At 59.5% G+C, this 54,103-nt stretch carries 61 protein-coding genes (1 of these 61 cut by a window edge); 45 read left to right on the top strand and 16 right to left on the bottom strand.

Going from position 1 to position 54,103, the window contains the following annotated elements; translation table 11 throughout:
* Positions 1-4,129 carry the 3' portion of a DNA-directed RNA polymerase subunit beta' gene (gene rpoC, locus ACQZ40_RS15925; protein ID WP_065655887.1) on the top strand. The gene continues 80 nt to the left of window position 1, outside the view, so only the last 4,129 of its 4,209 coding nucleotides appear in the window; its start codon lies beyond the left edge, outside the window; its stop codon occupies positions 4,127-4,129.
* A gap of 145 nt (positions 4,130-4,274) precedes the next feature.
* Here the strand turns inward: rpoC and ACQZ40_RS15920 are convergent, their stop codons facing one another.
* From ACQZ40_RS15920 to ACQZ40_RS15910, 3 genes are all read right to left on the bottom strand, one after another.
* Positions 4,275-5,360 carry a helix-turn-helix transcriptional regulator gene (locus ACQZ40_RS15920; RefSeq protein ID WP_448748267.1) on the bottom strand — a complete coding sequence of 362 codons (1,086 nt, stop codon included), beginning with the start codon at positions 5,358-5,360 and terminating at the stop codon, positions 4,275-4,277.
* A 98-nt stretch (positions 5,361-5,458) separates the two neighbouring features.
* Positions 5,459-5,809 (bottom strand): VOC family protein, encoded by a 351-nt coding sequence (locus tag ACQZ40_RS15915; protein ID WP_065655889.1) that lies wholly within the window; start codon positions 5,807-5,809, stop codon positions 5,459-5,461.
* A gap of 10 nt (positions 5,810-5,819) precedes the next feature.
* Positions 5,820-6,113, bottom strand: coding sequence for a transcriptional regulator (locus tag ACQZ40_RS15910; RefSeq protein WP_065655890.1), 294 nt, complete (start codon positions 6,111-6,113; stop codon positions 5,820-5,822).
* A gap of 526 nt (positions 6,114-6,639) precedes the next feature.
* On the opposite strand from ACQZ40_RS15910, the gene rpsL reads away from it, so the two are divergent.
* The 31 genes from rpsL to rplQ all read left to right on the top strand — a co-directional run bounded on the left by rpsL (position 6,640) and on the right by rplQ (position 26,395).
* Positions 6,640-7,011, top strand: coding sequence for a 30S ribosomal protein S12 (gene rpsL / locus ACQZ40_RS15905; RefSeq protein WP_003507760.1), 372 nt, complete (start codon positions 6,640-6,642; stop codon positions 7,009-7,011).
* A 78-nt stretch (positions 7,012-7,089) separates the two neighbouring features.
* Positions 7,090-7,560, top strand: coding sequence for a 30S ribosomal protein S7 (gene rpsG / locus ACQZ40_RS15900; RefSeq protein WP_003507761.1), 471 nt, complete (start codon positions 7,090-7,092; stop codon positions 7,558-7,560).
* 34 nt (positions 7,561-7,594) lie between these two features.
* Complete coding sequence (gene fusA / locus ACQZ40_RS15895; RefSeq protein WP_065655891.1) at positions 7,595-9,694, top strand: elongation factor G; 2,100 nt, start codon at positions 7,595-7,597, stop codon at positions 9,692-9,694.
* Positions 9,695-9,759: 65 nt separating this feature from the next.
* On the top strand, positions 9,760-10,935 hold the full coding sequence (gene tuf / locus ACQZ40_RS15890; RefSeq protein WP_003525183.1) for an elongation factor Tu: 1,176 nt from the start codon (positions 9,760-9,762) through the stop codon (positions 10,933-10,935).
* A 311-nt stretch (positions 10,936-11,246) separates the two neighbouring features.
* On the top strand, positions 11,247-11,555 hold the full coding sequence (rpsJ, locus tag ACQZ40_RS15885; RefSeq protein ID WP_003507767.1) for a 30S ribosomal protein S10: 309 nt from the start codon (positions 11,247-11,249) through the stop codon (positions 11,553-11,555).
* A 204-nt stretch (positions 11,556-11,759) separates the two neighbouring features.
* Positions 11,760-12,401, top strand: a complete 642-nt coding sequence (rplC, locus tag ACQZ40_RS15880) for a 50S ribosomal protein L3 (RefSeq protein ID WP_003507769.1) — start codon at positions 11,760-11,762, stop codon at positions 12,399-12,401.
* 12 nt (positions 12,402-12,413) lie between these two features.
* Complete coding sequence (gene rplD, locus ACQZ40_RS15875; protein WP_003495173.1) at positions 12,414-13,034, top strand: 50S ribosomal protein L4; 621 nt, start codon at positions 12,414-12,416, stop codon at positions 13,032-13,034.
* Complete coding sequence (locus ACQZ40_RS15870) at positions 13,031-13,324, top strand: 50S ribosomal protein L23 (protein ID WP_003521003.1); 294 nt, start codon at positions 13,031-13,033, stop codon at positions 13,322-13,324. Before rplD ends, ACQZ40_RS15870 begins: the two co-directional genes overlap by 4 nt.
* Positions 13,325-13,367: 43 nt before the next feature.
* Entirely contained in the window at positions 13,368-14,204 is an 837-nt protein-coding gene (rplB, locus tag ACQZ40_RS15865) for a 50S ribosomal protein L2 (RefSeq protein ID WP_003521004.1), read from the top strand.
* A gap of 15 nt (positions 14,205-14,219) precedes the next feature.
* Positions 14,220-14,498, top strand: a complete 279-nt coding sequence (rpsS, locus tag ACQZ40_RS15860) for a 30S ribosomal protein S19 (RefSeq protein WP_003507772.1) — start codon at positions 14,220-14,222, stop codon at positions 14,496-14,498.
* A 2-nt stretch (positions 14,499-14,500) separates the two neighbouring features.
* Positions 14,501-14,890, top strand: a complete 390-nt coding sequence (rplV, locus tag ACQZ40_RS15855; RefSeq protein ID WP_003521005.1) for a 50S ribosomal protein L22 — start codon at positions 14,501-14,503, stop codon at positions 14,888-14,890.
* The gene (rpsC, locus tag ACQZ40_RS15850; RefSeq protein ID WP_003495188.1) at positions 14,890-15,621 is read left to right on the top strand and encodes a 30S ribosomal protein S3; all 732 of its coding nucleotides are present in this window, start codon (positions 14,890-14,892) and stop codon (positions 15,619-15,621) included. The genes rplV and rpsC overlap by 1 nt, the downstream gene beginning before the upstream one ends.
* Positions 15,622-15,659: 38 nt before the next feature.
* Positions 15,660-16,073, top strand: coding sequence for a 50S ribosomal protein L16 (gene rplP, locus ACQZ40_RS15845; RefSeq protein WP_003495190.1), 414 nt, complete (start codon positions 15,660-15,662; stop codon positions 16,071-16,073).
* A 12-nt stretch (positions 16,074-16,085) separates the two neighbouring features.
* Positions 16,086-16,286 (top strand): 50S ribosomal protein L29, encoded by a 201-nt coding sequence (gene rpmC / locus ACQZ40_RS15840; protein ID WP_003495193.1) that lies wholly within the window; start codon positions 16,086-16,088, stop codon positions 16,284-16,286.
* 11 nt (positions 16,287-16,297) lie between these two features.
* On the top strand, positions 16,298-16,534 hold the full coding sequence (gene rpsQ, locus ACQZ40_RS15835; protein WP_003495195.1) for a 30S ribosomal protein S17: 237 nt from the start codon (positions 16,298-16,300) through the stop codon (positions 16,532-16,534).
* A gap of 234 nt (positions 16,535-16,768) precedes the next feature.
* Entirely contained in the window at positions 16,769-17,137 is a 369-nt protein-coding gene (gene rplN / locus ACQZ40_RS15830) for a 50S ribosomal protein L14 (protein ID WP_003495199.1), read from the top strand.
* Positions 17,138-17,150: 13 nt separating this feature from the next.
* Positions 17,151-17,459: a 50S ribosomal protein L24 gene (gene rplX, locus ACQZ40_RS15825; protein WP_003521006.1), complete on the top strand. Its 309-nt coding sequence runs from the start codon at positions 17,151-17,153 to the stop codon at positions 17,457-17,459.
* Positions 17,452-18,006, top strand: a complete 555-nt coding sequence (gene rplE / locus ACQZ40_RS15820; RefSeq protein ID WP_003495201.1) for a 50S ribosomal protein L5 — start codon at positions 17,452-17,454, stop codon at positions 18,004-18,006. Before rplX ends, rplE begins: the two co-directional genes overlap by 8 nt.
* 33 nt (positions 18,007-18,039) lie before the next feature.
* Positions 18,040-18,345, top strand: a complete 306-nt coding sequence (gene rpsN, locus ACQZ40_RS15815; protein WP_003507785.1) for a 30S ribosomal protein S14 — start codon at positions 18,040-18,042, stop codon at positions 18,343-18,345.
* Between the two features lie 12 nt (positions 18,346-18,357).
* Positions 18,358-18,756 (top strand): 30S ribosomal protein S8, encoded by a 399-nt coding sequence (rpsH, locus tag ACQZ40_RS15810; RefSeq protein WP_003521007.1) that lies wholly within the window; start codon positions 18,358-18,360, stop codon positions 18,754-18,756.
* A gap of 43 nt (positions 18,757-18,799) precedes the next feature.
* Positions 18,800-19,333, top strand: a complete 534-nt coding sequence (gene rplF / locus ACQZ40_RS15805) for a 50S ribosomal protein L6 (protein WP_003495204.1) — start codon at positions 18,800-18,802, stop codon at positions 19,331-19,333.
* A gap of 12 nt (positions 19,334-19,345) precedes the next feature.
* Complete coding sequence (rplR, locus tag ACQZ40_RS15800) at positions 19,346-19,708, top strand: 50S ribosomal protein L18 (protein WP_003521008.1); 363 nt, start codon at positions 19,346-19,348, stop codon at positions 19,706-19,708.
* A 197-nt stretch (positions 19,709-19,905) separates the two neighbouring features.
* Positions 19,906-20,475: a 30S ribosomal protein S5 gene (rpsE, locus tag ACQZ40_RS15795; RefSeq protein WP_004442585.1), complete on the top strand. Its 570-nt coding sequence runs from the start codon at positions 19,906-19,908 to the stop codon at positions 20,473-20,475.
* Between the two features lie 11 nt (positions 20,476-20,486).
* Positions 20,487-20,693, top strand: a complete 207-nt coding sequence (rpmD, locus tag ACQZ40_RS15790; RefSeq protein WP_020812287.1) for a 50S ribosomal protein L30 — start codon at positions 20,487-20,489, stop codon at positions 20,691-20,693.
* Positions 20,694-20,709: 16 nt separating this feature from the next.
* Positions 20,710-21,189: a 50S ribosomal protein L15 gene (rplO, locus tag ACQZ40_RS15785; RefSeq protein ID WP_448748266.1), complete on the top strand. Its 480-nt coding sequence runs from the start codon at positions 20,710-20,712 to the stop codon at positions 21,187-21,189.
* A 328-nt stretch (positions 21,190-21,517) separates the two neighbouring features.
* Positions 21,518-22,858 (top strand): preprotein translocase subunit SecY, encoded by a 1,341-nt coding sequence (secY, locus tag ACQZ40_RS15780; RefSeq protein WP_003521010.1) that lies wholly within the window; start codon positions 21,518-21,520, stop codon positions 22,856-22,858.
* A complete protein-coding gene (locus ACQZ40_RS15775) occupies positions 22,855-23,445 on the top strand; it encodes an adenylate kinase (protein WP_003507790.1) in 591 nt (196 codons plus the stop codon). Before secY ends, ACQZ40_RS15775 begins: the two co-directional genes overlap by 4 nt.
* Before the next feature lie 302 nt (positions 23,446-23,747).
* Positions 23,748-24,116 (top strand): 30S ribosomal protein S13, encoded by a 369-nt coding sequence (gene rpsM, locus ACQZ40_RS15770; protein WP_035263425.1) that lies wholly within the window; start codon positions 23,748-23,750, stop codon positions 24,114-24,116.
* Between the two features lie 137 nt (positions 24,117-24,253).
* Positions 24,254-24,643: a 30S ribosomal protein S11 gene (rpsK, locus tag ACQZ40_RS15765; RefSeq protein ID WP_003521013.1), complete on the top strand. Its 390-nt coding sequence runs from the start codon at positions 24,254-24,256 to the stop codon at positions 24,641-24,643.
* Positions 24,644-24,838: 195 nt separating this feature from the next.
* Positions 24,839-25,849 carry a DNA-directed RNA polymerase subunit alpha gene (locus ACQZ40_RS15760; RefSeq protein ID WP_003495228.1) on the top strand — a complete coding sequence of 337 codons (1,011 nt, stop codon included), beginning with the start codon at positions 24,839-24,841 and terminating at the stop codon, positions 25,847-25,849.
* Between the two features lie 120 nt (positions 25,850-25,969).
* Positions 25,970-26,395 carry a 50S ribosomal protein L17 gene (gene rplQ, locus ACQZ40_RS15755; protein ID WP_003521014.1) on the top strand — a complete coding sequence of 142 codons (426 nt, stop codon included), beginning with the start codon at positions 25,970-25,972 and terminating at the stop codon, positions 26,393-26,395.
* 83 nt (positions 26,396-26,478) lie between these two features.
* Here rplQ and ACQZ40_RS15750 read toward each other — a convergent pair whose 3' ends face one another.
* The 3 genes from ACQZ40_RS15750 to msrP are packed head-to-tail and all read right to left on the bottom strand — an operon-like array spanning position 26,479 to position 28,405.
* The gene (locus tag ACQZ40_RS15750) at positions 26,479-26,799 is read right to left on the bottom strand and encodes a hypothetical protein (protein WP_448748265.1); all 321 of its coding nucleotides are present in this window, start codon (positions 26,797-26,799) and stop codon (positions 26,479-26,481) included.
* Complete coding sequence (gene msrQ, locus ACQZ40_RS15745) at positions 26,796-27,461, bottom strand: protein-methionine-sulfoxide reductase heme-binding subunit MsrQ (protein ID WP_448748264.1); 666 nt, start codon at positions 27,459-27,461, stop codon at positions 26,796-26,798. The genes ACQZ40_RS15750 and msrQ overlap by 4 nt, the downstream gene beginning before the upstream one ends.
* Before the next feature lie 2 nt (positions 27,462-27,463).
* Positions 27,464-28,405, bottom strand: coding sequence for a protein-methionine-sulfoxide reductase catalytic subunit MsrP (gene msrP / locus ACQZ40_RS15740; RefSeq protein WP_078052746.1), 942 nt, complete (start codon positions 28,403-28,405; stop codon positions 27,464-27,466).
* Between the two features lie 310 nt (positions 28,406-28,715).
* On the opposite strand from msrP, the gene ilvD reads away from it, so the two are divergent.
* Positions 28,716-30,551 carry a dihydroxy-acid dehydratase gene (gene ilvD / locus ACQZ40_RS15735; protein WP_003521018.1) on the top strand — a complete coding sequence of 612 codons (1,836 nt, stop codon included), beginning with the start codon at positions 28,716-28,718 and terminating at the stop codon, positions 30,549-30,551.
* 61 nt (positions 30,552-30,612) lie between these two features.
* Here ilvD and ACQZ40_RS15730 read toward each other — a convergent pair whose 3' ends face one another.
* Positions 30,613-31,203: a GNAT family N-acetyltransferase gene (locus ACQZ40_RS15730; protein WP_448748263.1), complete on the bottom strand. Its 591-nt coding sequence runs from the start codon at positions 31,201-31,203 to the stop codon at positions 30,613-30,615.
* 121 nt (positions 31,204-31,324) lie between these two features.
* Here ACQZ40_RS15730 and ACQZ40_RS15725 point away from each other — a divergent pair, with 121 nt between their 5' ends.
* Complete coding sequence (locus ACQZ40_RS15725; protein WP_448748262.1) at positions 31,325-32,326, top strand: serine hydrolase domain-containing protein; 1,002 nt, start codon at positions 31,325-31,327, stop codon at positions 32,324-32,326.
* 21 nt (positions 32,327-32,347) lie between these two features.
* Here ACQZ40_RS15725 and ACQZ40_RS15720 read toward each other — a convergent pair whose 3' ends face one another.
* From ACQZ40_RS15720 to ACQZ40_RS15710, 3 genes are read right to left on the bottom strand one after another with little or no spacing between them, the layout of a single operon-like run.
* Positions 32,348-32,782 (bottom strand): hypothetical protein, encoded by a 435-nt coding sequence (locus ACQZ40_RS15720; protein ID WP_448748261.1) that lies wholly within the window; start codon positions 32,780-32,782, stop codon positions 32,348-32,350.
* Positions 32,783-32,807: 25 nt separating this feature from the next.
* Positions 32,808-33,263: a MarR family winged helix-turn-helix transcriptional regulator gene (locus tag ACQZ40_RS15715; protein ID WP_174036167.1), complete on the bottom strand. Its 456-nt coding sequence runs from the start codon at positions 33,261-33,263 to the stop codon at positions 32,808-32,810.
* Positions 33,264-33,311: 48 nt separating this feature from the next.
* Positions 33,312-33,662 (bottom strand): lysozyme inhibitor LprI family protein, encoded by a 351-nt coding sequence (locus tag ACQZ40_RS15710; protein WP_174036166.1) that lies wholly within the window; start codon positions 33,660-33,662, stop codon positions 33,312-33,314.
* Positions 33,663-33,836: 174 nt separating this feature from the next.
* On the opposite strand from ACQZ40_RS15710, the gene ACQZ40_RS15705 reads away from it, so the two are divergent.
* Entirely contained in the window at positions 33,837-35,243 is a 1,407-nt protein-coding gene (locus tag ACQZ40_RS15705) for a DegQ family serine endoprotease (RefSeq protein WP_448748260.1), read from the top strand.
* Positions 35,240-36,556, top strand: a complete 1,317-nt coding sequence (locus ACQZ40_RS15700) for a replication-associated recombination protein A (protein WP_448748259.1) — start codon at positions 35,240-35,242, stop codon at positions 36,554-36,556. The genes ACQZ40_RS15705 and ACQZ40_RS15700 overlap by 4 nt, the downstream gene beginning before the upstream one ends.
* 112 nt (positions 36,557-36,668) lie before the next feature.
* On the opposite strand, the gene ACQZ40_RS15695 is transcribed toward ACQZ40_RS15700, so the two are convergent.
* Complete coding sequence (locus tag ACQZ40_RS15695; RefSeq protein ID WP_003520391.1) at positions 36,669-36,983, bottom strand: DUF1883 domain-containing protein; 315 nt, start codon at positions 36,981-36,983, stop codon at positions 36,669-36,671.
* Between the two features lie 241 nt (positions 36,984-37,224).
* On the opposite strand from ACQZ40_RS15695, the gene ACQZ40_RS15690 reads away from it, so the two are divergent.
* From ACQZ40_RS15690 to ACQZ40_RS15670, 5 genes are all read left to right on the top strand, one after another.
* Complete coding sequence (locus ACQZ40_RS15690; RefSeq protein WP_065655904.1) at positions 37,225-39,039, top strand: methyl-accepting chemotaxis protein; 1,815 nt, start codon at positions 37,225-37,227, stop codon at positions 39,037-39,039.
* A 237-nt stretch (positions 39,040-39,276) separates the two neighbouring features.
* Positions 39,277-40,575: an extensin-like domain-containing protein gene (locus ACQZ40_RS15685; RefSeq protein ID WP_448748258.1), complete on the top strand. Its 1,299-nt coding sequence runs from the start codon at positions 39,277-39,279 to the stop codon at positions 40,573-40,575.
* Positions 40,576-41,059: 484 nt separating this feature from the next.
* A complete protein-coding gene (locus ACQZ40_RS15680) occupies positions 41,060-41,881 on the top strand; it encodes a sulfite exporter TauE/SafE family protein (RefSeq protein WP_065655906.1) in 822 nt (273 codons plus the stop codon).
* 104 nt (positions 41,882-41,985) lie between these two features.
* On the top strand, positions 41,986-42,912 hold the full coding sequence (locus ACQZ40_RS15675; protein ID WP_078052751.1) for an ABC transporter ATP-binding protein: 927 nt from the start codon (positions 41,986-41,988) through the stop codon (positions 42,910-42,912).
* Complete coding sequence (locus ACQZ40_RS15670; protein ID WP_003520396.1) at positions 42,909-43,670, top strand: ABC transporter permease; 762 nt, start codon at positions 42,909-42,911, stop codon at positions 43,668-43,670. Before ACQZ40_RS15675 ends, ACQZ40_RS15670 begins: the two co-directional genes overlap by 4 nt.
* 169 nt (positions 43,671-43,839) lie before the next feature.
* On the opposite strand, the gene ACQZ40_RS15665 is transcribed toward ACQZ40_RS15670, so the two are convergent.
* The 5 genes from ACQZ40_RS15665 to ACQZ40_RS15645 form a co-directional block, all read right to left on the bottom strand.
* Entirely contained in the window at positions 43,840-44,625 is a 786-nt protein-coding gene (locus ACQZ40_RS15665; protein WP_448748257.1) for an SDR family oxidoreductase, read from the bottom strand.
* Positions 44,626-44,649: 24 nt separating this feature from the next.
* Positions 44,650-45,609 (bottom strand): sugar-binding transcriptional regulator, encoded by a 960-nt coding sequence (locus ACQZ40_RS15660; RefSeq protein ID WP_063947625.1) that lies wholly within the window; start codon positions 45,607-45,609, stop codon positions 44,650-44,652.
* A gap of 20 nt (positions 45,610-45,629) precedes the next feature.
* Entirely contained in the window at positions 45,630-47,099 is a 1,470-nt protein-coding gene (locus tag ACQZ40_RS15655) for an FGGY family carbohydrate kinase (protein WP_448748287.1), read from the bottom strand.
* Positions 47,100-47,214: 115 nt separating this feature from the next.
* Positions 47,215-48,171: a transketolase family protein gene (locus ACQZ40_RS15650; protein ID WP_078052752.1), complete on the bottom strand. Its 957-nt coding sequence runs from the start codon at positions 48,169-48,171 to the stop codon at positions 47,215-47,217.
* A complete protein-coding gene (locus tag ACQZ40_RS15645) occupies positions 48,171-48,980 on the bottom strand; it encodes a transketolase (RefSeq protein ID WP_174036161.1) in 810 nt (269 codons plus the stop codon). The genes ACQZ40_RS15650 and ACQZ40_RS15645 overlap by 1 nt, the downstream gene beginning before the upstream one ends.
* Positions 48,981-49,421: 441 nt before the next feature.
* On the opposite strand from ACQZ40_RS15645, the gene ACQZ40_RS15640 reads away from it, so the two are divergent.
* The 4 genes from ACQZ40_RS15640 to ACQZ40_RS15625 all read left to right on the top strand — a co-directional run bounded on the left by ACQZ40_RS15640 (position 49,422) and on the right by ACQZ40_RS15625 (position 53,866).
* Complete coding sequence (locus tag ACQZ40_RS15640; RefSeq protein ID WP_448748256.1) at positions 49,422-50,402, top strand: ABC transporter permease; 981 nt, start codon at positions 49,422-49,424, stop codon at positions 50,400-50,402.
* A gap of 134 nt (positions 50,403-50,536) precedes the next feature.
* Positions 50,537-51,466 (top strand): sugar ABC transporter substrate-binding protein, encoded by a 930-nt coding sequence (locus ACQZ40_RS15635; protein ID WP_035262239.1) that lies wholly within the window; start codon positions 50,537-50,539, stop codon positions 51,464-51,466.
* Between the two features lie 118 nt (positions 51,467-51,584).
* Positions 51,585-53,063, top strand: a complete 1,479-nt coding sequence (locus ACQZ40_RS15630) for a sugar ABC transporter ATP-binding protein (protein ID WP_078052754.1) — start codon at positions 51,585-51,587, stop codon at positions 53,061-53,063.
* 14 nt (positions 53,064-53,077) lie between these two features.
* On the top strand, positions 53,078-53,866 hold the full coding sequence (locus ACQZ40_RS15625) for an SDR family oxidoreductase (protein WP_080856510.1): 789 nt from the start codon (positions 53,078-53,080) through the stop codon (positions 53,864-53,866).
* Positions 53,867-54,103: the final 237 nt, after the last annotated feature.

The following is a 54,103-nucleotide window of genomic DNA, read 5'->3' as shown; positions in this document are numbered from 1 at the left end:
GCCGGAAAAAATCCTGTCGTGGTCCTACGGCGAGATCAAGAAGCCGGAAACCATCAACTACCGTACGTTCAAGCCGGAACGCGACGGTCTCTTCTGCGCGCGCATCTTCGGACCGATCAAGGACTATGAGTGCCTGTGCGGCAAGTACAAGCGCATGAAGTACAAGGGCATCATCTGCGAAAAGTGCGGCGTCGAAGTCACGCTGTCGCGCGTTCGCCGTGAGCGCATGGGCCATATCGAGCTCGCAGCGCCGGTTGCCCATATCTGGTTCCTGAAGTCGCTTCCCTCGCGTATCTCGACCCTGCTCGACATGACGCTGAAGGATGTCGAACGCGTTCTCTATTTCGAGAACTACATCGTCACCGAACCGGGCCTCACTTCGCTGAAGCAGAACCAGCTTCTGTCCGAAGAAGAGTACATGATCGCCGTCGACGAGTTCGGCGAAGACCAGTTCACCGCCATGATCGGCGCTGAAGCCATCTATGAGATGCTGGCTTCGATGAACCTAGAAAAGATCGCCGGCGACCTGCGCGTCGAGCTTGCTGAAACGACTTCTGATCTGAAGCAGAAGAAGCTGATGAAGCGCCTGAAGATCGTAGAGAACTTCATGGAAAGCGGCAATCGTCCGGAATGGATGATCATGAAGGTCGTTCCGGTCATTCCGCCGGACCTGCGCCCGCTGGTTCCGCTGGATGGCGGCCGTTTCGCGACGTCCGACCTCAACGATCTCTATCGCCGCGTCATCAACCGTAACAACCGTCTGAAGCGCCTGATCGAGCTTCGTGCGCCGGGTATCATCATCCGCAACGAAAAGCGCATGTTGCAGGAATCCGTCGATGCGCTGTTCGACAACGGCCGTCGCGGCCGTGTCATCACGGGTGCCAACAAGCGCCCGCTGAAGTCGCTCTCCGACATGCTCAAGGGCAAGCAGGGCCGCTTCCGCCAGAACCTTCTCGGCAAGCGCGTCGACTATTCCGGTCGTTCGGTTATTGTGACCGGTCCGGAGCTCAAGCTGCACCAGTGCGGCCTGCCGAAGAAGATGGCGCTCGAACTGTTCAAGCCGTTCATCTATGCCCGCCTCGACGCCAAGGGTTATTCCTCGACCGTCAAGCAGGCCAAGAAGCTGGTTGAAAAGGAAAAGCCGGAAGTCTGGGATATCCTCGACGAGGTCATCCGCGAACATCCGGTTCTTCTGAACCGCGCACCGACGCTGCACCGTCTGGGTATCCAGGCTTTCGAACCCATGCTGGTCGAAGGCAAGGCCATCCAGCTGCACCCGCTCGTCTGCACGGCCTTCAACGCCGACTTCGACGGTGACCAGATGGCTGTTCACGTTCCGCTTTCGCTGGAAGCCCAGTTGGAAGCGCGCGTGCTGATGATGTCGACCAACAACATCCTGCATCCGGCAAACGGCCACCCGATCATCGTTCCTTCGCAGGACATGGTTCTCGGCCTGTACTACCTGTCGATCATGAACCAGAACGAGCCGGGCGAAGGCATGGCCTTCTCCGACATCGGTGAGCTGCATCACGCGCTTGAAAACAAGGTCGTGACGCTGCATGCCAAGATCCGCGGCCGCTTCAAGACCGTGGATGCCGATGGCAAACCGGTTTCGAAGATTCATGAGACTACCCCCGGCCGTATGCTGATTGGCGAACTTCTGCCGAAGAACGTCAACGTGCCTTTCGACGTCTGCAACCAGGAAATGACCAAGAAGAACATCTCCAAGATGATCGACACGGTCTACCGTCATTGCGGCCAGAAAGACACGGTCATCTTCTGCGACCGCATCATGCAGCTCGGCTTTGCCCATGCCTGCCGCGCCGGCATTTCGTTCGGCAAGGACGACATGGTCATTCCGGACAGCAAGGTGAAGATCGTCGGCGACACCGAAGCTCTCGTGAAGGAATACGAACAGCAGTATAATGATGGTCTCATCACCCAGGGCGAAAAGTACAACAAGGTTGTCGACGCCTGGGGCAAGGCTACCGAAAAGGTCGCCGAAGAGATGATGGCACGCATCAAGGCTGTCGAGTTCGATCCGGAAACGGGCCGCCAGAAGCCGATGAACTCCATCTACATGATGTCGCACTCGGGTGCTCGTGGTTCTCCGAACCAGATGCGTCAGCTGGGCGGCATGCGCGGCCTGATGGCGAAGCCGTCGGGTGAAATCATCGAGACGCCGATCATCTCGAACTTCAAGGAAGGCCTGACCGTTAACGAGTACTTCAACTCGACCCACGGTGCCCGTAAGGGTCTCGCAGACACCGCCCTGAAGACGGCGAACTCGGGTTACCTGACCCGTCGTCTCGTCGACGTCGCGCAGGATTGCATCGTCAACTCCAAGGATTGCGGCACCGACAAGGGCCTCACCATGACCGCCATTGTCGATGCCGGTCAGGTCGTTGCCTCGCTCGGCGCACGTATCCTCGGCCGTACGGCTCTGGACGACATCGATCATCCGGTTTCCGGCGAGAACATCGTCAAGGCCGGCACGCTGATCGACGAAGCCGACGTGGCTGCAATCGAGAAGGCCGGTATCCAGTCCGTCCGCATCCGTTCGGCTCTGACCTGCGAAGTGCAGATCGGCGTCTGCGGCGTGTGCTACGGTCGTGACCTTGCACGCGGTACGCCTGTCAACATGGGCGAAGCCGTCGGCGTCATCGCCGCACAGTCCATCGGTGAACCGGGCACGCAGCTTACCATGCGTACCTTCCACCTTGGCGGTACGGCGAACGTGGTCGACCAGTCGTTCCTCGAAGCCTCTTACGAGGGCACGATTGCGATCAAGAACCGCAACATCCTGCGCAACTCCGAAGGCGCACTCATCGCGATGGGCCGTAACATGGCTGTCACCATTCTCGATGAGCGTGGCCAGGAGCGGTCTTCGCAGCGCGTTGCCTATGGTTCGAAGATCTTCGTTGACGATGGCGACAAGGTTAAGCGCGGTCAGCGTCTTGCAGAGTGGGACCCCTACACCCGTCCGATGATGACGGAAGTGGAAGGTACCGTTCACTTCGAGGACCTCGTCGACGGCCTCTCCGTTCTGGAAGCCACCGACGAATCCACCGGCATCACCAAGCGTCAGGTTATCGACTGGCGTTCGACGCCGCGCGGTTCGGACCTCAAGCCTGCGATCGTCATCAAGGACGCTTCCGGTGCGGTTGCGAAGCTTGCCCGTGGTGGCGAAGCCCGCTTCCAGCTCTCGGTCGACGCCATCCTGTCGGTCGAGCCGGGTGCGAAGGTCTCCCAGGGTGACGTGCTTGCACGTTCGCCGCTGGAAAGCGCCAAGACGAAGGACATCACCGGCGGTCTGCCGCGCGTTGCCGAACTGTTCGAAGCCCGTCGTCCGAAGGACCACGCCATCATCGCAGAGATCGATGGTACGATCCGGCTGGGCCGCGACTACAAGAACAAGCGTCGCGTGATGATCGAGCCTGCGGAAGACGGCGTCGAGCCGGTCGAATACCTGATCCCGAAGGGCAAGCCCTTCCACCTTCAGGAAGGCGACTATATCGAAAAGGGTGAATACATCCTCGACGGTAACCCGGCACCACACGACATTCTGGCGATCAAGGGCGTGGAGGCTCTGGCTTCCTACCTCGTGAACGAAATCCAGGAAGTCTACCGTCTGCAGGGCGTTGTGATCAACGACAAGCACATCGAGGTGATCGTTCGCCAGATGCTGCAGAAGGTTGAAATCACCGATGCCGGCGATAGCCAGTACATCGTTGGTGACAACGTCGATCGCATCGAGCTTGACGACAACAACGACCGCCTGATCGAAGAAGGCAAGAAGCCTGCCTATGGCGAGCCGGTTCTGCTCGGCATCACCAAGGCTTCGCTGCAGACGCCGTCCTTCATCTCGGCTGCATCCTTCCAGGAAACCACCAAGGTTCTCACGGAAGCTGCGATTGCCGGCAAGACGGACACGCTGCAGGGCCTCAAGGAAAACGTCATCGTCGGCCGCCTCATCCCGGCCGGTACCGGCGGCACCATGACGCAGATCCGCCGCATCGCCACCTCGCGCGACGACCTCATTCTTGAGGAACGCCGCAAGGGCACCGGTGCAGGTTCTGCGAACCAGATGCTGCAGGACATGACGGACCAGGCTCCGGCCGCCGAATAAGGCGGGAAGGGCAGGGGCTTTGCGAAGCCCCGCCAAAGTTCAGAACAAAACGCCCGGAGCAATCCGGGCGTTTTTTTGTTTGAGCAGAATTTGGAAGCTTCTAGCCCTTTGCCAGTCAACCTGGAAATCCATCCGCGCAAATGGGTTAGGCCTGTCCGCGGATGTTATAGCGAGTGAGAACGGAAAGCCGGCGAACGAGGTCGGCCTTGCCGGTGCTGCCGGTCTTCGCGTAGATAGACTTGGCGTTGCTGCGCACGGTTTCGTGCGAAACTTTCAGCTGCTTCGCCACCGCCGGAAGCGAAAGCCCCTTCATGATTTCCAGCGCTACCCGCGCTTCGCCCCTGGTCAGATCGTAGAGACCCTTGAGCAATGTGTTTGCATCGGCAATTATGCCCGTCGGCTGCGATACGAGCGCGATGGCGTTGCCGTGGGGTGAGAAATCAAGTGCGCTCTTGCGCAGCGGTATGAGGTGGAGAATGCAGGCGCCGTCTTCGCTGGCGGGAAGAGGGAAGGAACCGGCGTCTTGCCCAGAGAGTGCCTTGTAAAGCAGCCGGTTCACTCTCTCATCGGCAATGGTGATCCTGTCGCGCGTGCGGGCGGAGAAGCATTTCTGTAATGACAGGAACAGATCGTTGGCCGAAAGGATGTGGCCGCTCGTCTGCAGCACTGCGGCCGGCGCGCCAATGGCGTTGAGACCAAGTGTCATCGCATCAGCCTTCTGACGCTGCAGCTGTGTTGCGAGGGTGAGGCTACGGGCGATATGCGGCCTCAGTCCGCCGAGTGCTGCCATGGTCTCAGGCGTGATAGTGCCGGCGTCGAGCCTGCGTTCAAACAGCACTGTCATCTCCGGATGGCCGGGTGGAGCGACCTGTGTCGCCGCGCCGTATCCCAAACCGCGGGGCATAAGAAAGTCACGAACGATCGGCAGCTCGGCCCATTCCTCATGATTGAAGACGTCCAAATCCTGCGCGAAGGAGAATTGGCCTTCCCGGGCGATGCGGCTGAGGCGATCATTGCGGTGGTTCCAGCCGCCCGCCGCGAAGTCCTTCATCAACTCGTGGAAGCTCGGCGTGTGAAGCCACACCTGGTCTTCTCCCTTGCCCCAGGTAATCGCGCCGCCCCAGAAATTGAGATGACGGCAGATAGCTACCAGAACCTGCATCCAGCGGTCGGGAAAAAGCGCCGCTTCATAAATGTCATCGATAATGTCTGCCGACGATATAGTATCCAACCCGCCACCGAAAATTTGCGTCGGAACTATTTTAAGCTGATGTCGGCTGGATATTCAATGTATAAAGAATTAATACTACTGTATTTAAAGTATATAATCTATGAGTGACTTAATATATTGATGAGTTTGCCGAAAGGGTCGCGCACGAACAGGCGTCGTACACCCCACGCCTCGACTACGGGGCCGTATTCGATCGGTAGCTTGGCGGTCAGGATTCGGGCGTGGACCTCGTCGAAATCATCGACCTCGATGGAGAGGTCGGGCACATCCGTGCCGGAGCCACCTTCGCGCGCAAAACTCACCTGAGCCCGCGCTTCGAGCGGGCTGGCATGGGTGACGATCCAGCCATGATCCATGGCGGCGGGCATGCCGAGAATGTCACCGTAGAACGCCTGAGCCCGCGCGGGTTCCGGCGTTGCTATATTGGCGACGACACGTCTGACCGCCATGGCTTGAACCTCAGGCGAAGCGGATGATGGCGACTTCGCCTTCGAGTGCGCCCTGATAGGCGGAGGCGTGCGGCTCTTCGTCCGGGATGTCGGTCAGCATGCCAATCTGGTCGAGATCGGCTTCGATGAAACCTTCCTCGGAAAGCGCGTTCAGCGTTTCGCGCACGGCGGTGTCGTCGTCCGGCGCCCGCAGGATGACGTGGATGTCGATGCCCTCGGAATTGTCGGTCTCATAGGCCTTGCCGATGACGATGAAGACCATCGGCTCGTCGCGTCCGTTGTCGTTGTCGGGGAGGGTGCTCATGACGCGGTTCCTTGATCTGTCGTTGCTGTGACGCGGGCCGAGGGAATCGGTCCCGCCCGTGGCGGAGCCGCTCCGGCCCGCCATTGGGAATCAATAGACGGATTTTATGAAAAGCCAAAGCGTGGAGGTCAAAATCGCTGCCTTCTGCGCCGACTTATGTTAAAGCGGGTTGGAAATGGCCCGGACGTGGGCTTTGCGGCCATGGGTGGCGGCGCAAAATGTGGATTCACCCTTGACGAAAGCTGGCTAAAACAGTAGTACGCCCGCCATCGGAGCCTCTGTGGGTGCTGGCCGTTCGGTAACCTTTTTCCCGAACATCATCTCAAACGGGTCTCCATTGCACGTAGAAGACACGAATGTTGCACGCAAGACGCCTCATCCGGTGTCCTCTGCTCTTGGTGGTCCATCCGTGAAAACGGATCGGGCCACGTTTTGCGCATGAGGATATATGCGTGCATCGTCGCCGGCAACGGCATAGCCGCCACCCGTGAGGGTGGCTAAAGTAGTTTTTGCAAGGGATGGTTATATGCCTACCGTAAACCAGCTGATCCGCAAGCCTCGCCAGGCACAGGTAAAGCGCAACAAGGTTCCTGCTCTTCAGGAAAACCCGCAGAAGCGTGGTGTTTGCACCCGCGTTTACACGACGACCCCGAAGAAGCCGAACTCGGCTCTGCGTAAGGTTGCCAAGATCCGCCTCACCAACGGCTTCGAAGTCATCGGCTACATTCCGGGCGAAGGTCACAACCTTCAGGAACACTCCGTGGTCATGATCCGCGGCGGCCGCGTAAAGGACTTGCCGGGCGTGCGTTACCACATCATCCGCGGTGTTCTCGATACCCAGGGCGTCAAGAACCGCAAGCAGCGCCGCTCCAAGTACGGTGCGAAGCGTCCGAAGTAATTCGGGTTTAAACAAATTCCGGCGCTGCGCGAGGTTCTCCGCGTGGTTTAGCGTCAATAACATTGAGAGACAAAGAATATGTCCCGTCGCCATAGTGCAGAAAAGCGTGAGATCAACCCGGACCCGAAGTTCGGCGATCTGGTCGTCACCAAGTTCATGAACGCCATCATGCTTCACGGCAAGAAGTCGGTCGCAGAAAGCATCGTTTACGGCGCGTTCGACGTCGTTCAGGGCAAGACGAAGCAGGAGCCGCTCGGCGTGTTCCACTCCGCCCTCGACAACGTTGCTCCGCACGTTGAAGTGCGTTCGCGCCGCGTTGGTGGTGCCACGTATCAGGTTCCCGTCGACGTTCGCCCCGAGCGCCGTCAGGCCCTTGCTATCCGCTGGCTGATCACGGCTGCCCGCAAGCGCAACGAAACGACCATGGTCGATCGCCTTTCCGGCGAACTCATGGACGCTGCGAACAACCGCGGTTCCGCTGTCAAGAAGCGCGAAGACACGCACAAGATGGCCGACGCCAACCGCGCATTCTCGCATTACCGCTGGTAATCTTAACCGGTCGCATATCGAAAGGCAGTCCATTATGGCTCGCGAATATAAAATCGAAGACTACCGCAATTTCGGTATCATGGCGCATATCGACGCCGGCAAGACGACGACCACCGAGCGTATCCTTTATTACACCGGTAAGTCGCACAAGATCGGCGAAGTTCACGATGGCGCTGCCACGATGGACTGGATGGAACAGGAGCAGGAGCGTGGTATCACCATCACCTCCGCTGCCACCACGACCTTCTGGAAGGGTCGCGACGGCAAGATGCGCCGCTTCAACATCATCGACACCCCCGGCCACGTTGACTTCACCATTGAAGTCGAGCGTTCGCTGCGCGTTCTCGACGGCGCCATCGCGCTGCTCGACGCCAACGCCGGTGTTGAGCCGCAGACGGAAACCGTCTGGCGCCAGGCTGAGAAGTATCATGTTCCGCGCATGATCTTCTGCAACAAGATGGACAAGACCGGTGCTGACTTCTACCGCTCGGTAGAAATGATCAAGACCCGTCTCGGCGCCATCGCCGTTGTCATGCAGCTGCCGATCGGCGCTGAGGCCGAGTTCAAGGGCGTTATCGACCTGATCGAGATGAACGCACTCATCTGGCGCGACGAATCGCTCGGCGCTCAGTGGGACGTCGTCGAAATCCCGGAAGACATGAAGGCCAAGGCTGACGAATATCGCGAAAAGCTGATCGAGACCGTTGTCGAGATTGACGAAGAAGCGATGGAAGACTACCTGAACGGCATCATGCCCGACAACGACAAGATCCGTGCGCTCGTTCGCCGCGGCACCATCGACGTGAAGTTCCACCCGATGTTCTGCGGTACCGCGTTCAAGAACAAGGGCGTTCAGCCGCTTCTCGACGCTGTTGTCGACTACCTGCCTTCTCCGCTGGACATTCCGGCGATCAAGGGTATCGACTTCAAGACCGAAGCCGAAATCGAGCGTCATGCCGACGACAGCGAGCCGCTTTCCATGCTCGCGTTCAAGATCATGAACGACCCCTTCGTCGGTTCGCTGACCTTCGCACGTATCTACTCGGGCAAGCTCGAAAAGGGTACGTCCGTCATCAACACGGTCAAGGACAAGCGCGAGCGCGTCGGCCGTATGCTGCAGATGCACTCCAACAGCCGTGAAGACATCGAAGAAGCCTTTGCCGGCGACATCGTTGCTCTGGCTGGTCTCAAGGAAACCACCACTGGCGATACGCTCTGCGATCCGCTGAAGCCGGTTATCCTCGAGCGCATGGAATTCCCCGAGCCGGTCATCCAGATCGCGATCGAGCCGAAGACCAAGGGCGACCAGGAAAAGATGGGCCTCGCGCTCAACCGTCTGGCTGCTGAAGATCCTTCGTTCCGCGTCAAGACGGATGAAGAATCCGGTCAGACGATCATCGCGGGCATGGGCGAACTTCACCTCGACATTCTCGTTGACCGTATGCGTCGCGAGTTCAAGGTTGAAGCAACCGTCGGCGCTCCGCAGGTTGCCTACCGTGAAACCATCACGCGTCAGCACGAAGAAGACTACACGCACAAGAAGCAGTCCGGTGGTACCGGTCAGTTCGCTCGCGTGAAGATCATCTTTGAACCGAACCCCGAAGGCGAAGACTTCAAGTTCGAGTCGAAGATCGTCGGTGGTGCTGTTCCGAAGGAATACATCCCGGGCGTTCAGAAGGGTATCGAAAGCGTTCTGTCTTCCGGTCCGCTCGCTGGCTTCCCGATGCTCGGCGTCAAGGCGACGCTGGTCGACGGTGCATTCCACGATGTTGACTCGTCGGTTCTCGCCTTCGAAATCGCATCGCGTGCATGCTTCCGTGAAGCAGCCAAGAAGGCTGGCGCACAGCTTCTCGAGCCGATGATGAAGGTCGAAGTCGTAACGCCGGAAGACTATGTCGGTGACGTTATCGGCGACCTGAACTCCCGTCGTGGTCAGATCCAGGGCCAGGAAAGCCGTGGTATCGCCGTCGTCATCAACGCGCATGTTCCGCTCGCGAACATGTTCAAGTACGTCGACAACCTGCGCTCCATGTCGCAGGGCCGTGCACAGTACTCGATGACGTTCGACCACTATTCGCCGGTTCCGTCGAACGTGGCGCAGGAAATCCAGGCTAAGTACTCCGGTCAGAAGTGATCGGGGTACGCCCCGCCGAATTTTGAAGATTATTCCCGTCAAGGGACAAGAATGGAGAGCCACTAATGGCAAAGAGCAAGTTTGAGCGCAATAAGCCGCACGTCAACATTGGCACGATCGGTCACGTTGACCATGGCAAGACGTCGCTGACGGCAGCGATCACGAAGTTCTTCGGCGAATTCAAGGCGTATGACCAGATCGACGCCGCGCCTGAAGAAAAGGCCCGTGGTATCACGATTTCGACGGCGCACGTTGAATACGAAACGCCTGCCCGTCACTACGCGCACGTCGACTGCCCCGGCCACGCCGACTACGTGAAGAACATGATCACCGGTGCTGCCCAGATGGACGGCGCGATCCTGGTTTGCTCGGCTGCTGACGGCCCGATGCCGCAGACCCGCGAGCACATCCTGCTTGCCCGTCAGGTTGGCGTTCCGGCGATCGTCGTGTTCCTCAACAAGGTCGACCAGGTTGACGACGCCGAGCTTCTCGAGCTCGTTGAGCTTGAAGTTCGCGAACTTCTGTCGTCCTACGACTTCCCGGGCGACGATATCCCGATCATCAAGGGTTCGGCCCTTGCTGCTCTTGAAGACTCGGACAAGAAGATCGGCGAAGACGCGATCCGCGAGCTGATGGCTGCGGTTGACGCCTACATCCCGACGCCTGAGCGTCCGATCGACCAGCCGTTCCTGATGCCGATCGAAGACGTGTTCTCGATCTCCGGCCGTGGTACGGTTGTGACGGGTCGCGTTGAGCGCGGTATCGTCAAGGTTGGCGAAGAAGTCGAAATCGTCGGCATTCGTCCGACCTCGAAGACGACGGTTACCGGCGTTGAAATGTTCCGCAAGCTGCTCGACCAGGGCCAGGCCGGCGACAACATCGGTGCACTGGTTCGCGGTGTTAACCGTGACGGCGTCGAGCGTGGTCAGATCCTGTGCAAGCCGGGTTCTGTCAAGCCGCACAAGAAGTTCAAGGCTGAAGCCTACATCCTGACGAAGGAAGAAGGCGGCCGTCATACGCCGTTCTTCACGAACTACCGTCCGCAGTTCTACTTCCGCACGACGGACGTAACGGGCATCGTTACGCTTCCGGAAGGCACGGAAATGGTTATGCCTGGCGACAACGTGACCGTTGACGTCGAGCTGATCGTTCCGATCGCGATGGAAGAAAAGCTGCGCTTCGCTATCCGCGAAGGCGGCCGTACCGTCGGCGCAGGCATCGTCGCTTCGATCGTCGAGTAATTTCGACCTTTGAAATTCTGACTGGCGGCGGTGTGAACAACACCGCCGCCGGACTTTTGGTAAAAAGCCTGGCGGCGTTGCATTTTTAGTGCTTGAAAAATTCGGTGAAAGCGCGTAAACGCGCACTCACACTCACTGCTGGATTCGCAAGCGATTGCGAAACGCGGTGTTTTAGCAATACAGACAATTGAAATGATTGGGATGCGACAGCGCATTTCTCTCGATTTTTGAAAATCTGCGGCGCCACGATCAATAGAAGTTCATGTGTTTCCGCGTGCGGAAACGAATAACAAAGAACAAGGACAAGACGAATGAACGGCCAGAATATCCGTATCCGCCTCAAGGCGTTCGATCACCGGATCCTCGATGCCTCTACCCGTGAAATCGTGTCGACCGCAAAGCGCACCGGCGCCAGCGTTCGCGGCCCGGTTCCGCTCCCCACCCGCATCGAAAAGTTTACCGTCAACCGCTCTCCTCACGTTGATAAGAAGAGCCGTGAACAGTTCGAAATGCGGACGCACAAGCGTCTTCTCGATATCGTTGACCCCACCCCGCAGACTGTCGATGCTCTGATGAAGCTCGACCTCGCTGCTGGCGTTGACGTGGAAATCAAGCTCTAAGACCCGGCCCGATCCATTCAAGGTGAGGGCTGAAGTAACAAGGCCGGACTTCACCTTTGGGTGAGGGCCAATAACAAGGAAGGTACGTGGAGTAATCCAACGACTTCCAAACCGGAGACCGGAAACATCGTGAGATGTCGAAGGGCACTCCTTAACAAAGGCCAGAGAGGGTTTTCCCTTCAAGGCTCGCAAGAGGATGAACCAATGCGTTCAGGTGTGATTGCACAGAAAGTGGGTATGACACGCGTCTATAACGACGCAGGTGAACATATCCCCGTAACAGTATTGCGACTGGATAACGTACAAGTCGTTGCCCAGCGCACGGAAGACAAGAATGGCTATACCGCAGTTCAGCTCGGTGCCGGCCAGTCCAAGGTCAAGAACACGACGAAGGCGCTTCGCGGTCATTTTGCCGCTGCCAATGTCGAACCGAAAGCCAAGCTCGTCGAGTTCCGGGTTTCCCCCGAGAACCTGATCGACATCGGTGCAACACTGACCGCAAATCATTTTCAGTCCGGCCAGCTGGTCGACGTCACTGGAACCACAATCGGTAAAGGTTTTGCCGGTGCTATGAAGCGTCACAACTTCGGTGGTGGCCGCGCTTCGCACGGTAACTCCGTATCGCACCGTGCACACGGTTCTACCGGTAACAACCAGGATCCGGGCCGCGTCTGGAAGGGCAAGCGCATGGCTGGTCACATGGGCCAGACGCGCGTTACGACCCAGAACCTCGAAGTCGTTTCGACCGATGAAGACCGTGGCCTCATCCTCGTGAAGGGTGCAGTTCCCGGCTCGAAGGGTTCCTGGATCATCGTCCGCGACGCCGTCAAGTCGGCTGCGAAGTAAGGGAGCCTTATCATGGAATTGAACGTCAAGACCCTCGAGGGAAAAGACGCCGGCAAGGTTTCTCTGTCGGATGAGATCTTCGGCCTCGACCCCCGCCAGGACATCCTGGCCCGCATGGTTCGCTGGCAGCTTGCAAAGAAGCAGCAGGGAACCCACAAGTCCAAGAACCGGTCGGAAGTTTCCCGCACCGGCGCGAAGATGTACAAGCAGAAGGGTACGGGCCGCGCTCGTCACCATTCGGCTCGCGCACCGCAGTTCCGCGGCGGCGGCAAGGCCCACGGCCCGGTCGTTCGCAGCCATGCACACGATCTTCCGAAGAAGGTTCGTGCGCTCGCTCTGCGTCACGCCCTGTCTGCAAAGCTGAAGGCTGAAGAACTGATCATCGTCGATCAGCTCGTCGCGTCCGAAGCAAAGACCAAGGCTCTGCTGGGCAGCTTCGCTTCGCTTGGCCTGACCAACGCTCTCGTTATCGGCGGCGCCGAACTTGATGGCAACTTCAAGCTCGCTGCTCAGAACATCCCGAACGTGGACGTTCTGCCGGTTCAGGGCATCAATGTTTACGACATCCTGCGCCGTGGCAAGCTGGTGCTTTCCAAGGCTGCTGTAGAGGCTCTGGAGGAGCGGTTCAAATGACGGATCTTCGCCACTACGATGTGATCGTATCTCCTTCGATCACGGAAAAGTCGACGCTGGTATCCGAACAGAACCAGGTCGTATTCAACGTCGCCAAGAATGCTTCCAAGCCTGAAATCAAGGCTGCCGTGGAAGCTCTCTTCGGCGTCAAAGTCACGGCTGTGAACACGCTTATCCGCAAGGGTAAGACCCGTCGTTTCCGTGGATTCGCCGGTAAGCTGAAGGACGTCAAGAAAGCCGTCGTCACGCTCGCCGAAGGTCAATCCATCGACGTGTCCACCGGACTCTAAAGGTTAGGCCCAAGCGGGCAAAGACCCAAAAGGGAACAAGAAAATGGCATTGAAAAGTTTCAATCCGACCACGCCGAGCCAGCGCCAGCTGGTTATCGTGGACCGCGCTTCGCTCTACAAGGGCAAGCCGGTAAAGGCTCTCACCCAGGGCCTCAGCTCCAAGGGTGGCCGTAACAACCAGGGCCGGATCACCGTCCGTTTCCAGGGTGGCGGTCACAAGCGGACCTACCGTCTGGTTGACTTCAAGCGTCGCAAGTTCGACGTAGAAGGCACCGTTGAGCGTCTGGAATACGACCCCAACCGCACCGCGTTCATCGCGCTGGTTACGTATACCGACGGCGAACAGGCTTACATTCTCGCGCCACAGCGTCTCGCTGCCGGTGACAAGGTGATCGCCTCCGACAAGGCAGTGGACGTGAAGCCTGGCAACACCATGCCGCTTCAGTACATTCCGGTCGGTTCGATCATCCACAACGTCGAGATGAAGCCGGGCAAGGGCGGTCAGATCGCTCGCTCCGCCGGTACGTATGTCCAGCTCGTCGGCCGTGATGCCGGCATGGCCATCCTGCGTCTCAACTCGGGCGAACAGCGTCTGGTGCACGGCTCGTGCCTTGCATCGATCGGTGCTGTTTCGAACTCGGACCACGCCAACATCAACGACGGCAAGGCCGGTCGTTCCCGTTGGCGCGGCAAGCGTCCGCACGTTCGCGGCGTCGTCATGAACCCGGTCGACCACCCGCACGGTGGTGGTGAAGGTCGCACGTCGGGTGGTCGCCACCCGGTTACTCCGTGGGGCAAGCCCACGAAGGGCAAGCGCACCCGTTCGAACAAGTCGACCGACAAGTTCATCATGCGCTCGCGCCATCAGCGTAAGAAGTAAGAGAGGTAGTCACTAATGGCTCGTTCAGTATGGAAAGGTCCGTTTGTTGACGGCTATCTTCTCACCAAGGCTGAGAAGGTGCGCGAGAGCGGACGTAACGAAGTAATCAAGATCTGGAGCCGTCGCTCCACGATCCTGCCGCAGTTCGTTGGTCTGACCTTCGGCGTCTACAACGGCAGCAAGCATGTGCCCGTCTCCGTCAACGAAGACATGGTCGGACACAAGTTCGGTGAATTCTCTCCGACCCGTACCTATTACGGTCACGGCGCGGACAAGAAGGCAAAGAGGAAGTAATCATGGCGAAGGCTAAGACCGAACGCCGGCTGAAGGACAACGAGGCTCAGGCCGTTGCCCGTACGCTCCGCGTCAGCCCCCAGAAACTGAACCTGGTTGCCGCTCTTATCCGTGGCAAGAAGGTTGATCGCGCTCTCGCCGAGCTCGAATTCTCCCGCAAGCGCATTGCAGGCACCGTCAAGAAGACGCTGGAATCTGCGATTGCCAATGCGGAAAACAACCACGACCTCGACGTCGACGCTCTCGTCGTCGCCGAGGCCTATGTTGGCAAGTCCATCACCATGAAGCGTTTCCACGCTCGTGGCCGTGGTCGTGCTTCCCGCATCGAAAAGCCGTTCGCTCACCTCACGATCGTTGTTCGTGAAGTCGAGGAAAAAGGGGAGGCCGCATAATGGGTCAGAAAATCAATCCGATCGGCTTCCGCCTCGGCATCAACCGTACCTGGGATAGCCGCTGGTACGCTGACACCGCAGAATACGGCAAGCTGCTGCATGAAGACCTGAAGATCCGGGCTTACCTGATCAAGGAACTCAAGCAGGCCGGTATCGCAAAGGTCGTCATCGAGCGTCCGCACAAGAAGTGCCGCGTTACGATCCACTCGGCTCGTCCGGGTCTGATCATCGGCAAGAAGGGTGCGGACATCGAGAAGCTTCGCAAGAAGCTTTCCGAGATGACCAACTCCGAAACGCACCTCAACATCGTTGAAGTGCGCAAGCCGGAAATCGACGCGACGCTGGTTGCCCAGTCGATCGCTCAGCAGCTCGAGCGCCGCGTGGCGTTCCGCCGTGCGATGAAGCGTGCTGTTCAGTCCGCAATGCGTCTTGGCGCCGAAGGCATCAAGATCACCTGCGGCGGCCGTCTCGGCGGTGCAGAAATCGCTCGTACCGAATGGTACCGCGAAGGTCGCGTTCCGCTCCACACGCTGCGTGCGGACATCGACTACGGCACGGCTGAAGCTGAAACCGCATTCGGCATTTGCGGCATCAAGGTCTGGATCTTCAAGGGCGAAATCCTTGAGCACGATCCGATGGCTTCTGAGCGTCGCGGTCTCGAAGGCGACGCACAGGGCCCTGCAAGCCGTGAGCGTGGCGATCGTCCCGATCGTCGTCGCGAAAACGCTTGATTGACGCTGGCGAAAGATAAGCTCGGAGAAGTAAGAAAATGTTGCAGCCAAAGCGTACTAAGTACCGTAAGCAGTTCAAGGGACGCATCAAGGGCGTCGCCAAGGGCGGCTTTGACCTGGCATTCGGTGAATTCGGCTTGAAGTCGCAGGAACCGAACCGCGTGAATGCACGCGAGATCGAAGCGGCCCGCCGCGCGATCACGCGTTACATGAAGCGCGCAGGTCGCGTGTGGATCCGCGTATTCCCCGACGTTCCGGTCACGGCAAAGCCGACCGAAGTTCGTATGGGTAAGGGCAAGGGTTCGGTCGATTACTGGGCATGCAAAGTCAAGCCCGGTCGTATGATGTTCGAGATCGACGGTGTGTCCGAGGAGATCGCCCGTGAGGCGCTTCGTCTCGGCGCTGCCAAGCTCTCGGTCAAGACGCGCTTCGTACAGCGCATCGCAGAGTAAGGAGCAAGGCACATGAAAGCCGATGAAGTTCGCGGCCTCAGCGCCGACCAGCTCAAGGACAAGCTCGCCGATCTGAAGAAGGAGCAGTTCAACCTGCGCTTCCAGAAGGCAACTGGTCAGCTGGAGAAGTCCTCGCGCATCAACGAAGTCCGCAAGGATATCGCCCGCGTTAAAACCATTGCCCGCCAGAAGGCGGCAGAAGCCAAGGCCTAAGGAAGAATAATATGCCGAAACGCATTCTGCAGGGCGTCGTAGTGTCCGACAAGAACGAGAAGACTGTCGTAGTCCGGGTTGAGCGCCGATTCGCTCACCCGCTGCTTCAGAAGACCGTTCGTCGTTCGAAGAAGTACAAGGCACACGACGAAAACAATCAGTATAAGGTCGGCGATGTCGTTTCCATCGAGGAATGCGCACCGATCTCCAAGGACAAGCGCTGGACGGTCGTTTCCGCCCAGGCTTAATTTCATCAGAATCGCGCCTTGTGTCTTGCACTTGGCGCGAATTCCTGTATGAAGCACCGCAAGGACGCTCGTGAATCGAGCGTCTTTTGCTTTGATGCGCACGGAAGGTCCTTCGGGAAACCACCCTGTCACGACATTTCCGCGCAAAAAAAGAGATATTCATAAGCTGGGGCAGGGGGCTTACTCGGGAGAGTTTGCCCAACCGTTCCGGTAACAACAAGAAGGCGACCTGACATGATTCAGATGCAAACAAACCTCGACGTGGCGGATAATTCCGGCGCACGTCGTGTCATGTGCATCAAGGTGCTGGGCGGCTCGAAGCGCAAATATGCTTCTGTTGGCGACATTATTGTCGTTTCCATCAAGGAAGCTATTCCGCGCGGCCGCGTCAAGAAGGGCGACGTGATGAAGGCGGTTGTCGTGCGCACCGCCAAGGACATCCGCCGCGCTGACGGCAGCGTCATCCGTTTCGATAACAACGCAGCCGTTCTTATCGACAACAAGAAAGAGCCCATCGGCACCCGTATCTTCGGACCGGTTCCGCGCGAACTTCGCGCCAAGAACCACATGAAGATCATCTCGCTGGCTCCGGAAGTACTGTAAGGAGCGACAAGCGATGCAGAAGATTCGTAAAGGCGACAAGGTTGTCGTATTGACCGGTAAGGACAAGGGCCGTACCGGCGAAGTAATCCAGGTTTTGCCGAAGGAAGATCGGGCCGTTGTGCGTGGCGTTAACATGGTGAAGCGTCACCAGCGCCAGACCCAGGCCCAGGAAGCCGGCATCATCAACAAGGAAGCATCCTTGCACATCTCCAACATCGCCATCGTCGACAAGGATGGCAAGCCGACCCGCGTTGGCTTCTCGGTTGTGGATGGCAAGAAGGTCCGCGTGGCCAAGCGTTCGGGAGAAGTGATCGATGGCTGATAAGTACGAGCCGCGTCTCAAGACGGAATACGTTTCCCGTATCCGTGGCGCCATGCAGGAGAAGTTCTCCTACGCCAACGTGATGATGATCCCGAAGCTTGAAAAGATCGTGATCAACATGGGTGTTGGCGAGGCGACTGCCGACTCCAAGAAGCCCACCATCGCTGCCGGTGACCTGGCTGCGATTGCCGGCCAGAAGCCGGTGGTTACCCGCGCTCGCAACTCGATCGCAGGTTTCAAGGTTCGCGAAGGCATGCCGATCGGTGCGAAGGTTACCCTTCGTGGCGCCCGCATGTACGAATTCCTTGATCGTCTGGTCAACATCGCGCTTCCGCGCGTTCGCGACTTCCGGGGCCTGAACCCGAAGAGCTTTGACGGCCGTGGCAACTTCGCCATGGGCATCAAGGAACACATTGTGTTCCCTGAGATCAACTACGATAAGGTTGATCAGATGTGGGGCATGGACATCATCGTTTGCACGACGGCGACGTCGGACGACGAAGCTCGGGCTCTGCTGACAGAGTTCAACTTCCCGTTCCGTCACTAACCGTAACGACGAGCGTAGAAAAGGAACTCCGATATGGCGAAAACAAGCGCAGTTGAAAAGAACAAGCGCCGCCGCAAGTCGGTCGCCCAGCAGGCCGCCAAGCGCGCCGCACTGAAGGCGATCGTGATGAACCAGTCCCTTCCGATCGAAGACCGGTTCAAGGCCACTCTGAAGCTCGCTTCGCTGCCGCGTGACGGCTCGAAGACGCGTATCCGCAACCGCTGCGAAGTAACGGGCCGTCCGCGCGCGTTCTATCGCAAGCTCAAGATGTCGCGTATCGCGCTTCGTGAGCTGGGCAATTCCGGCAAGGTGCCGGGCATTGTCAAGTCGAGCTGGTAAGGAGACGGGCACATGACCATGACTGATCCTTTGGGTGATATGCTCACCCGCATCCGCAATGGTGCTGCTCGCCGCAAGTCTTCGGTAAGCACGCCGGCTTCCAGCCTCCGCGCACGCGTTCTCGACGTGCTGCAGGCTGAAGGCTACATTCGCGGTTATTCCAAGGTCGATTTCGAAAACGGCAAGTCCGAATTCACGATCGAGCTGAAGTACTACGAAGGCGCGTCCGTGATCCGTGAGATCGGCCGCGTTTCCAAGCCGGGCCGCCGGGTTTATGTCTCGGTAAAGTCCATTCCGCAGGTCGCGAACGGCCTCGGCATCACCATCCTTTCGACCCCGAAGGGCGTGATGGCCGATCACCAGGCTCGCGAACAGAACGTTGGTGGCGAGGTTCTTTGCTCGGTCTTCTAAGACCCGAGCAAGGATCTCCATAACGAACAGACAGGATTGAATAATGTCTCGTATCGGTAAAAAGCCCGTTCCGGTTCCAGCAGGTGTGACGGCCAATGTCGACGGCCAGAAGGTTACTGCTAAGGGCCCGAAGGGTGAACTGTTTTTCGTCGCTAACGACGACATTCAGCTGAAGCTCGAAGATAACGGCGTTTCCGTAACGCCGGCTAACGGCACCAAGGAAGCTCGTTCGAAGTGGGGCATGTCCCGCACGATGATCGAGAACATCTTCAAGGGTGTTAAGGACGGCTATGAGCGCAAGCTCGAAATCAACGGCGTCGGTTACCGTGCCGCCATGCAGGGCAAGAACCTGCAGCTGGCTCTCGGCTTCTCCCACGACGTTGTTTACGAGCCGCCGGTCGGCATCACCATTGCCGTTCCGAAGCCCACGGAAATCATCGTTTCCGGCATCAACAAGCAGCAGGTTGGCCAGGTAGCCGCGGAAATCCGCGAATACCGCGGTCCCGAGCCCTACAAGGGCAAGGGCGTGAAGTACGCTGAAGAGCGTATTGTCCGCAAAGAAGGCAAGAAGAAGTAAGGATCACGCGAAATGGCTAGCAGGAAAGAAGCACTTGCACGTCGCGCGAGCCGCGTGCGCCGCCAGATCAAGGCGGTTGCCAACGGCCGCCCGCGCCTGTCGGTTCATCGCTCGTCGAAGAACATCTACGCCCAGATCATCGATGACGTTGCTGGCAAGACGCTTGCGTCTGCCTCCACGCTCGAAGCCGATCTGCGCGGCTCGCTCAAGACCGGCGCCGACGTTGCAGCAGCAACTGTTGTCGGCAAGCTGGTTGCCGAGCGTGGCGTCAAGGCTGGCGTCAAGGATGTCGTATTCGACCGTGGCGCGTTCATCTACCACGGCCGCATCAAGGCCCTGGCAGACGCTGCCCGCGAAGGCGGCCTGAACTTCTGAGTGCATGACCCTTTCGATTTTTTGAGATCGAAAGAAAGGATCATGCACCAACAAAGATGCTGCAGCGCTTTTAGCGCTGCAGCTTCCGCCCGGACAACGATCCGGGCGGAATTTCACCGGACCATGCGGAACTCTTCATCGGGGCCGCTGGTCTTTTCGTTTGCCGTTCCACCCGCAAAAGAAAAAGGACAAGGACAATGGCACAGGATAAAAGAGGTTCCCGCGAAGAGCGTCAGAACCGCGAAGAGCGCGATAGCGAATTCGTCGACAAGCTGGTCGCGATCAACCGCGTTGCAAAGGTTGTTAAGGGTGGCCGTCGCTTCGGCTTCGCCGCTCTCGTCGTCGTTGGCGACCAGAAGGGCCGCGTCGGCTTCGGTCACGGCAAGGCTCGTGAAGTTCCGGAAGCGATCCGCAAGGCAACCGAAAGCGCCAAGCGCGATCTGATCTTCGTTCCGCTGCGCGATGGCCGCACGCTGCACCACGACGTCAATGGCCGTCACGGCGCAGGCAAGGTTCTGCTGCGTTCGGCCAAGGCCGGTACCGGTATCATCGCCGGTGGTCCGATGCGCGCCGTTTTCGAAACGCTCGGCGTTCATGACGTTGTTGCCAAGTCGACCGGTTCTTCGAACCCGTACAACATGGTTCGCGCTACGTTCGACGCTCTGAAGCATCAGGTTCATCCGAAGGACATCGCTGCACAGCGCGGTCTGAAGTATGCGACCCTTCAGGCTCGTCGTGCCGCTTCCGGCAACGCTTCTGAAGAATAAGGAGCTGGATCATGGCCAAGAAGACTACTGAAGCCAAGAAGACTGTTACGGTCGAACAGATCGGCAGCCCCATTCGCCGCCCGGCAATCCAGCGCCAGACGCTGATCGGCCTGGGTCTCAACAAGATGCATCGTCAGCGCACCCTGGAAGACACTCCGGCGGTTCGCGGCATGATCCGTGCGGTCCAGCATCTCGTTCGCGTCGTTGACGAGAAGTGAGACGGAGTAACCTATCATGAAACTCAATGAAATCAGAGACAACGAAGGCGCCTCCAAGGACCGTATCCGCGTAGGTCGCGGTATCGGTTCCGGCAAGGGCAAGACCGGTGGTCGCGGTGTGAAGGGTCAGAAGGCTCGTTCGGGCGTCGCCATCAACGGTTTCGAAGGCGGTCAGATGCCCATCTACCGTCGTCTGCCGAAGCGCGGTTTCAACAACATCTTCGCTTCCGAATATGTTGTCGTATCGCTCGGCCGCATTCAGACCGCCATCGACGCCAAGAAGCTTGACGCTTCCGCAACGATCGATGCCGCTGCTCTCAAGGCTGCCGGCGTTATCCGCCGCGCCAAGGACGGCGTACGCATTCTCGCCGACGGCGAGCTGAAGGCCAAGGTCGCTTTCGAAGTTGCCGGCGCTTCCAAGCCCGCAATCGACAAGATCGAAAAGGCTGGCGGTTCGATCAAGCTTCTCGCAGTTGCAGCAGAAGCCGCCGAGTAATATATAGACTTCAGACGCCCGGGGCTCGTCGCTCCGGGCGTTTGCGCTCCCTGGCCTATGGTGTTTTCGATCTAAATCGATTTATAGAGCATCAGGGCAATCTCTTCGCGGTGTGCTTCCACGGCCCCGCTTGCGGCAGAAAGTGCTGCAGGGAGAGCCTCACAGTTCTTGAACTTCCGTAGGGGAGGGGATAGGACATAAAAAACAGGGTGAGGCATGATGGCGGCTCAGAGCCGCATTTGTCCGAAGCCCGGTTTTGACCAGTATCTTTTAGACCTTTCCGCATCGGCCGGTTGCGCTGGCTGGCAAGGGTCATTCGGAGAAATTTATGGCTTCAGCAGCGGAACAACTGGCTTCGAACCTGAATTTTTCGACCTTCGCTAAGGCGGAGGATCTGAAAAAGCGTCTCTGGTTTACTCTTGCCGCACTTCTCGTCTACCGTCTCGGCACCCACATTCCGCTTCCGGGCCTGAACCCCGAAGCCTATGCGCAGGCCTTCCGTGGCCAGGCCAACGGTATTCTCGGTCTTTTCAACATGTTTGCGGGTGGCGCCGTCGAGCGCATGGCGATCTTCGCGCTCGGCATCATGCCTTACATCTCCGCTTCGATCATCGTGCAGCTCATGACCTCGGTCGTGCCCTCGCTCGAAGCGTTGAAGAAGGAAGGCGAAGCCGGCCGCAAGATCATCAACCAGTATACGCGCTACGGCACGGTGCTGCTCGGCACGCTGCAGGCCTATGGCATTGCGGTCGGCCTCGAAAGCGGCAACGGCCTCGTGGTCGATCCGGGCTGGTTCTTCCGCATTTCCACCGTCATCACGCTGCTCGGCGGCACGATGTTCCTGATGTGGCTGGGTGAGCAGATCACCTCGCGCGGCATCGGCAACGGTATTTCGCTGATCATCTTCGCGGGTATTGCCGCAGGCCTGCCCAAGGCGCTGGCCGGCACGCTGGAACTCGGCCGTACCGGTGCGCTTTCCACGCCGCTCATCCTGACGGTCGTTGTGGTCGCCATCGGCGTCATCGCGCTCATCGTCTTCGTGGAACGCGCGCAGCGCCGCCTGTTGATCCAATATCCGAAGCGACAGGTCGGCAATCGCATGTTCCAGGGCGATACCTCGCATCTGCCGCTGAAGCTCAACACGGCCGGCGTCATTCCCGCGATCTTCGCATCGTCGCTGCTGCTGCTGCCGGCAACGGCCGCTGGTTTTGCCGGAAACACCAACCTGCCGGGCTGGGCAACCTCAATCATCGCGTCGCTGCAGCACGGACAGCCGCTGTTCATGGCGCTCTATGGCCTGCTGATCGCGTTCTTCGCATTTTTCTATACGGCGATCGTCTTCAATCCGAAGGACACCGCAGATAACCTCAAGAAGCATGGTGGCTTCATTCCGGGCATCCGTCCGGGCGAGCGCACCGCGGAGTACATCGATTACGTCCTGACCCGCATCACCGTGGTCGGCGCGATTTATCTTGTCTTCGTCTGTATCCTTCCTGAGACACTTATCGCACGCACGGGCATTCCATTAGCCCTTGGTGGTACTTCGCTTTTGATCGTTGTCAGTGTAACTCTGGATACGGTTGCGCAAATTCAGGGCCACCTGATCGCGCAGCAGTATGAAGGGCTGATCAAGAAGTCGAAGTTGCGTGGAGGAAAGAGGGGACGATGAGACTGATATTTTTGGGTCCGCCGGGTGCGGGCAAGGGAACCCAGGCCAAGCGGCTGACGGACAAGTACGGGATCCCGCAGCTTTCCACCGGTGACATGCTTCGCGCTGCGGTCAGCGCGGGCACCGAAATCGGCAAACGCGCCAAGGCCGTCATGGACGCCGGCGGGCTTGTTTCCGACGATATCGTCAATCAGATCGTTTCCGAACGCATCGAAGCACCGGACTGTGCCAAGGGCTTTATTCTCGACGGCTATCCGCGCACCGTTCCGCAGGCCAAGGCGCTTGCCGACAACATGCGCAAGAAGAATCTGGTCCTCGATGCCGTCATTGAACTCAAGGTGGACGAAGAGGCGTTGATTCGCCGAATCGAAAACCGCGTGGCTGAAACCATTGCCGCCGGCGGTACGGTTCGCTCGGATGACAATCCGGAAGCGTTCCGCAAGCGCCTGACGGAATATCGCGAGAAGACCGCGCCGCTGTCTGCCTATTACAGCGAACAGGGCGAGCTCGTGACGCTGGATGGCATGGCTGACGTCGATGCCGTCACCGAGGCTATCGAGCGCGTTCTCGAGAAAGCCTCCGCCTGATTGACGGAGCGGATGGGCGAGGCTGTTGCGCTCTTGCCCATATCTCGCTTGCGCATGGCGGCTGATCCTTTGGATCGTAAAAGAATCTTGGCGGAGCCGGTTGCTTTTTTGCGCTGATTCCGTTAAACACCGCGCCAACTCGCGACATCCCAAGCGACTGGCGCGGATTTCCCTAAGGGAAGGGAGATCCGGGTTCGGTCGTTTTGACTTGTCACGGACACCAATTTGAACTGGCGGTCTTGTCGGCCGCTCGAATGGAATCACCACTTGCCGGATGGCAACTGGAACCAAGGAGAAGAGACGTGGCACGTATCGCTGGCGTCAACATCCCGACCGCGAAGCGCGTTGTTATTGCGCTGACCTACATTCACGGGATCGGTCCGAAATTCGCGCAGGAAATCATGGACAAGGTCGGTCTTCCGGCTGAGAAGCGCGTTCATCAGCTGACGGATGCTGAAGTTCTTCAGATCCGCGAAGCCATCGACCGCGACTACCAGGTCGAAGGCGACCTGCGTCGTGAGACCTCGATGAACATCAAGCGTCTGATGGACCTCGGTTGCTACCGCGGCCTGCGTCACCGTCGTGGCCTTCCGGTCCGCGGTCAGCGCACGCACACCAACGCCCGCACCCGCAAGGGTCCGGCGAAGGCTATCGCTGGTAAGAAGAAGTAATTTTCCGGTTCTCCGGAAAGGGGAGGCTGGTGCAGTCCGCGCCAGCCTTTCTGAGTTTGGCGTGAAGCTCCGATGGGGCCAATCGCCGGTGTAGCCGCTGGTGTTACGGCGGTGAAGAGATCAATGAAAGGTATAAAATGGCCAAGGAAGCCGCACGTATTCGCCGTCGCGAACGTAAGAACATCACGTCGGGCGTCGCGCACGTCAACTCGACCTTCAACAACACGATGATCACCATCACCGACGCACAGGGCAATGCTATTGCCTGGTCGTCCGCTGGTGCCAAGGGCTTCAAGGGTTCGCGCAAGTCGACCCCGTTCGCTGCCCAGATCGCTGCTGAAGATTGCGCGAAGAAGGCTCAGGAACACGGCATGAAGTCGCTTGAAGTTGAAGTTTGCGGTCCGGGTTCCGGCCGTGAATCGGCACTTCGCGCCCTGCAGGCTGCCGGTTTCATGATCACTTCCATTCGCGACGTGACGCCGATCCCGCACAACGGTTGCCGTCCGCGCAAGAAGCGCCGCGTCTGACGCGACCGTGGTTCGGAAATTCCGCCTTACCTCAGGTCTGGCGGAATTTTCGTGTATCTGGCGTGTGCGCGTCGATTTCGGTCGGCGGACTTGCGCTCAAGAACCCACCGATGAACCGCTGAATTAGGTTCCTCTCGGTGTTTTCATGCTCGGTCCGTCACGATTGGATGGTGGCGGCGAACGGAAGGTTTAAAGATGATTCAGAAGAACTGGCAGGAACTTATCAAGCCGAACAAGGTCGAGTTCACCTCGTCCAGCCGCACCAAGGCAACGCTGGTTGCCGAGCCGCTGGAGCGTGGTTTCGGTCTTACCCTCGGCAACGCGCTGCGTCGCGTTCTGTTGTCTTCTCTGCGTGGCGCCGCTGTGACGGCCGTGCAGATCGACGGTGTCCTGCACGAATTCTCCTCCATCCCCGGCGTTCGGGAAGATGTGACGGATATCGTGCTCAACATCAAGGAAATCGCCATCAAGATGGACGGCGATGATTCCAAGCGCATGGTCGTGCGCAAGCAGGGTCCGGGCGCCGTGACCGCTGGTGACATCCAGACGGTTGGCGATATCGAGATCCTGAACCCCGACCACGTGATCTGCACGCTGGACGATGGCGCTGAAATCCGCATGGAATTCACCGTCAACAACGGCAAGGGTTACGTACCGGCTGAGCGCAACCGCGCGGAAGATGCCCCGATTGGCCTCATTCCGGTGGACAGCCTCTATTCTCCGGTCAAGAAAGTGTCCTACAAGGTGGAAAACACCCGTGAAGGCCAGGTTCTCGACTATGACAAGCTGATCATGACGATCGAGACCAACGGTTCGGTTTCCGGCGAAGACGCCGTTGCCTTCGCCGCTCGCATTCTTCAGGACCAGCTGGGCGTCTTCGTCAACTTCGACGAGCCGCAGAAGGAAGCAGAAGAAGAATCGGTTACCGAACTCGCGTTCAACCCGGCGCTTCTCAAGAAGGTCGACGAGCTCGAACTGTCCGTTCGTTCGGCAAACTGCCTGAAGAACGACAACATCGTTTACATCGGCGACCTGATCCAGAAGACCGAAGCCGAAATGCTTCGCACGCCGAACTTCGGTCGCAAGTCGCTGAACGAAATCAAGGAAGTTCTCGCTTCCATGGGTCTGCACCTCGGCATGGAAGTGCCGGCATGGCCGCCCGAGAACATCGAAGATCTCGCAAAGCGTTACGAAGACCAGTACTAACAATCAAAAAGGCAGACCCTTTAAAGACTGCCTTTCCCCGTCAAACAGCAGGTAAGTCACCTGCATGTGCCAGGAAACGGCAGGCCTTAGAGAAGGAACCTGCGAAGAAGGAGAATAGCAATGCGCCACGGTAATTCAGGCCGCAAGCTCAATAGAACCGCCAGCCACCGCAAGGCAATGTTTGCCAACATGGCTGCTTCGCTCATCACCCATGAGCAGATCGTAACCACGCTTCCGAAGGCGAAGGAAATTCGCCCGATCGTTGAGAAGCTCGTCACCCTCGGCAAGCGCGGCGACCTGCACGCTCGTCGTCAGGCGATCTCGCAGATCAAGGATCAGGACGCCGTTCGCAAGCTGTTCGACGCGATCGCAGCCCGCTACGCAAACCGCAACGGCGGCTACCTGCGTATCATGAAGGCCGGCTTCCGCCAGGGCGACAATGCCGCTCTCGCCGTCATCGAATTTGTCGAGCGCGACGTTGACGCCAAGGGCGCAGCCGACAAGGCTCGCGTTGCCGCTGAAGCTGCTGCTGCCGAAGCTGCATAAGGTTTGACGCCGTTCAGGCGTCATGAGTTAAAAAAGCCGGGCGAGAGATCGCCCGGCTTTTTGTGTTGCTTCACTTTCCGGATTTAAGGCTGTCGACCCGGCAAGTAGCGACTGATTTGACGAATAAGGTCAACAAGTGTGGCCATCAGAACAATGCGGTCCGAAACATGATGCGCGAGCCAGAGCCTTTGCAGGTCTTCTTCTTTAACGTCTCTGTTCTCAATGCGCTCAACAAGCCCTGATAACGCCTGCCGATGAGCACTGTTCAAGGCGCGGGCAATTCGAGCAGGGTCGAAAGCCGCACCAGTTGCCATTGTGTTGAATATTTCGGAGAGAGCCGTTTGACCGGAAATGGAGATTTCAGGGCGGCGGGCGGTTCGGAGGTTTTGATCGGTCGGCTTCATGATCGTGATGGGCGTTGCAGAGAGTTCCTGTCAGCGCGTTTCCCCCGCTTCCTTGCCATGATCGATGGCCTTACCAGCCGATAGCCGAGCAGGATCACCATCGTGCTGATATAAAACACCGGCTCCAGCGTGATCGACTTCCGCGCCAGCACGAAATGCAGCACGCCGACGATGAGCACGAGATAGACGAGTTTATGCAGCGTGTTCCAGCGGTTGCCGAGTTTGCGGATCGACCAGCGGTTGGAGGTGAGCGCCAGCGGTATGAGCATGAGAAGCCCGGCCATGCCGAGCATGATATAGGGGCGCTTCAGAATATCGCCGGCGATGGAGCCGAGGATCAGGCCGCGATCCAGCACCAGATAGACGGTGAAATGCGCCAGTACGTAATAAAAGGCGATCAGCCCCAGCGCCCGGCGATAGGCGATGAGGTTGATGTTGAAGAGATCGCGCAGCGGCGTCACCAGAAGCCCGAGGCAGAGGAAGCGCAGCGCCCAGATGCCGAGCAGGTGTTCGAAATCCTTGACCGGATTGAAGCCGAGGCCACCGGTTGCGGCGAGATAGAAATACCAGAGGCCCGGACAGAGGCCGATCGCATAAAGCGACCAGATGGCGGCCGGCTGGTAACGCTTCGGCAGCGAGGGAAGAGGCAGGGCGAAGGCCATGGTCAATAATTCGCTTTCAGGTCCATGCCGGCATAGAGGCTTGCCACCTCGTCATAACCGTTGAACATCAGGGTAGGGCGGTTCTCAGTGCCAAAGAAACCGCCTTCGCCGATGCGCTGTTCCGTCGCCTGGCTCCAGCGGGGATGATCCACATTCGGGTTGACGTTGGAATAGAAGCCATATTCGCGGGCGTTGGAGTTTTTCCACGTCGTTTCTGGCTGTTTTTCGACCAGCGAAATGCGGACGATGGATTTGATGCCCTTGAAACCGTATTTCCATGGCACGACGAGACGGATCGGCGCACCGTTCTGGTTCGGCAGCGTTTCTCCATAAAGGCCGACGGCGAGAATGGTGAGCGGATGGCGCGCTTCATCGAGGCGAAGCCCCTCGACATAGGGCCATGAGAGAGGCTGGAACAGACCGCTTTGACCCGGCATTTCGTCCGGCCGCACCACGGTTTCGAAAGCGACATATTTCGCGCTGCCAAGCGGCTCCACCTTGTCGAGAAGGGTGGCGAGGGGGAAGCCGATCCACGGAATGACCATCGACCAGCCCTCGACACAGCGCATGCGGTAAGTGCGCTCTTCGAGGGGATATTTCATCAGCTCTTCAATGCCGAATTCCTGCGGTTTGGAGACGAGGCCATCCACCTTCACCGTCCAGGGGGAAGGCTTGAACTTGCCGGAATTTTCCTTCGGGTCGGATTTTCCGACACCGAATTCGTAGAAATTATTATAGCTGGTGACAGCATCGAGCGGGGTGAGTTTCTCATCCAGCTTGTAGGCGCCGGGTTTTGCGGAAAGCGGCGCGGCAACAGCCTCGCGCCCGGCCAGCCCGATTGCCGCCAGCCCCGCCGCCGTGCCGAGGAAGCCACGTCTGGACAGGTAGATATTCTTCGGCGTGATTTCATTTGCCGAGATGAGGGGCGGACGATAGGCGGGCATTGGAACCTCCACAAAAGCCGGGTACATCGGCGATAAATCGATTATGATAGCCAATACGGCCGCTGCACAGATATGTTTCAGTGCTCTACGGAAAAACAACGGTGGGGCGGCGGAAATCGCGCATTTGTGATGAAGGCGCGGCCGGATAACAAGATGAAGAGGAAGCGTACCGTACCGAACCGTACTGTTTTGCCCCAAGGTGACAGTGACAGGGCTTGCGGTTTGCGCTAGAAAAACCGCAAAATAGGGCAGGAGCTGTTTTACCGCGTTTGCGGAAATGCGCTCTTCGCCAGAGATCGAGGAAAACACCATGCCAGCCTATCGCTCCAGAACGACAACCCACGGCCGCAACATGGCGGGCGCGCGCGGCCTTTGGCGCGCCACCGGCATGAAGGACAGCGATTTCGGCAAGCCGATCATCGCGGTGGTCAATTCCTTCACGCAGTTCGTGCCGGGCCATGTGCATCTGAAGGATCTCGGCCAGCTCGTTGCCCGCGAAATCGAGGCGGCCGGCGGTGTCGCCAAGGAATTCAACACGATTGCGGTCGATGACGGTATCGCCATGGGCCATGACGGCATGCTCTATTCGCTGCCGTCGCGCGAGATCATCGCGGATTCGGTGGAATATATGGTCAATGCCCATTGCGCCGATGCCATGGTGTGCATTTCCAACTGCGACAAGATCACGCCCGGCATGCTGAATGCGGCGATGCGCCTCAACATCCCCGCCGTCTTCGTTTCCGGCGGTCCGATGGAGGCCGGCAAGGTCGTCCTGCATGGCAAGACGGTGGCGCTCGATCTGGTCGACGCCATGGTCGCGGCTGCGGACGACAAGATTTCCGACGAGGATGTGAAGGTTATCGAGCGTTCGGCCTGCCCGACCTGCGGTTCCTGTTCCGGCATGTTCACGGCCAATTCCATGAACTGTCTGACCGAGGCGCTGGGTCTGTCGCTGCCCGGCAACGGTTCGACGCTTGCCACCCATTCCGATCGCAAGCGGCTGTTCGTCGAGGCCGGTCACCTGATCGTCGATCTGGCGCGCCGTTATTATGAGCAGGAGGACGAAACCGTCCTGCCGCGCACCATCGCCAACAAGGCGGCGTTTGAAAACGCCATGTCGCTGGATATCGCCATGGGCGGTTCCACCAACACGGTGCTGCATATTCTGGCGGCGGCGCATGAGGGCGGCGTCGATTTCGGCATGGAAGACATCGACCGTCTTTCCCGCAAGGTTCCCTGCCTTTCCAAGGTCGCGCCCGCCAAGCAGGACGTGCACATGGAAGACGTTCACCGCGCCGGCGGCATCATGCGTATTCTCGGCGAGCTGGAACGCGGTGGGCTCATCAATCGCGATACCTATACCGTGCATGAGGCGACGCTGGGCGATGCCATCGACCGCTGGGACATCACGCGTACCAACAGCGAGACGGTGCGCCAGTTCTTCAAGGCCGCCCCCGGCGGCGTGCCGACGCAGGTGGCCTTCAGCCAATCCTCGCGCTGGGACGATCTGGATACGGACGGCGAAAACGGCGTTATCCGCTCGGTCGAGAAGCCTTTCTCCAAGGACGGCGGTCTGGCCGTGCTCTACGGCAACATCGCACTCGACGGCTGCATCGTGAAGACGGCGGGCGTCGATGAATCCATCCTGAAATTTACCGGTCCGGCAGTGGTTTACGAAAGCCAGGATGCGGCGGTGAAGGGCATTCTCGGCAACGAGGTCAAGGCGGGCGACGTCGTCGTCATCCGTTACGAAGGGCCGAAGGGCGGGCCGGGCATGCAGGAAATGCTCTATCCGACCAGCTATCTGAAATCCAAGGGTCTCGGCAAAGCCTGCGCGTTGATCACCGACGGCCGTTTCTCCGGCGGTACTTCGGGCCTCTCCATCGGTCACGCCTCGCCGGAAGCGGCGCAGGGCGGCGCCATCGGCCTCGTACGCCAGGGTGACCTGATCGAAATCGACATTCCGAACCGTACGATCAACCTGAAGGTCACCGATGCGGAGCTGGCTTCACGCCGCGCCGAGCAGGAAGAACTGGGCTGGAAGCCGGAAGCGCCGCGCAAGCGCAATGTCACGACGGCGTTGAAGGCCTATGCCGCCTTTGCTTCCAGCGCGGACAAGGGCGCAGTGCGGATTCTGCCGGAGTAAGTTCCGGATTTGCGAGATGATAAAAGGCCGCCGTTGATAAACGGCGGCTTTTTTGTGCCGATCACTCTTTATCGAGCCGATAAGGTCGAAGCGGCACGATTTTTCCCCGTTGCAGGCAAAAGGCATTTGCCCGGCCGGTCGCAACAAAGTCCAGCTTGTCCATCAGACGGTGCGACGCCCTGTTGTCGAACAGCGGATTGGCATGCAGGGTTCTGATACCCATATGCTGAAAGGCATAATCGATGACGAGGCGTCCGGCTTCTTCTCCATAGCCCTTTCCCCAGACACGGCGATCAAGCCAAAGGCCGAATTCGCCTGAAAGCCCGATGAGACCGACCAGACTGCCATCATCCACAGCCCATACCGGTAGCCGACGCTCAGCAATGCGCCTGATGAGGCGCCGTGCATCATCGGTTTCGAAAGGGTAGGCCGTGCGCAGCAGATTGCGCAAAATGAGCGGATCGTTCGTCAAACGGGCGAGTGGCGACGAGTCCGTCATTTTAAAAGGCCGCAGGACAAGGCGTGATGATTTCAGTTGCGGCATCGTTTCCCATCTTTTGCATTTGCGGCAGGCAATAGTCCTCAAGATCAGAAACTGATTCAAGCGCTTTGCATCTCGATTCCGGAATGCAGGCCAACGCCCTGTTTTCATACAGATTTCGCGAGATCATCGAATTGGGGGTGTGGAAATCCGGTGCTTGAAATAAGGTCACATTGGAGTGATTGGCGATGTTTCCTCTTTTCATCTCCGTATGGCTTCCTAGCTCAGTGACATGAAAAGAAGAACCGCACTTGCCCTTATCGCTTCCCTGCCTTTCGCCTCGTTTGCCCGCGCGCAAAGCACCGGCAATGGCATCCGTTTCGATCCGTTGCTGCGGCAGGCGAATGCGCTTTCCAGCCTCAAGGCGGTCATCGTCAGCATCGATGGCGAGGAGGTCGCGAGCCGCGCTTATCACGGCGCGGGTTTGAACGGCTCCACCAATATCAAGTCGGCCTCGAAATCGATCATCTCGGCGCTGGTGGGCATGGCGATCGATCGAAAGATTCTCGAAGGCGCCGACCAGCCGATCGCGACTGTTCTGCGCGGCGATTTTCCGCAAAATCCCGATCACCGGCTGGAACGGATCACCGTCGGCAACCTGCTGTCGATGCAATCCGGTCTGGAGCGCATGTCGGGGCCGAGTTACGGCCGCTGGGTCGCCAGCCGCAACTGGGTGCGGATGGCGCTGGGTTCCGGTTTTGCCGGAGAACCGGGCGGCGGCATGCTTTATTCCACCGGCTCCACCCATCTGCTCTCGGCGATCCTGACAAAAGCGTCCGGCCGTTCGACGCTGTCGCTTGCGCGCGACTGGTTCCGACCGCTTGAAGGATTTTCCATCGGCGGCTGGGAGCGCGATCCGCAGGGCATCTATCTCGGCGGCAACCAGATGGCGATGACCGCGCGGTCTTTGCTGGCCTTCGGGGAGCTTTACCAGCTGGGTGGTGTGACACCCGGCGGCGAGCGGTTGATTTCTCAGGGCTGGATCGAGCAATCGTGGAGGCAGCGCACCAATTCCGTCTTCAACGGCGACGGCTATGGCTATTGCTGGTTCATCAAGGAGATGGCAGGCGAGACGGTCTATTACGCCTGGGGTTATGGCGGGCAGATGCTCTATATCGTACCCGCCAGACGGCTATCGGTCGTGATGACCTCTCGCGAGGACGCGCCTTCCGCCCGAACCGGTTATCGGGACCAGTTGCATGGCCTTATGGAGACCATTATCCGGGCGGTATAACCTCATGCGCAAAACGCCGAACTAGGCGGCCAGACGGCGTTTTAGCTGAAGGCCATTGCGGAAGCTTTTTGCGAGAAGGGTGATATTGAGCGCCCCGGCGCAAAGCTCCAGCGCCTGAACGGCGTAGAAGACCCCGCCGTAATCGTTTGAGAGGGCGAAATGCCGAAGCACAAGCGCGCAGGGGACGAGGATCAGCAGCCCGTTCAGTGCGATGAGCGGCATACGTTTCTTCTTGGCTGCGATCAGCGGGTGTTTCCATTTCGCGCCCATACGAAAGCCGCTGAAACCCGTGACCGCAAGCGCGGGCGCAAGTACCAGAAACCCCCAGGGAATGGCGAGTTTGACGGTACGGATCGCTTCGCTGGAACCGGAGATTTCGGTGAGCGCGGTGGATAACCAAAAGGCGAGTATGATCGCCAGCGCCAGCGTGCCGGCGACGGGATGAAGGGTTCTCATCGATATAGTCCTTTAGAAGATCGGTTCAGCCTTGCGGCGGATCGGCGTCCAGCCCGGCGAAAAGCTGGTTCAGGCAGTCTATGGCGTCACTCAGTTGCTCCGCCTGCATATCCGTGGCTAAACGGCCGGCGAGTTCATTCCATTGCTGCATGGTGGCGGCATAGGCATTCTCGCCCTTTTCGGTAAGGCGAATGAGCTTGGCCCGCTTGTGGTGCGGATTGTTTTCGAAGCAGACAATGTCCTGGCGTTCCATCTCATCGATGAGGCGTTGTACACCCTGCCGGGTCTGGCCCATGTTCCGTGCGATCTGCGCCACGGTCAAAGGCTGTCCGGCAAGCGCCACCGCTCCCAGAACCTGCCAGCGTGCACTGGACAGACCCAAGGGTGCAGACAGGGCGTCGCCCGCGGCGATCAATGCGCCATTGGTTCTAAAGATGGCCACCGCCAGGGCGGAAAGAATGTGTGCGTTGTCCGTTTTCATGACAACACATTGCCATTTTGACAATATGCTGTCAATATCGGATTTATGTTACAACGGCCGGTTGATGCTCTGGAACGCCTCGCCTAGGCGTTTCATGCGTTCCTCGTAAGCGCTGGTAAGGCAGGCAACGTCCGCTGCGCATTCCTGACGTTTCTTCAACCACTGGCTCTGCTCGTCGCGCAGCGTGTCGCGTGCGCCCATCGCCATCAGCTGGGTGAGGATGTCGAAGGTGGTGGCCATCTTCACATCCTGATCGTTCAGCATGCGGTTGTCGCAGATCGCCTTCTCGTCCGCGGCCAGATCGGTCTTTTCGCAATCGAAGCTCGCCGCGCTGGCCAGCGAAATGAAGGAGGGGGCAAGCAGGATGCCGCTGGCAAGGAGGATCGGTTTCAGATGCATGGGTCGTCTCTTTTTAAGGACAGTCAGGTGCCGGTGAAACCGAAAAGGGGCGCTGTTGGTTCCAATGTCGCCCACCGATCCATGCCTGGAAAAGGACGGCCATCATCTTGCCGCTCTTTGCTTTACAGGCTTTGGCGTTATAACTCCATCATACTGATGACGATGAGGAATCACATGCGAAGCGTGTTGAAGTATCTGTCCACCGGCTTTCTCGCCGCACTCATTCTCCTGCCCTTGGGTGCTGCGGCGCAGGATAACAGGACCGTGCCGTCGAGCCACACGGAAATGCAGCTTTCCTTCGCGCCGCTGGTCAAGCGCACCGCGGGCGCGGTGGTGAATGTCTATGCCGAACGCGTCGTGCAGCGGCGTCTGTCGCCCTTTGCCGGTGATCCTTTCTTCGAACAGTTCTTCGGCCAGCAGATGCCGAACCGCACGGAAAAGCAGTCGTCGCTCGGCTCTGGCGTCATCGTGACCGCTGGCGGCCTTGTGGTGACCAACAATCACGTCATCGACGGTGCCGATGACATCAAGGTAGCGCTGGCGGATGGGCGTGAATTTTCCTCCAAGGTGCTGCTTAAGGATGACCGCGTCGACCTCGCCATTCTGCAGATCGATGCGAAGGAGCAGTTCCCGGTGCTGTCGCTCGGCAATTCCGATGCGATTGAAGTGGGTGATCTGGTGCTGGCCATCGGCAACCCCTTCGGTGTCGGCCAGACGGTGACGAGCGGCATCGTCTCTGGTCTGGCGCGCAACCAGGTGACGCAGGGCGATTTCGGCTTCTTCATCCAGACCGACGCTTCCATCAATCCTGGCAATTCCGGCGGCGCATTGATGAACATGGCGGGTGAACTGATCGGCATCAATACGGCCATCTTCTCCAAGGGCGGCGGCTCGAACGGTATCGGTTTCGCCATTCCCGCCAATCTGGTCCGGGTTTTCGTGGCTGCCGCCGAGCGTGGCGATGCAAGCTTCGAGCGGCCCTATATCGGTGCGACCTTCGATCCGGTGACATCGGATGTCGCCGAGGCGCTTGGCCTGCATCGCGCCCGCGGCGCGCTGGTCGTCAGCGTCGTCAAGGGTGGGCCGGCCGAAAAGGCGGGCATCGAACCCGGACAGGTGGTTACCGCCGTCAATGGCTTCGAGGTGGAACATCCGGATGCGCTGGGTTATCGCCTGACGACCGCCGGCATCGGCAAATCCGCCGAACTCACTGTCATGGACAAGGGGAAAGAGAAAAAGGTGACCATCGCGCTCGATACCGCGCCGGAAACCGCACCCCGCGATGAACGGCTGATCGAGGGTCGCAATCCCTTCGCCGGTGCGACTGTCGCCAATCTTTCGCCGAAGCTTGCCGATGAATTGCGCATGCCGTCGCAGGTGACCGGCGTTGTCATTACCGATGTGAAGCGCGGTTCCCCGGCCTATCGTGTCGGTTTCCAGCCGAAGGACATGATCCTGTCGCTGAACGGCGCGGATATCGGCACCACCGCCGCTGTCGAGAAGGCGCTGGACGACAATCCCGGTTTCTGGCGGGTGGAAATCTTGCGTGACGGGCAACGCATCCGGCAGTTCCTGCGATGAGCGACGATCTCTTCGCCCCGCAAGTGCCCGTGGAGGTCGCCAACCGGCGGCCTCTTGCCGATCGCCTGCGTCCGAAGACGCTGGCGGAGGTGAGCGGACAGCCGCATCTGACGGGCGAGGAGGGCGTGCTGCGCCGCATGATCGATAGCGGCTCACTGGGATCGATGATCTTCTGGGGGCCGCCCGGCACCGGCAAGACCACGGTTGCCCGCCTGCTTTCCGGCGAGGCGGGGCTGGCTTTCGAGCAGATCTCGGCGATCTTTTCCGGTGTCGCCGATCTCAAGAAGGTTTTCGAGGCGGCGCGCACACGGCGGATGAATGGCCGGCAGACGCTGCTTTTCGTAGACGAGATTCATCGCTTCAACCGCGCCCAGCAGGACAGCTTCCTGCCGGTGATGGAAGACGGCACCATTATTCTGGTGGGCGCCACCACCGAAAATCCGTCTTTCGAACTCAATGCCGCTCTGTTGTCGCGCGCGCGTGTCCTGACGTTCGGCTCGCATGACGAGGAGAGCCTGAGCGAGCTTCTGAAGCGCGCCGAGGAGGCGGAGGGCAAGCCCCTGCCGCTGACGGAAGAGGCGCGGGCGAGCCTGATCCGCATGGCCGATGGCGATGGCCGCGCCGTGCTGACCCTTGCCGAGGAAGTCTGGCGTGCCGCGCGCAAGGACGAGATCTTCGATACCGAAGGGCTGACGCGCATCGTGCAGCGCCGTGCGCCCGTCTACGACAAGAGCCAGGACGGCCATTACAATCTCATTTCCGCGTTGCATAAGTCGGTGCGCGGTTCGGACCCGGATGCCGCGCTTTATTATCTTGCCCGCATGTTCGATGCCGGTGAAGACCCGCTCTACATCGGCCGGCGGTTGGTGCGCATGGCGGTGGAGGATATCGGCCTTGCCGATCCGCAGGCGCTCGCCGTCTGCAATGCCGCCAAGGATGCCTATGATTATCTCGGCTCACCCGAGGGGGAGCTGGCTCTGGCGCAGGCTTGCGTCTATCTCGCGACCGCGCCGAAATCGAACGCCGTCTATACGGCCTTCAAGTCGGCGATGCGGGCGGCCAAGGAAAACGGCTCGCTGGTGCCGCCGAAACGTATTCTGAACGCGCCGACCAAGCTCATGAAGGGCGAGGGTTATGGCGACGGTTACCGCTACGACCATGACGAGCCGGATGCCTTTTCCGGACAGGATTATTTCCCGGAGAAAATGGGGCGCACGACCTTTTACGATCCGCCTGATCGAGGTTTCGAAAGGGAAATCCGCAAGCGTCTGGACTGGTGGGCGAAGCTGCGTCGCGAGCGGGGATCGCGCTAGGATTTACGCGGTTGCGTCGAAAGCCGTGTCGCGGCCGATCTTAATAAAAAGATTCAGGCCGCTGGCAAAAAGAGTCGCGAAACCGCGACAACTCGCTGTTTTTTAAGGAAGATCAGGATGCCTTGCGATGTGGCGCCGCCTGCGGCTGCGCGGGCAGCATCTTGACCGAGGATTCCGCCAGGCCGCTATGGCCTTCGGCATCGATCACCAGATGCCAGTGCAATGTCTCTGGGATGGCAATGCGGATCGGCGATTTTTTCGCGACGCCGCCGAGATATTTGAAATCGAGCAATTCTGTGAAACGCTGGAAATTCGCGCCCGTCATCAGCCGGACATTGTTGACGGCTGACAGGGATATTTCAAGGGTAGTTCCTGCCCGCAATTCCTTCAGGTCATAATGCGTATAGCGAAAATTCGGCCGGGCCATCGCGCCCTCCCTGTAAAGTAATTTCGGTCAAAGAGGATAGGGGCCGTACGGTTAACGGTGTCTTTAAATGCCGCCGGCCGGTTTGAAAATTCACGCTTGCTGTGCCTGTCTGGCATGGTGGCGCCAAGGAGTATGAGCATATAAGAATAATACCAACGTATAATATGTGTATTTAATAATAATAAATTTTTTGCCTTTAACATCGGCTGGTCGAAGTGCATCAGCGACGTTGAGGGGGAACATGAAAAACGTAACAATATCTACGCGCCTTTATGCGCTCGTCGCATTGTTTCTGGCAATACTGGCCGCGGCCCTGACATTCAGCCTGTTTGAAAGCTATCACGAAATGGAGCGCGAACGGAAAGCCGGGCTTGCGGCAATGAATGAAACCGCTGTTGCCATTCTCGATCAATATTACCGGCTGGAGCAGGGCGGAAGCCTGACGCGGGAGGCGGCGCAACAGCAGGCCAAGACGACCATTGCGGCAATGCGCTACGGCAATGGCAGCGGCTATTTCTGGATCAACGACATGCATCCCAAAATGGTGATGCATCCGATCAAACCCGAAATGAACGGCACGGACCTTACCGCCAACAAGGACCCGAACGGCAAGGCGCTGTTCGTTGAGTTCGTGAATACGGTCAAGGCGGGCGGCAAGGGCTTTGTCGATTATTACTGGCCGAAGCCCGGCGCGCCGGAGCCGGTCGAGAAATTTTCCCATGTCGCCGGTTTCGCCCCGTGGGGCTGGATTGTCGGCACTGGTGTTTATGTTGACGATCTTGAAGCGGTATTCTGGCGCGACGTCTATTTTAATGGCGGTCTTTGCATCGCCGCCGGTCTTGTTGTTGTCGGCGTTGCCGCAGCCGTCGTGCGCAGCGTGACGCGGCCGATCGATCTCATCCGCCAGAGCATGCGGCGGATTGCCGATGGTGACGGCGCGGCGGATATACAGTTCGCCGACCGTCGCAATGAAATCGGCGCGATTGCCAAGACGCTGCTGGTACTGCGCGACAGCGTCAATGAGCGCAGCGCGCTGCAGGCCCGCGAGGCCGACCAGCAGCGGGCACTGGAGCAGGAGCGGCACGGTAACGAGATGGTTCTGCGCTCCGCTTCCGAGCGGCAGGCCCATGCCATGGAGCAACTGGGCGATGCGCTCGAGGCGCTTGCCAATGGCGATCTGACCGTTTCGCTTGCGGATATCGGCGCGGATTATGAAAAGCTGCGCATGGACTTCAACCGTGCCGTCGGCGCCTTGCACGGTGCGATCGAGGCGATTGCCAGAACCGGCCATGTGGTCAATGACAGCGCCTCAGACATCAGCGGTGCGACCGGCAATCTTTCCCGCCGAACCGAACAGCAGGCGGCGGCGCTGGAGGAGACGGCGGCTGCTCTGGACGAGATCACCGCCACGGTGCGCACCGCTTCCGAGCGTGCCAACGAGGCACGGCAGATGGTGCAGGACACGAAAACCAGCGCCGGCCGCTCAGGCGAGATCGTGCGCAATGCCGTCGACGCCATGGGCCGTATCGAGGAGTCTTCGAAGCGCATCGGCCAGATCATCTCGGTCATTGACGAAATCGCCTTCCAGACCAATCTTCTGGCGCTGAATGCCGGTGTTGAGGCGGCACGTGCGGGCGAGGCCGGGCGTGGTTTTGCCGTCGTGGCGCAGGAGGTTCGCGAACTGGCGCAACGTTCCGCCAATGCGGCCAAGGAAATCAAGACCCTCATCAACCGTTCGGCCGAAGAAGTCGGCGGCGGCGTCGCACTGGTGCGCTCGACGGGCGATGCGCTGGAGGAGATCGTGGCGCTGGTCAATCGTGTCGATGGCCATGTCAACTCCATCGCCACGGCGGCGCGCGAGCAGGCGACCGGCCTGCAGGAGATCAACACCTCCGTCAACCACATGGACCAGATGACACAGCAGAACGCCGCCATGGTGGAAGAAACGACGGCGGCAAGCCAGACGCTCGCCGAGGAAAGCCGCCAGCTGCGTTCGCTACTGTCGCGTTTCGAGCTTGGACATGGTGCCGGGCGCGAGGTTTCGCGGGCGGCGTGATTTCAGGTGTTTCAGGAAAGTTAAAGGGCGCGGCTTTGGCCGCGCCCTTTGTTATGGGCAAGACTTTATCCGCCCGCGTCGTCGTTGGACGCAATTGTCACGGTCTTGTGTGGATCGGACTGCGCCAAACATATCATTCGTTATTTCCCGCAACCAATAAGGTTTCGTTTACCTCATTTCTTTAAAATTTATCCTGTATTGCCGCGAATAGCGGCCGCTGAAGGTACAGGTTCTCGTATGGCGTATGTTTCCCTTCCGCGTCGTCTTGTGACGTTGCTGATGATTTCCACGGTCATGGTGTCGTGTTCGGCGGAGGGCCTCGTGCCACCGGCGGAGGTGGACGGCACCACACGAGTCAGCGCCATCCGCTCCTCGCGGCAGCAGGGTTACAGCGCGCCGGCGGGTGCGGTGTATCAGGCCGAGCAGGCCGGGCAGGGCGCCGATTATCCGGCAGCCGTTTCACAGCCGATGCCGGAGCCTTACGCCTCGCAGGATCCCCTGCTGCAATCGCCGCAGGGCGGGCAGGGTTACTCTACACTCGATTCCCAGCATCAGGCGCGCATGGCGGCCAGCGGCAATGGCAATATGCCGGCGCAGACAATGCAGGGCCAGACGATGCAGGGGCAGACCATGCCCGCGCAGCAGATGACCAGCAACCAGATTGCAGAAGGCGAAGGCGGTGTGAACATGGATTCCATGCTGGGCGTGGAGCCGGTTCGCGGACTTGCCGAAGAACAGGATGCGGATATTGCCGAAGGCGCGTCGGCGCAGCCGGTGGTGGACGGTATCGGCACCGATAATCCCGTGGCCGTTCCTCCGGCCCGCCAGCCGCAACGGGCCAGCCAATCGCGGCTCATCCCGCCGCCGCCGCTCGGCTCTTCTTCCCGTCGCCAGCCGGTGGAAGAGGTGGCGATGGTGATGCCGAACGATCCGATGGCGGGTGGCGGGCTGCAAAGCAACCGCTCGATGCCGCCCGGCGTCATGCCATCCTCCGAAGTTGCCTGCCGCTCCGAACTTCGCCGTCTCGGCGTCGCTTTCCGGGATGTCGCGCGCATTGCCGACGGTCCGACCTGCGGTATCGATTATCCGATCGAGCTCAGCGGTCTCGCCAGCGGCGTCGCCATCCGCCCGGCGGTGAAGCTCAATTGCCAGGTCACGCTCGCCTTCGCCAAATGGGTGAAGTTTGAGCTCGTGCCATCCTCGCGCTTCCGTTATCTCTCCGGTGTCGGCCGCATTACGCCGATGGGCGGTTATTCCTGCCGCAAGATGAATTCGCGCTCCAGCAATCCGTGGTCCGAACATGCACGCGGCAACGCCATCGATATCGGCACCATCACGCTGAAGAACGGCAAGGAAATCGACGTTCGCAAGAAGAGCTTCTTCGCCTTCCGCGAAAAAGCGCTGCTGAAGGCGGTGAGGTCCGACAGCTGTAAATATTTCTCCACCGTTCTCGGACCGGGCAGCGATCCCAATCACTGGAACCATTTCCACTTCGACCTGCGTACCCGCAAGTCAGGTTACAGGCATTGCGATTAAGGGATTGGGACAAGAACGGAGTGATTGGGCAGGGCAATAGTCGGGCGGCGTTTTAGACGCTCGCTGTGATGCTTCACGTTTGCAACTTCCGTCATTCCGGCCTTGAGCCGGAATCCAGCCGACGCGCGTCTGCGCGACGGGAAGACTCCTTTCAGCTCAAGGACTTGAGATGGCTGGATTCCGGCTCAAGGCCGGAATGACGGAAGTGTGGATTCACTGTCGGAATTCCAGCTCCTCTGTCACACCCCACCAAAAAAAGACCGGCCCGAAGGCCGGTTGAAGAAGACAGCCTTATCGGGGGGATATCGGCGTCTTTGCAAGGGCATGCAATGGGAAACGATCCCATGGAGTGGTCCATCCGGCGCGGATGTGCGGCAAAAGACATTGCGCCGTACTGACCTGCGGCCAACATGGCTTGCCGCGCTCTTCTGATACGCTATGAGGGTCACATGTTTGTGACAACGGCCTTCGGGAGCCTGCCTTTATGCCCCCTGTTTCAGAGCTGATGGTCTTTGCTGCGGCGCTTGCGGCAGCGGGTGTGGTCGCCGGTCTTCTGGCAGGGTTGTTCGGCATCGGTGGCGGTGCGGTGCTGGTGCCCGTCTTCTACCAGGTCTTCGGGCTGCTGGATGTGCCGGAGGCGGTGCGCATGCATCTCTCGCTTGGCACGTCGCTCGCCATTATCGTGCCCACTTCCATCCGTTCGTTCCTGACGCATCGTCAGAAAGGCGCGGTCGATATCGATCTGCTGAAGGGCTGGATCGTCGCCGTGCCGCTCGGCACCATCCTCGCATCCGTGGTTGCCGCTTATGCCTCGAGCGTTGCGCTGCGGCTGATCTTCGCCTTCATCGCGCTGGCGCTTGCCTTCCGGATGATCTTCAACCGGGCAAGCTGGCATCTGGGTTCCGACCTGCCGCAAAACCCGGGCCGTTTTCTGGTGGGCACCGGCATCGGGCTTTTTTCCGGCCTGATGGGCGTGGGTGGCGGGGTGATGAACAACACCTTCATGACGCTCTATGGACGCACCATTCATCAGGCGGTCGCCACGTCTTCCGGCGTCGGCGTGCTGATTTCACTGCCGGGTCTGTTGGGTTATATCTGGGCCGGCTGGGGCGATGCGGGCCTGCCGCCGTTTTCCACCGGCTTCATCAACTGGATCGCCGTGGTACTGCTGATCCCGATCACGCTTGTCGTTGCTCCTTATGGTGCGCGGCTGGCGCATGCGCTCAGCAAGAAGCAGCTGGAGCGCGCCTTCGGACTGTTTCTGGTCTTCGTTGCGGCGCAGTTTTTCTATAGCGTTTACGGCTGATTTTCCTTAATCGCCGAACGCAGTGTTCAGCCTGTCGGACTGGCATTTGCGCCTTCCCCGGCCTATATGGCGTGCATCTTACTCGGTTTTTCGAAAGATTCGCCATGAATGCCATTGTTTCGATACGGAATCTGACAAAATCCTACGCAAACGGCTTTCAGGCGCTCAAAGGTGTCAGCCTCGATATCAAGGAGGGGGAAATCCTTGCTCTTCTCGGGCCGAATGGCGCTGGCAAGACGACATTGATCTCCATCGTTTGCGGCCTCGTCAATCCCGGTGAAGGCTCGGTGCTCGTCGGCGGGCATGATGTGGTGAAGGACTTTCGCCAGACCCGCGCCCTGATCGGCCTCGTGCCGCAGGAACTGACCACCGACCAGTTCGAGACCGTGTGGAACACCGTCAGCTTCTCCCGTGGCCTGCACGGGCAGAAGAAGAACCCGGAACTGATCGAGCGCATCCTGAAATCCCTGTCGCTCTGGAACAAGAAGGACAATATGCTGCGGGAGCTTTCCGGCGGCATGAAACGGCGTGTGCTGATCGCCAAGGCGCTGGCGCATGAGCCGAAGGTTCTATTCCTTGACGAGCCGACGGCCGGCGTGGATGTGGCGCTGCGCCGCGACATGTGGAACGTCGTTTCAGAGCTGCGCGCCAAGGGCGTCACTATCATCCTCACAACGCATTACATCGAAGAGGCCGAAGAAATCGCCGACCGTGTGGGCGTCATCAATGGCGGCGAATTGCTGCTGGTGGAGGAAAAGACGGCGCTGATGAAGAAACTCGGCCGCAAGCAGCTTTTCCTGGAGCTTGCCCAACCCGTGGAGCAATTACCCGACAGTCTTGCTCCCTTCGGGCTGACGCTTTCCGATGACCGCTGCACCGTTACCTATGAAATCGAAGACAATGGCGAACAGAGCCGCATTGCCGACGTTCTGAGCGCCCTTTTCGCCGCCAACATCCATTTCAAGGATATTTCAACGCGGCAGAGTTCGCTTGAGGATATCTTCGTTTCGCTGGTGGGAGGCCAGAAATGAATTTCGAAGCCATCAAGGCCATCTATCTGTTCGAAATGGCGCGCACGCGCCGCACCCTGCTGCAGAGCGTGGTCTCGCCGGTCATTTCCACCTCGCTCTATTTCATCGTATTCGGAACCGCGATCGGTTCGAGGATTCAGGAGGTTGGCGGTGTTTCCTACGGCGCGTTCATAACGCCCGGCCTCATCATGCTGACGCTTCTGACGCAATGTATCGGCAACGGCTCCTTCGGCATCTATTTCCCGAAATTCACCGGCACGGTCTATGAAATCCTCTCCGCTCCGGTGGCGATGACGGAAATTCTGGCCGGTTATGTCGGGGCGGCGGCGACCAAGGGGCTGATGATCGGCACGATCATCCTGATAACGGCCTCCTTCTTCGTGGATATCACCATCGCCCACCCGTTCATGATGATCCTGTTCTTCGTTCTCACGGCGGTGAGCTTCAGCCTTTTCGGCTTCATCATCGGCATCTGGGCGACGAATTTCGAGCAGCTGAACCTCATCCCCATGCTGGTGGTGCCGCCGCTGACCTTCCTCGGCGGCAGCTTCTATTCCATCGACATGCTGCCGCCCTTCTGGCAGACGGTCAGCCACTTCAACCCGGTGCTTTATCTCATCAGCGGTTTCCGCTGGAGTTTCTATGAGATCGCCGACGTCAATCCTGCCATCAGCCTTGCGATGATCACGCTGTTTCTGGCGCTCTGCCTCGGTGTTGTCGGCTGGATGTTCAAGACGGGGTATAGGCTGCGCAACTGACGGTACGGCCTACCTCCCTCATTCCTGTGCTCGTCACAGGAATCCAGCCGACACGCGTCTGCGTGGCGGAAAGACTCTTTTCAGCCCAAGGACTTGGGCTGGCTGGATCCCTGTGACGAGCACAGGGATGAGGGAGGTCGGCTGCTCCGCACCCGTTCCCAAACGAGCCTCAAGACATAATCAACCCACCATCGACATTGATCGTCTGGCCGGTGATATAAGCCGCATCTTCGGAAGCCAGAAACGCCACCAGTGCGGCGACTTCGGCGGGCGTTCCGGCGCGGCGCATGGGGATGTTGCGCACCCATTCGGCCATCAGTTCGCCGGGCTTGTACTCACCCAGCATCTGGCCCCAGACGCGGTCGTTATAGTCCCACATTTCGGTGTGGATGATGCCTGGGCAAATGGCGTTGACGGTAATGCCTTCCGGCGCGAGTTCCTTGGCAAGGCTCTGCGTCAGGCCGATAACGCCGAACTTCGAGGCGGCATAATGCGGGGTATAGATGAAACCCTGCCGTGCCTGACCGGAGGCGGTATTGACGAGGCGGCCCTTGGTGCCGCTTTCGCGGAAGCGGCGGATCGCCTCCTGGCAGCAGAGGAAGGCGCCCTTGGTATTGACGTCGAGATTGAAATCCCACTGTTCCTGCGTCAGCTCTTCGATCTTGGAAATGGTGATGACGCCGGCATTCTGGACGGAGATGGAAAGCGGGCCGATCGCCTCTTCGGCCGCACCATAGGCCTCGCGCACCGCTGCCGCATCCCGAACGTCGAGGATCACGCCATGGGTGACGCTGCCGGTTTCGTCAGCGAGTTTTTTCGCGGCATCCTGCGTGTCTTTGTCGACAGAGGCGATGGCGACTTTCGCGCCTTCCTCGGCAAAACGGCGGGCGATGCCGTAACCGATGCCCTTGTTGCCTCCGGTCACGAATACGGATTGACCTTCAAAGCGCCTCATGTCTCCTCCTTTATGGGATTTTGGCTATGTTTCCTGGCCGACCAGTCGTTCGGCGGTGAATTTGTCGGTGACGAGCACGTCGATCACACCGGTTCTGAGCGCGCCGGCAATCGCCTCGGTCTTTTTCGAACCGCCGGCGAGCGCAATGACACGGTCGACATTGGAGAGGTTTTCCAGTGGCAGGCCGATGACCCGGTCGTCGAGCGGCGTCTTCACCGGTTTGCCGTCCTTGTCGAAGAAGCGCAGCGAGATGTCGCCCACCGCACCTGCCTGCGCGAGATCGGCGAGTTCCTTGGCGGAAAAGATGTTGCCAGAGCGGGCGAGAAGCTCCGACGGCTCGACCGCACCGATGCCCACGACGGCGAGCGTGATCGACCCGAAGAGATCGATGGTTTCGCGCACGAAGGGATCGGCGAGCATCAAAAGCTTTGCCTCGCGCGAGGTGGCGACGCCCGGCACCGGCAGCAGTTTCGGTTCGGCCTCCGTCAGCCGCGCCAGGCGCGTGGTGATCTGGGTCGCATGCGTCTGCACCGATGGGTCGCCCATGCCGCCCAGCGTCTGGACGATATAACGCGCCTTGGCGCCTTTTAGCGGGTGGATGTTTTCCACCATCTTGAAGATCGTCTGGCTCCAGCTGGAAACACCGATGATCTCGTTCTGCGACAGCGTCACCTCGAGGAAATGCGCCGCTGCCTCGCCGATGCGGGCCATGATCGCGCCGTCGCGATCCTCGCTGCAATCGACAACGATGGCCTCCGGCAGGTCGAAACGTTCGCGCAGTTGCGCTTCCAGATCGCTATAGGTGCCGGGCGGCGGAATGATGCTGGTGCGGACGATGCCTTCCGCCTCGGCACGCTTCAACATGCGCGAGACGGTGGCCTGCGAGAGATTGAGATGCTGGGCGATTTCCGCCTGACGTTTGTGCTCGCTGAAATACATCTGCGCCACGCGGGAAATCATTCGAAGTTCGTTTAGCCTGCCCATAAGCCCTCCAGGGTGAATTTTTATTCACCATTACCCGAGGTTACAGGCAAGGTCGAGCGGGCAATCGCATCGCGCCAGATGCCAAGCCGCTGGCTGTTTTCGCTCGCAGACGGCGCGATGGTGTTGCCGTTGCTGTTAAGCGCCGCGATGGCATCGAGATCGCTCCAGACACCCAGGGCGAGGCCGGCGAGATAGGCTGCCCCCAGTGCCGAGGCTTCCGGCGCGTCGCGCTGGATGACGGGGTGTTGCAGCATGTCGGCAACGCATTGCATCAGGAAGCGGTTCTGGCTCGGCCCGCCATCCACGAACAGGCGCCCGAAGCCGGAAGGCGACTGCGCGCGCATGGCGGCGAAGACGTCATGGACCTGAAAGGCAATGGAATCGGTGACGGCGCGGGCCATCTGGGCGCGGGTAGTGCTGAAGTTGATCTGGGAGAAAAGCGCACGCGCATTCGTATCCCAATAGGGTGCGCCGAGGCCAACGAAGGCCGGCACGAAACCGGGGCCGTTTGGCTCAGCAGTGGCGGCCAGCTCGACAAGGGCGCTGACATCCGGCAGGCCGAGAATCTCCGTCATCCAGGGCAGGGAGGCGGCCGAAACGAGAATATTGCCTTCGAAGGCGAAGGTGGGTTTGCCGCCGAGCCGCCATGCAACGGTGGTGGTGATGCCGCGTTCGGGCGCGATGAAATGCGGCAGGGTTGTCATGACCGAGGAGCCGGTGCCGAAAGTGACCTTCCCATCGCCCGGATTGAAGGCGCCATGGCCGAAGAGAGCAGCGTGGCTGTCGCCGATGGCGGCGAGGATCGGCGTGCCGTCCTTGATGCCGGGAACGCCTGATGTGACGCCAAAATCGCCGCTGCTATCTCGCAGATCGGGCAGGGCGTTGATATCGATGCCGAAGAGCTCGCAAAGCTCATCGCTCCAGACCTGCCGGTTGAGATCGAGCACCTGGCTGCGGGCGGCGTTGGAGGCGTCGCAGGCATGGACCATGCCGCCGGTGAAGCAATGGATGAGCCAGCTGTCGATGGTGCCGATGCGGAGCCTGCGGCCCTTCGGCGCGCGCTCCAGCAGCCAGCGCATTTTTGCGCCCGGAAACATCGGGTCGATCGGCAGGCCGGTCAGCGCCATGACGCGCTCGGAATGGCCCTTCTCGATCAGCTCGGCGCAATCCTGCGCCGTGCGGCGGCATTGCCAGCTGAGCACCGGGCCGAGCGGCTCGCCGGTTTCGCCATCCCAGATGGTGACGGATTCGCGCTGGTTGGAAATGGCGATGGCCGCGACATCGACGGCGGAGGGTGCGGCGGCGAGGCAGGCGGAGATTGCTTCGCAGACCGAGGCCCAGATGCGCTGCGGTTCCTGTTCCACCCAGCCGGGCTGCGGATAGGCGATGCCGACCGGTGATGAGCCGCGCGCCAGCAACTCTCCGCTTTCCGAGACGAGAATGGCCTTGGAATTGGTGGTGCCCTGATCGATGGACAGAATGGCGCGCATCATGGGAGTCTTTCGTCGGCAGTTTTCGTTTCCGCCTCGCGGCGATTAAACGACGATATTGCAGAAAGGGTGTCGCCGCGCATCCGAAGACACGCGACGACTCTGGGAGGAGACTCTATTTTCTCTTGATCAGCGCTTCGGCCGCATCCGCAATGGCGGCCGGCGCCATGCCGAATTCATCGAGCAGCCATTCGGCCGAACCGGTATGGGCGAAGACGCCCGGAACGCCGAGGCGCTTCATCGGTACGGGGGCCTGTTCGACCACGACTTCGGCAATGGCCGAGCCGAGGCCGCCGAAGATCGAATGTTCTTCAGCCGTCAGGATCGCGCCGGTTTCCTTCGCTGCTGCGACGATGGCCGCCTCATCGATGGGACGCACGGTCGCCATGTTCAAAACCCGAGCCTTGACGCCGCGGCTGGCCAGAATGTCGGCGGCCTTGACGATGCGGTGCGTCAGCGTGCCGTTGGCGATCAGCGTCACATCGGAGCCTTCACGCAGCAGGTTGGCGCGGCCGAGTTCGAAGACATGGCCTTCCGGCAGCAGATCAGGCACGCCGACGCGTGACAGCCGCAGGAAGCAGGGGCCGGCATAGTCTGCCGCCCATTTGACGGCGGCCGCCGTTTCGATGCGGTCGCAGGGGGCGATGACCGGCAGGTTTGGCAGAACGCGGGTCCAGGCGAAATCTTCGATGGAATGATGCGTCGGGCCGAGTTCGCCATAGGCCATGCCCGAGGATATGCCGATCAGTTTCACATTGGCGTTGGAATAAGCAAGGTCGGCCTTGATCTGCTCCAGCGCGCGGCCGGTGAGGAAGCAGGATGCGCCGCAGACGAAGGGCAACTGGCCGCCATTGGCGAGACCGGCGCCAACGCCGACCATGTTCTGTTCGGCGATACCGACATTGACGAGGCGCTCGGGGAATTTCGACTTGAAGCCGCCGAGCTTCGAGGAGCCGACCGAATCGTTGCAGACGGCGACGACCCTGTCATTGCCGGCGGCCAGCGCTTCCAGCGTTTCCGCGAAGGCGTCGCGGCAGTCATAAAGCTTGGCGGCGGTTACGGGCGCGTTCATTACAATGTCTCCGAAAGTTCTTTGACGGCGATTTCATATTGTTCCTTGCTTGGAACCTTATGGTGCCAGTCGACGCGGTCCTGCATGAAGGAAATGCCGTGGCCCTTGTTGGTGTGGGCGACGATGCAATGCGGGCGGTCGCCGCGATGCTCCAGCGCCGGCACGACTTCCGCCATGGCATTGCCGTTGATTTCGCTGACTTCCCAGCCGAAAGCCTCGAGCTTCGGCCGAAGCGGCGCGACATCATTGGTTTCCGAAAGCGCCGCACCCTGCTGGAAGCGGTTGTGGTCGACGATCAGCGTCAGGTTGTTCAGGCCGAATTGTGCGGCGGACATGATGGCTTCCCAGTTGGAGCCTTCCTGCATCTCGCCGTCGCCGGTCATCACATAGGTGTGGTAATCCGCGCCGGAAAGCTTGGCCGCCTTGGCCATGCCGACGGCAACCGGCAGTCCGTGACCGAGCGGGCCGGTATTGGTTTCCACACCCGGAACCTTGTTACAGTTCGGGTGGCCGTTGAGGCGCGAATTCGGCTGCAGGAAGGTCGAGATTTCCTCTTCCGGGATGAAGCCGCGCTTGGCCAGCGTCACATAAAGCGCGCAGGCCGTATGGCCCTTGGAAAGCACGAAACGGTCGCGGGCAGGGTTTTTCGGATCATCCGGCCAGATGCGCAGGACGCGGAAATAAAGGGCCGTCATGATGTCGATAGCTGACATTTCGCCGCCGACATGGCCCGCACCCGCTTCGAAAACAGCCTGTACGTCGCGAAGGCGAATCTGGCGCGCAATGCGCTCTAGCTCCTGGGACTGCATGGAATCCTCTTCAAAACATGCGTGTGAATATTTATACAGCTATTTATATAATTGCAGAGATGGCGTTTCTGTCAAGCCGGAATTGCGGATTCTCTTGTTTCAATCCGTGCTGGTTATTTCTGCCCCTACATTCGCATTCACGGTGAAGAGCATCTCCACAGCCCTCATTCCTGTGCTTGTCACAGGAATCCAGTCAGCCCAAGTCCTTGGGCTGAAAGGGCTCTTCCCGCCGCGCAGACGCGCGTCGACTGGATTCCTGTGACGAGCACAGGAATGAGTAGAGAGGCGGCAGGCTGAAAGCCGCCTGTCCTTGTTCACGGCAGGCCTCGCCATTAACGCCCTATTGACAACCTTCTCGAAACTGGCTTATGCATGTTTCACCGATGATGAATAATTATTCTAATCGGTTTAAAAAATGCAAGACAGTCACCGGGAGGAGCCATGTCCGCGATTGAACGCAATGAGGGGGGCACGCACACCAGGAGTCCGCTTGCCTGGTTGAGCGGAGCGACCGGACCTCTTTTGGGCTTGCTGCTGCTCTGCGTGTTTCTGACCTTCGCCAGCGAGAATTTCCTGTCGCTGCGCAATGGGCTCAACATTCTCGACCAGATCACCGTTCTCGGCATCATGGCCGTAGGCATGACCTTCGTGATCCTGCTCGGCGGCATCGATCTGTCTGTCGGCTCGGTTCTGGCGCTGTCGATGATGATCATGGGCTGGACGGCCAATGTGGCGGGCATGCCGATGGGCATGGCCATCGTGCTGGCGCTGATCGCGTCCGCCGCCTGCGGCCTCGTAGTCGGTATTCTCGTCACTGCCTTCCGCGTGCCGGCCTTCATCGCCACGCTGGCGATGATGTCGGTGGCGCGCGGTCTCGCCAATATGATCACCGATGGACAGCAGATCGTCGGTTTCCCTGACTGGTTCATGATGCTGGCAATCGACCGCCATTTCGGCGTGCTGACAGCGACCGTGCTTCTGATGCTCGTCGTCGTTCTGGTTTCCTGGCTGTTCCTGCGCTTCCGTTCGGAAGGCCGGACGGTCTATGCGGTCGGCGGTAACCCGGAAGTGGCGCGTCTTGCCGGTATCAATGTGCCGCTGGTGACGATCTGCGTTTATGTCGCCTGTGCAGTTCTTGCCGGTCTTGCCGGTATCGTTCTTGCGGCACGTCTCGACTCGGTGCAGCCCTCCAGCGGCTTCGGTTACGAGCTGGATACGATTGCGGCCGTTGTCATCGGCGGAACCTCGCTTTCGGGCGGTGCAGGCGGCATCGGCGGAACGCTGATCGGCGTGCTGATCATCGGCGTGCTGCGCAACGGCCTCAACCTGCTCAACGTCTCTCCCTTTTTGCAGCAGGTCATCATCGGTGTCGTCATCGTGCTGGCCGTGGGTGCTGAAACCCTGCGCCGCCGCAGAAGCTGAATTTGCCTGCGGACGGTGCTGAGCCGTCCGCGCAATAAACGACCCTCCTTATTGGGGAGGCGTGAAATAAACGGCCGGAGGGGAGGAGGTTCGATCTGCCCGAAGGTCAACAATCAACAAATGGAGGAATAATCATGAAATTTTCACGCATTCTGCTGACATCCGCCGCCCTTCTCGCCCTGTCGCTCGGCTCCGCCAATGCCGCCGAAGTCAAGAAGATCGGCCTTGCCGTCGCCAATCTGCAGGCGAACTTCTTCAACCAGATCAAGCAGGCCGTTGAGGCCGAAGCCAAGACGCGCGGCATTGCCGTCGTCACCGTCGATGCCAAGGGCGATGGCCCGACGCAGGTGAACCAGATCCAGGATCTGTTGACCCAGAACATCGATGCGCTGATCTATATTCCAGCCGGTGCCGCTGCCGCGACCGTTCCGGTAAAGCTTGCCAAGGCCGCCGGCGTTCCGGTCATCAACATCGACCGCAATGCCGATGGCGCGCCGGGCGATACCTTCCTTGCCACCGATTCCGTCGCTTCCGCCAAGGCGGTATGCGATTACATCATCAAGCAGGCCGGCGGTTCGGGCAAGATGGTCATCATCCACGGCCAGAAGGGCACGACGCCGGAAGTGGACCGCACCAAGGGCTGCATGGAATCGGTGAAGGCCAATTCCGGTGTGAAGATCGTTGCCGAACAGTGGTCCAACATGTGGAGCCAGGATGAAGGCTTCCAGATCATGCAGAATATGCTGCAGGCCAATCCGGATGTTTCCATCGTCTTTGCACAGGCCGACGGTCTGGCGCTCGGCGCGGCGCAGGCGATCAAGGTCGCCAACCCTTCGCAGAAGATCGTCGTTGGCGGCTTTGATGGTGATACGGCGGCGCTTGAGGCGCTGAAGAACGGCGTCTTCGACGTGACCGCAACACAGCAGACCCAGAAGATGGGCCGCACCGCTGTCGAGATGGCCGTCAAGATCGTCGGCGGCGAAAAGGTTCCGGCTGTGCAGCTTTCCGATGCGACGCTGACCACCAAGGAAAATGTCGAAGGCTTCATCGCCAACCATCCCTGATGCATCCGCCCCGCGCGTACGATGGGATGCGCGGGGCATTCATTGGTTTGTCTTTATGCAATTTGGACACAAGGCTGTGGCGGATCTCCGCCGCGATCATGTCCTGGGAGGTCCCGTCATGCGCGAGCCGGTTCTTTCGCTCCGTGGCATCAGCAAACGTTACGGTCCGCTCGAGGTCCTGAAAAACGTCGATCTCGACGTTTATCCCGGCGAAGTGGTGGCCCTGCTGGGTGAAAACGGCGCGGGCAAGTCCACGCTGTCAGGCATCATCGCCGGTTCGCGCGAGCCGTCCGAAGGCACGATGACATGGCTCGGCCAGCCCTATGCACCGTCTTCGCCGCGAGAGGCGATAGACAAGGGCATCGTCCTCATCCATCAGGAATTGAAGCTCCTGCCGGAGCTTTCCATCGCCGAAAACGTGTTCATTGGCCGCTGGCCGATGAAGAACGGCGTCGTCGACCGTGCCGAGATGGTGCGCAGAGCCCAGCAGCAATTGGCGCGCCTCAACCTTCACATTCCCGCAACCCGCAAGGTGGCCGGCCTTTCGACCGCCAACCAGCAGTTGATCGAAATCGCCAAGGCGCTGGCGCTGGACGCCAAACTCCTGATCCTCGACGAGCCAACGGCGGCACTTGGCGGCGCGGAAACGCAGGCGCTGTTCGAGCAGGTGCGCAAGCTGCGCGCCGAGGGTGTGGGCATCATCTATATTTCCCACCGTATGGAAGAGATCAAACAGATCACCGACCGCATCGTCGTGTTGCGCGATGGCGAGCGGGTGCATGAGTTTGCCGACAGCGCGACGCCGGTGCGCACCATTGTCGAAAGCATGGTCGGCCGCTCGCTGGAGCGCCTGTTTCCTACACTGCCGGAGCCGCAGGACAAGGTGGTGCTGGAGGTCAAGGGGCTGACCGGCGCGACCAATGCCTTCCGCGACATCAGCTTCGGCGTTCGCGCCGGCGAAATCCTTGGTATCGCCGGTCTTATTGGCGCGGGACGCACCGAGCTGGTGCGGGCCATTTCCGGTGCCGATCCGACGAGTGCGGGTGAGGTGCTGCTGGATGGCAAGGTGCTGACACTGAAAAGCCCGGCGGATGCGATTGCCAAGGGCATCGTCATGGTGCCGGAAGACCGCAAATTGCAGGGGCTGGTGGTGGAGCACGAGATCGGCGAAAACCTGATCTATGCCAATCTCGACCGCGTCGGCACCGGCTGGATCACGCCGCGTATCAAGCGCGCCTTTACCAAGGAGGCCATCGCCAAGTTTGGCGTGAAGGGCCGTAGCGAACAGCCGGCGTCCGATCTTTCCGGCGGCAACCAGCAGAAGGTGGTCATTGCCAAATGGCTTGCCCGCAATCCGCGCGTGGTGGTGCTGGACGAGCCGACGCGCGGCATCGATGTCGGCGCGCGGGCGGGCATTTACGATATCATCGTCGGTCTGGCTAAGGACGGCGTGGCCGTCATCGTCGTCAGCTCCGATCTCGAGGAGGTGCTGGGCGTTTCGAACCGCATCCTCGTGCTTGCGCAGGGAAAACAGGCCGGCATCCTCAACCGTGACGAAGCAAACGACGTCTCGGTCATGGAACTGGCAACCATCTGAAGAAGGAAATACCGATGTCTACCATCACGCTCAACGCGCCGAAACTCTTCGATCTTTCCGGCCAGGTGGCGCTCGTCACCGGCGCCGGTTCCGGCATCGGCCAGCGGATCGCCATGGGGCTCGCCCAATCCGGCGCCAATGTCGCGCTGCTTGACCGCCGCACCGATGACGGCCTGGCGCAGACGGCGGATTTCATCGCCAAGGCCGGGCGAAAGTCGATCCAGATTGCCGCTGATGTGACCAGCAAAGAGGCGCTGACCGATGCGGTTGCCCGCACTGAGGCCGAACTTGGCGCGCTGTCGCTTGCCGTCAATGCGGCCGGCATCGCCAATGCCAATGCTGCCGAGGAGATGGAGGAAAGCCAGTTCCAGACGATGATGGACATCAACCTGAAGGGCGTTTTCCTGTCCTGCCAGGCGGAAGCCAATGCCATGCTGAAGAACGGCCGTGGTGCAATCGTCAACATCGCCTCCATGTCCGGCGTCATCGTCAATCGCGGGCTGATGCAGTGCCACTACAATGCCTCGAAGGCAGGCGTCATCCACATGTCGAAATCCATGGCGATGGAGTGGGTGGGGCGCGGCATCCGCGTCAACACCATCTCGCCGGGTTACACGGCGACGCCGATGAACACGCGGCCGGAAATGGTGTACCAGACGAAGCTGTTCGAAGAGCAGACGCCGATGCAGCGCATGGCGGGCGTCGATGAGATGGTCGGTCCGGCGATCTTCCTGCTCTCCGATGCGGCGAGCTTCGTGACGGGCGTGGATCTGCTGGTGGATGGCGGTTTCTGCTGCTGGTAGGGTTTTCGACGCGGTAGTGCTGAGGTGGATGATGGGGCGCCAGACCCATGGGTCAGGTTGACGCGGCTTTTTCCTCCGTCACCCCGGACTTGATCCGGGGTCCAGTGCGATCAAGTCTTTGATCGCAAAAGACTCTTCTCACGGCGCAGACGCGCCGTGGCTGGATGCCGGATCAAGCAACCGTGGATGATCAAGCAAATGCTGGATCTGTCCTTGCGATGGCGTTGAGGATAGTGA

Source organism: Agrobacterium sp. 16-172Ci, assembly GCF_053522725.1.
This window is presented reverse-complemented; position numbering and strand designations above follow the sequence as displayed.

Excerpts from the sequence above, each read along its gene's own strand:
- ACQZ40_RS15670 (WP_003520396.1), top strand. The coding sequence starts at position 42,909 with ATGAATTTCGAAGCCATCAAGGCCATCTATCTGTTCGAAATGGCGCGC.
- ACQZ40_RS15700 (WP_448748259.1), top strand. The coding sequence starts at position 35,240 with ATGAGCGACGATCTCTTCGCCCCGCAAGTGCCCGTGGAGGTCGCCAAC.
- fusA (WP_065655891.1), top strand. The coding sequence starts at position 7,595 with ATGGCTCGCGAATATAAAATCGAAGACTACCGCAATTTCGGTATCATG.
- rplQ (WP_003521014.1), top strand. The coding sequence starts at position 25,970 with ATGCGCCACGGTAATTCAGGCCGCAAGCTCAATAGAACCGCCAGCCAC.
- rpsN (WP_003507785.1), top strand. The coding sequence starts at position 18,040 with ATGGCGAAAACAAGCGCAGTTGAAAAGAACAAGCGCCGCCGCAAGTCG.
- rplF (WP_003495204.1), top strand. The coding sequence starts at position 18,800 with ATGTCTCGTATCGGTAAAAAGCCCGTTCCGGTTCCAGCAGGTGTGACG.
- rpsQ (WP_003495195.1), top strand. The coding sequence starts at position 16,298 with ATGCCGAAACGCATTCTGCAGGGCGTCGTAGTGTCCGACAAGAACGAG.
- tuf (WP_003525183.1), top strand. The coding sequence starts at position 9,760 with ATGGCAAAGAGCAAGTTTGAGCGCAATAAGCCGCACGTCAACATTGGC.
- rplO (WP_448748266.1), top strand. The coding sequence starts at position 20,710 with ATGAAACTCAATGAAATCAGAGACAACGAAGGCGCCTCCAAGGACCGT.
- ACQZ40_RS15690 (WP_065655904.1), top strand. The coding sequence starts at position 37,225 with ATGAAAAACGTAACAATATCTACGCGCCTTTATGCGCTCGTCGCATTG.
- ACQZ40_RS15635 (WP_035262239.1), top strand. The coding sequence starts at position 50,537 with ATGAAATTTTCACGCATTCTGCTGACATCCGCCGCCCTTCTCGCCCTG.
- secY (WP_003521010.1), top strand. The coding sequence starts at position 21,518 with ATGGCTTCAGCAGCGGAACAACTGGCTTCGAACCTGAATTTTTCGACC.
- rpsG (WP_003507761.1), top strand. The coding sequence starts at position 7,090 with ATGTCCCGTCGCCATAGTGCAGAAAAGCGTGAGATCAACCCGGACCCG.
- ACQZ40_RS15910 (WP_065655890.1), bottom strand. The coding sequence starts at position 6,113 with ATGAGCACCCTCCCCGACAACGACAACGGACGCGACGAGCCGATGGTC.
- ACQZ40_RS15685 (WP_448748258.1), top strand. The coding sequence starts at position 39,277 with ATGGCGTATGTTTCCCTTCCGCGTCGTCTTGTGACGTTGCTGATGATT.
- rpsE (WP_004442585.1), top strand. The coding sequence starts at position 19,906 with ATGGCACAGGATAAAAGAGGTTCCCGCGAAGAGCGTCAGAACCGCGAA.
- rpsH (WP_003521007.1), top strand. The coding sequence starts at position 18,358 with ATGACCATGACTGATCCTTTGGGTGATATGCTCACCCGCATCCGCAAT.
- rpmD (WP_020812287.1), top strand. The coding sequence starts at position 20,487 with ATGGCCAAGAAGACTACTGAAGCCAAGAAGACTGTTACGGTCGAACAG.
- rplV (WP_003521005.1), top strand. The coding sequence starts at position 14,501 with ATGGCGAAGGCTAAGACCGAACGCCGGCTGAAGGACAACGAGGCTCAG.
- rplP (WP_003495190.1), top strand. The coding sequence starts at position 15,660 with ATGTTGCAGCCAAAGCGTACTAAGTACCGTAAGCAGTTCAAGGGACGC.
- rplR (WP_003521008.1), top strand. The coding sequence starts at position 19,346 with ATGGCTAGCAGGAAAGAAGCACTTGCACGTCGCGCGAGCCGCGTGCGC.
- rplX (WP_003521006.1), top strand. The coding sequence starts at position 17,151 with ATGCAGAAGATTCGTAAAGGCGACAAGGTTGTCGTATTGACCGGTAAG.
- ACQZ40_RS15650 (WP_078052752.1), bottom strand. The coding sequence starts at position 48,171 with ATGAACGCGCCCGTAACCGCCGCCAAGCTTTATGACTGCCGCGACGCC.
- ACQZ40_RS15625 (WP_080856510.1), top strand. The coding sequence starts at position 53,078 with ATGTCTACCATCACGCTCAACGCGCCGAAACTCTTCGATCTTTCCGGC.
- ACQZ40_RS15715 (WP_174036167.1), bottom strand. The coding sequence starts at position 33,263 with ATGAAAACGGACAACGCACACATTCTTTCCGCCCTGGCGGTGGCCATC.
- ilvD (WP_003521018.1), top strand. The coding sequence starts at position 28,716 with ATGCCAGCCTATCGCTCCAGAACGACAACCCACGGCCGCAACATGGCG.
- rplE (WP_003495201.1), top strand. The coding sequence starts at position 17,452 with ATGGCTGATAAGTACGAGCCGCGTCTCAAGACGGAATACGTTTCCCGT.
- ACQZ40_RS15695 (WP_003520391.1), bottom strand. The coding sequence starts at position 36,983 with ATGGCCCGGCCGAATTTTCGCTATACGCATTATGACCTGAAGGAATTG.
- ACQZ40_RS15655 (WP_448748287.1), bottom strand. The coding sequence starts at position 47,099 with ATGCGCGCCATTCTGTCCATCGATCAGGGCACCACCAATTCCAAGGCC.
- ACQZ40_RS15870 (WP_003521003.1), top strand. The coding sequence starts at position 13,031 with ATGACGGATCTTCGCCACTACGATGTGATCGTATCTCCTTCGATCACG.
- ACQZ40_RS15915 (WP_065655889.1), bottom strand. The coding sequence starts at position 5,809 with ATGGCGGTCAGACGTGTCGTCGCCAATATAGCAACGCCGGAACCCGCG.
- ACQZ40_RS15725 (WP_448748262.1), top strand. The coding sequence starts at position 31,325 with ATGAAAAGAAGAACCGCACTTGCCCTTATCGCTTCCCTGCCTTTCGCC.
- ACQZ40_RS15720 (WP_448748261.1), bottom strand. The coding sequence starts at position 32,782 with ATGAGAACCCTTCATCCCGTCGCCGGCACGCTGGCGCTGGCGATCATA.
- ACQZ40_RS15760 (WP_003495228.1), top strand. The coding sequence starts at position 24,839 with ATGATTCAGAAGAACTGGCAGGAACTTATCAAGCCGAACAAGGTCGAG.
- ACQZ40_RS15630 (WP_078052754.1), top strand. The coding sequence starts at position 51,585 with ATGCGCGAGCCGGTTCTTTCGCTCCGTGGCATCAGCAAACGTTACGGT.
- ACQZ40_RS15705 (WP_448748260.1), top strand. The coding sequence starts at position 33,837 with ATGCGAAGCGTGTTGAAGTATCTGTCCACCGGCTTTCTCGCCGCACTC.
- ACQZ40_RS15645 (WP_174036161.1), bottom strand. The coding sequence starts at position 48,980 with ATGCAGTCCCAGGAGCTAGAGCGCATTGCGCGCCAGATTCGCCTTCGC.
- rpmC (WP_003495193.1), top strand. The coding sequence starts at position 16,086 with ATGAAAGCCGATGAAGTTCGCGGCCTCAGCGCCGACCAGCTCAAGGAC.
- ACQZ40_RS15660 (WP_063947625.1), bottom strand. The coding sequence starts at position 45,609 with ATGGGCAGGCTAAACGAACTTCGAATGATTTCCCGCGTGGCGCAGATG.
- rpsJ (WP_003507767.1), top strand. The coding sequence starts at position 11,247 with ATGAACGGCCAGAATATCCGTATCCGCCTCAAGGCGTTCGATCACCGG.
- rpsC (WP_003495188.1), top strand. The coding sequence starts at position 14,890 with ATGGGTCAGAAAATCAATCCGATCGGCTTCCGCCTCGGCATCAACCGT.
- rplD (WP_003495173.1), top strand. The coding sequence starts at position 12,414 with ATGGAATTGAACGTCAAGACCCTCGAGGGAAAAGACGCCGGCAAGGTT.
- msrQ (WP_448748264.1), bottom strand. The coding sequence starts at position 27,461 with ATGGCCTTCGCCCTGCCTCTTCCCTCGCTGCCGAAGCGTTACCAGCCG.
- ACQZ40_RS15710 (WP_174036166.1), bottom strand. The coding sequence starts at position 33,662 with ATGCATCTGAAACCGATCCTCCTTGCCAGCGGCATCCTGCTTGCCCCC.
- ACQZ40_RS15665 (WP_448748257.1), bottom strand. The coding sequence starts at position 44,625 with ATGAGGCGCTTTGAAGGTCAATCCGTATTCGTGACCGGAGGCAACAAG.
- ACQZ40_RS15640 (WP_448748256.1), top strand. The coding sequence starts at position 49,422 with ATGTCCGCGATTGAACGCAATGAGGGGGGCACGCACACCAGGAGTCCG.
- rplB (WP_003521004.1), top strand. The coding sequence starts at position 13,368 with ATGGCATTGAAAAGTTTCAATCCGACCACGCCGAGCCAGCGCCAGCTG.
- ACQZ40_RS15730 (WP_448748263.1), bottom strand. The coding sequence starts at position 31,203 with ATGAAAACAGGGCGTTGGCCTGCATTCCGGAATCGAGATGCAAAGCGC.
- rplC (WP_003507769.1), top strand. The coding sequence starts at position 11,760 with ATGCGTTCAGGTGTGATTGCACAGAAAGTGGGTATGACACGCGTCTAT.
- ACQZ40_RS15750 (WP_448748265.1), bottom strand. The coding sequence starts at position 26,799 with ATGAAGCCGACCGATCAAAACCTCCGAACCGCCCGCCGCCCTGAAATC.
- ACQZ40_RS15675 (WP_078052751.1), top strand. The coding sequence starts at position 41,986 with ATGAATGCCATTGTTTCGATACGGAATCTGACAAAATCCTACGCAAAC.
- msrP (WP_078052746.1), bottom strand. The coding sequence starts at position 28,405 with ATGCCCGCCTATCGTCCGCCCCTCATCTCGGCAAATGAAATCACGCCG.
- rpsL (WP_003507760.1), top strand. The coding sequence starts at position 6,640 with ATGCCTACCGTAAACCAGCTGATCCGCAAGCCTCGCCAGGCACAGGTA.
- rpsS (WP_003507772.1), top strand. The coding sequence starts at position 14,220 with ATGGCTCGTTCAGTATGGAAAGGTCCGTTTGTTGACGGCTATCTTCTC.
- ACQZ40_RS15775 (WP_003507790.1), top strand. The coding sequence starts at position 22,855 with ATGAGACTGATATTTTTGGGTCCGCCGGGTGCGGGCAAGGGAACCCAG.
- rplN (WP_003495199.1), top strand. The coding sequence starts at position 16,769 with ATGATTCAGATGCAAACAAACCTCGACGTGGCGGATAATTCCGGCGCA.
- ACQZ40_RS15680 (WP_065655906.1), top strand. The coding sequence starts at position 41,060 with ATGCCCCCTGTTTCAGAGCTGATGGTCTTTGCTGCGGCGCTTGCGGCA.
- rpsK (WP_003521013.1), top strand. The coding sequence starts at position 24,254 with ATGGCCAAGGAAGCCGCACGTATTCGCCGTCGCGAACGTAAGAACATC.